The sequence below is a fragment of the Bradyrhizobium sp. NAS96.2 genome (assembly GCF_001908235.1).
In the GTDB taxonomy this organism is placed as follows: Bacteria; Pseudomonadota; Alphaproteobacteria; order Rhizobiales; family Xanthobacteraceae; genus Bradyrhizobium.
This window is the reverse complement of the sequence record NZ_LGHK01000194.1, coordinates 1-56933: the sequence shown is the minus strand read 5'-3', so window position 1 is coordinate 56933 and position 56933 is coordinate 1. Positions and strand designations below refer to the sequence as shown.

Annotated in this window: 54 protein-coding genes and 1 other RNA gene (1 of these 55 running past the window's edge); 37 read left to right on the top strand and 18 right to left on the bottom strand. The window is 63.9% G+C overall.

The window, feature by feature from the left end:
* Positions 1 to 91, bottom strand: an RNA gene (gene ffs / locus AC628_RS33435) — signal recognition particle sRNA small type; it reaches 6 nt to the left of the window's first position.
* A gap of 111 nt (positions 92 to 202) precedes the next feature.
* On the opposite strand from ffs, the gene AC628_RS33430 reads away from it, so the two are divergent.
* The 6 genes from AC628_RS33430 (at position 203) to AC628_RS33405 (ending at position 5104) form a co-directional block, all read left to right on the top strand.
* The gene (locus tag AC628_RS33430; protein ID WP_050419929.1) at positions 203 to 622 is read left to right on the top strand and encodes an HIT domain-containing protein; all 420 of its coding nucleotides are present in this window, start codon (positions 203 to 205) and stop codon (positions 620 to 622) included.
* A gap of 6 nt (positions 623 to 628) precedes the next feature.
* Positions 629 to 1579, top strand: coding sequence for an NAD(+) diphosphatase (gene nudC / locus AC628_RS33425; protein ID WP_074130982.1), 951 nt, complete (start codon positions 629 to 631; stop codon positions 1577 to 1579).
* 79 nt (positions 1580 to 1658) lie between these two features.
* Complete coding sequence (locus AC628_RS33420; RefSeq protein WP_074130981.1) at positions 1659 to 2606, top strand: sugar kinase; 948 nt, start codon at positions 1659 to 1661, stop codon at positions 2604 to 2606.
* A 76-nt stretch (positions 2607 to 2682) separates the two neighbouring features.
* Positions 2683 to 3183 carry an Lrp/AsnC family transcriptional regulator gene (locus tag AC628_RS33415; RefSeq protein ID WP_016848075.1) on the top strand — a complete coding sequence of 167 codons (501 nt, stop codon included), beginning with the start codon at positions 2683 to 2685 and terminating at the stop codon, positions 3181 to 3183.
* Positions 3184 to 3345: 162 nt separating this feature from the next.
* Complete coding sequence (locus AC628_RS33410; protein ID WP_245321461.1) at positions 3346 to 3657, top strand: hypothetical protein; 312 nt, start codon at positions 3346 to 3348, stop codon at positions 3655 to 3657.
* Positions 3638 to 5104 carry a methyl-accepting chemotaxis protein gene (locus tag AC628_RS33405; RefSeq protein WP_074130979.1) on the top strand — a complete coding sequence of 489 codons (1467 nt, stop codon included), beginning with the start codon at positions 3638 to 3640 and terminating at the stop codon, positions 5102 to 5104. The genes AC628_RS33410 and AC628_RS33405 overlap by 20 nt, the downstream gene beginning before the upstream one ends.
* A gap of 214 nt (positions 5105 to 5318) precedes the next feature.
* Here AC628_RS33405 and AC628_RS33400 read toward each other — a convergent pair whose 3' ends face one another.
* The 4 genes from AC628_RS33400 to hrpB all read right to left on the bottom strand — a co-directional run bounded on the left by AC628_RS33400 (position 5319) and on the right by hrpB (position 11876).
* Positions 5319 to 6818 (bottom strand): phosphomannomutase/phosphoglucomutase, encoded by a 1500-nt coding sequence (locus AC628_RS33400; protein ID WP_074130978.1) that lies wholly within the window; start codon positions 6816 to 6818, stop codon positions 5319 to 5321.
* Positions 6819 to 6971: 153 nt separating this feature from the next.
* Positions 6972 to 7484: a TIGR02281 family clan AA aspartic protease gene (locus AC628_RS33395; protein ID WP_143201934.1), complete on the bottom strand. Its 513-nt coding sequence runs from the start codon at positions 7482 to 7484 to the stop codon at positions 6972 to 6974.
* Positions 7485 to 7673: 189 nt separating this feature from the next.
* On the bottom strand, positions 7674 to 9125 hold the full coding sequence (locus AC628_RS33390) for an NCS1 family nucleobase:cation symporter-1 (RefSeq protein ID WP_074130977.1): 1452 nt from the start codon (positions 9123 to 9125) through the stop codon (positions 7674 to 7676).
* Positions 9126 to 9344: 219 nt separating this feature from the next.
* Positions 9345 to 11876, bottom strand: coding sequence for an ATP-dependent helicase HrpB (gene hrpB, locus AC628_RS33385; protein ID WP_074130976.1), 2532 nt, complete (start codon positions 11874 to 11876; stop codon positions 9345 to 9347).
* A 226-nt stretch (positions 11877 to 12102) separates the two neighbouring features.
* Here hrpB and AC628_RS33380 point away from each other — a divergent pair, with 226 nt between their 5' ends.
* The 9 genes from AC628_RS33380 (at position 12103) to AC628_RS33345 (ending at position 20587) form a co-directional block, all read left to right on the top strand.
* The gene (locus AC628_RS33380; protein ID WP_074130975.1) at positions 12103 to 13194 is read left to right on the top strand and encodes an acyltransferase family protein; all 1092 of its coding nucleotides are present in this window, start codon (positions 12103 to 12105) and stop codon (positions 13192 to 13194) included.
* 244 nt (positions 13195 to 13438) lie between these two features.
* A complete protein-coding gene (locus tag AC628_RS33375) occupies positions 13439 to 14050 on the top strand; it encodes a sigma-70 family RNA polymerase sigma factor (protein WP_074130974.1) in 612 nt (203 codons plus the stop codon).
* Positions 14051 to 14462: 412 nt separating this feature from the next.
* On the top strand, positions 14463 to 15170 hold the full coding sequence (locus AC628_RS33370; protein WP_074130973.1) for a cytochrome c biogenesis CcdA family protein: 708 nt from the start codon (positions 14463 to 14465) through the stop codon (positions 15168 to 15170).
* Between the two features lie 18 nt (positions 15171 to 15188).
* Positions 15189 to 15767 (top strand): thioredoxin family protein, encoded by a 579-nt coding sequence (locus tag AC628_RS33365; protein ID WP_074130972.1) that lies wholly within the window; start codon positions 15189 to 15191, stop codon positions 15765 to 15767.
* 314 nt (positions 15768 to 16081) lie between these two features.
* On the top strand, positions 16082 to 17491 hold the full coding sequence (locus AC628_RS33360; protein WP_074130971.1) for a cytochrome ubiquinol oxidase subunit I: 1410 nt from the start codon (positions 16082 to 16084) through the stop codon (positions 17489 to 17491).
* A complete protein-coding gene (gene cydB, locus AC628_RS33355; RefSeq protein ID WP_074130970.1) occupies positions 17488 to 18489 on the top strand; it encodes a cytochrome d ubiquinol oxidase subunit II in 1002 nt (333 codons plus the stop codon). The genes AC628_RS33360 and cydB overlap by 4 nt, the downstream gene beginning before the upstream one ends.
* A 101-nt stretch (positions 18490 to 18590) precedes the next feature.
* Positions 18591 to 18719, top strand: a complete 129-nt coding sequence (locus AC628_RS43360; protein ID WP_143201933.1) for a DUF2474 domain-containing protein — start codon at positions 18591 to 18593, stop codon at positions 18717 to 18719.
* A 167-nt stretch (positions 18720 to 18886) separates the two neighbouring features.
* A complete protein-coding gene (locus AC628_RS33350) occupies positions 18887 to 19480 on the top strand; it encodes a L,D-transpeptidase (RefSeq protein ID WP_050419915.1) in 594 nt (197 codons plus the stop codon).
* A 69-nt stretch (positions 19481 to 19549) separates the two neighbouring features.
* Positions 19550 to 20587, top strand: coding sequence for an amino acid ABC transporter substrate-binding protein (locus tag AC628_RS33345; RefSeq protein ID WP_074130969.1), 1038 nt, complete (start codon positions 19550 to 19552; stop codon positions 20585 to 20587).
* A 272-nt stretch (positions 20588 to 20859) separates the two neighbouring features.
* On the opposite strand, the gene AC628_RS33340 is transcribed toward AC628_RS33345, so the two are convergent.
* Both AC628_RS33340 and AC628_RS33335 read right to left on the bottom strand, forming a co-directional pair.
* Positions 20860 to 21999, bottom strand: a complete 1140-nt coding sequence (locus AC628_RS33340) for an acyl-CoA dehydrogenase family protein (protein ID WP_074130968.1) — start codon at positions 21997 to 21999, stop codon at positions 20860 to 20862.
* A gap of 152 nt (positions 22000 to 22151) precedes the next feature.
* Positions 22152 to 23336, bottom strand: a complete 1185-nt coding sequence (locus AC628_RS33335) for an acyl-CoA dehydrogenase family protein (RefSeq protein WP_074130967.1) — start codon at positions 23334 to 23336, stop codon at positions 22152 to 22154.
* A 168-nt stretch (positions 23337 to 23504) separates the two neighbouring features.
* Here AC628_RS33335 and AC628_RS33330 point away from each other — a divergent pair, with 168 nt between their 5' ends.
* The gene (locus AC628_RS33330; protein ID WP_074130966.1) at positions 23505 to 24050 is read left to right on the top strand and encodes a carboxymuconolactone decarboxylase family protein; all 546 of its coding nucleotides are present in this window, start codon (positions 23505 to 23507) and stop codon (positions 24048 to 24050) included.
* Between the two features lie 135 nt (positions 24051 to 24185).
* On the top strand, positions 24186 to 24680 hold the full coding sequence (locus tag AC628_RS33325; RefSeq protein ID WP_074130965.1) for a VOC family protein: 495 nt from the start codon (positions 24186 to 24188) through the stop codon (positions 24678 to 24680).
* A gap of 108 nt (positions 24681 to 24788) precedes the next feature.
* On the opposite strand, the gene AC628_RS33320 is transcribed toward AC628_RS33325, so the two are convergent.
* Both AC628_RS33320 and AC628_RS33315 read right to left on the bottom strand, forming a co-directional pair.
* Positions 24789 to 25292, bottom strand: a complete 504-nt coding sequence (locus AC628_RS33320; protein ID WP_074130964.1) for a DUF2938 domain-containing protein — start codon at positions 25290 to 25292, stop codon at positions 24789 to 24791.
* On the bottom strand, positions 25285 to 26148 hold the full coding sequence (locus tag AC628_RS33315) for a class I SAM-dependent methyltransferase (RefSeq protein ID WP_074130963.1): 864 nt from the start codon (positions 26146 to 26148) through the stop codon (positions 25285 to 25287). The genes AC628_RS33320 and AC628_RS33315 overlap by 8 nt, the downstream gene beginning before the upstream one ends.
* A gap of 82 nt (positions 26149 to 26230) precedes the next feature.
* On the opposite strand from AC628_RS33315, the gene AC628_RS33310 reads away from it, so the two are divergent.
* Positions 26231 to 26674 carry a helix-turn-helix domain-containing protein gene (locus AC628_RS33310; RefSeq protein ID WP_074130962.1) on the top strand — a complete coding sequence of 148 codons (444 nt, stop codon included), beginning with the start codon at positions 26231 to 26233 and terminating at the stop codon, positions 26672 to 26674.
* Positions 26675 to 26872: 198 nt separating this feature from the next.
* Here the strand turns inward: AC628_RS33310 and AC628_RS33305 are convergent, their stop codons facing one another.
* The 3 genes from AC628_RS33305 to AC628_RS33295 all read right to left on the bottom strand — a co-directional run bounded on the left by AC628_RS33305 (position 26873) and on the right by AC628_RS33295 (position 30383).
* Entirely contained in the window at positions 26873 to 28150 is a 1278-nt protein-coding gene (locus tag AC628_RS33305; RefSeq protein ID WP_245321459.1) for an MFS transporter, read from the bottom strand.
* A 171-nt stretch (positions 28151 to 28321) separates the two neighbouring features.
* A complete protein-coding gene (locus tag AC628_RS33300) occupies positions 28322 to 29566 on the bottom strand; it encodes an MFS transporter (RefSeq protein WP_074130999.1) in 1245 nt (414 codons plus the stop codon).
* Between the two features lie 319 nt (positions 29567 to 29885).
* Positions 29886 to 30383: a type II toxin-antitoxin system HicB family antitoxin gene (locus AC628_RS33295; RefSeq protein WP_074130961.1), complete on the bottom strand. Its 498-nt coding sequence runs from the start codon at positions 30381 to 30383 to the stop codon at positions 29886 to 29888.
* Between the two features lie 76 nt (positions 30384 to 30459).
* Here AC628_RS33295 and AC628_RS33290 point away from each other — a divergent pair, with 76 nt between their 5' ends.
* The gene (locus tag AC628_RS33290; protein WP_074130960.1) at positions 30460 to 31332 is read left to right on the top strand and encodes a protein-L-isoaspartate O-methyltransferase family protein; all 873 of its coding nucleotides are present in this window, start codon (positions 30460 to 30462) and stop codon (positions 31330 to 31332) included.
* A 168-nt stretch (positions 31333 to 31500) separates the two neighbouring features.
* Here AC628_RS33290 and AC628_RS33285 read toward each other — a convergent pair whose 3' ends face one another.
* Positions 31501 to 32190, bottom strand: a complete 690-nt coding sequence (locus AC628_RS33285) for a DUF938 domain-containing protein (RefSeq protein ID WP_074130959.1) — start codon at positions 32188 to 32190, stop codon at positions 31501 to 31503.
* Positions 32191 to 32451: 261 nt separating this feature from the next.
* Between AC628_RS33285 and soxX the strand changes: the two genes are divergently transcribed.
* From soxX to AC628_RS33245, 8 genes are all read left to right on the top strand, one after another.
* Positions 32452 to 32742, top strand: a complete 291-nt coding sequence (gene soxX, locus AC628_RS33280) for a sulfur oxidation c-type cytochrome SoxX (protein ID WP_074130998.1) — start codon at positions 32452 to 32454, stop codon at positions 32740 to 32742.
* A 32-nt stretch (positions 32743 to 32774) separates the two neighbouring features.
* Positions 32775 to 33269 (top strand): thiosulfate oxidation carrier protein SoxY, encoded by a 495-nt coding sequence (gene soxY, locus AC628_RS33275; RefSeq protein WP_074130958.1) that lies wholly within the window; start codon positions 32775 to 32777, stop codon positions 33267 to 33269.
* Between the two features lie 71 nt (positions 33270 to 33340).
* Positions 33341 to 33652, top strand: a complete 312-nt coding sequence (gene soxZ / locus AC628_RS33270; protein ID WP_050419904.1) for a thiosulfate oxidation carrier complex protein SoxZ — start codon at positions 33341 to 33343, stop codon at positions 33650 to 33652.
* Positions 33649 to 34509: a sulfur oxidation c-type cytochrome SoxA gene (gene soxA / locus AC628_RS33265; protein WP_074130957.1), complete on the top strand. Its 861-nt coding sequence runs from the start codon at positions 33649 to 33651 to the stop codon at positions 34507 to 34509. Before soxZ ends, soxA begins: the two co-directional genes overlap by 4 nt.
* Positions 34506 to 34820, top strand: a complete 315-nt coding sequence (locus AC628_RS33260; RefSeq protein ID WP_074130956.1) for a hypothetical protein — start codon at positions 34506 to 34508, stop codon at positions 34818 to 34820. The genes soxA and AC628_RS33260 overlap by 4 nt, the downstream gene beginning before the upstream one ends.
* 35 nt (positions 34821 to 34855) lie before the next feature.
* On the top strand, positions 34856 to 36604 hold the full coding sequence (gene soxB / locus AC628_RS33255; protein ID WP_074130997.1) for a thiosulfohydrolase SoxB: 1749 nt from the start codon (positions 34856 to 34858) through the stop codon (positions 36602 to 36604).
* Positions 36601 to 37056 (top strand): DsrE family protein, encoded by a 456-nt coding sequence (locus tag AC628_RS33250; RefSeq protein WP_074130955.1) that lies wholly within the window; start codon positions 36601 to 36603, stop codon positions 37054 to 37056. Before soxB ends, AC628_RS33250 begins: the two co-directional genes overlap by 4 nt.
* A 357-nt stretch (positions 37057 to 37413) precedes the next feature.
* Positions 37414 to 38454 carry an MBL fold metallo-hydrolase gene (locus AC628_RS33245; protein WP_074130954.1) on the top strand — a complete coding sequence of 347 codons (1041 nt, stop codon included), beginning with the start codon at positions 37414 to 37416 and terminating at the stop codon, positions 38452 to 38454.
* Between the two features lie 95 nt (positions 38455 to 38549).
* On the opposite strand, the gene AC628_RS33240 is transcribed toward AC628_RS33245, so the two are convergent.
* The 3 genes from AC628_RS33240 to AC628_RS33230 form a co-directional block, all read right to left on the bottom strand.
* On the bottom strand, positions 38550 to 39341 hold the full coding sequence (locus AC628_RS33240; protein ID WP_210190295.1) for an ABC transporter substrate-binding protein: 792 nt from the start codon (positions 39339 to 39341) through the stop codon (positions 38550 to 38552).
* 268 nt (positions 39342 to 39609) lie between these two features.
* Entirely contained in the window at positions 39610 to 40830 is a 1221-nt protein-coding gene (locus AC628_RS33235; RefSeq protein WP_074130995.1) for an ABC transporter substrate-binding protein, read from the bottom strand.
* A 511-nt stretch (positions 40831 to 41341) separates the two neighbouring features.
* Positions 41342 to 42976 (bottom strand): winged helix-turn-helix domain-containing protein, encoded by a 1635-nt coding sequence (locus AC628_RS33230; protein ID WP_245321456.1) that lies wholly within the window; start codon positions 42974 to 42976, stop codon positions 41342 to 41344.
* Positions 42977 to 43072: 96 nt separating this feature from the next.
* Here AC628_RS33230 and AC628_RS33225 point away from each other — a divergent pair, with 96 nt between their 5' ends.
* Both AC628_RS33225 and AC628_RS33220 read left to right on the top strand, forming a co-directional pair.
* Positions 43073 to 44386, top strand: coding sequence for an MFS transporter (locus AC628_RS33225; RefSeq protein WP_074130953.1), 1314 nt, complete (start codon positions 43073 to 43075; stop codon positions 44384 to 44386).
* 274 nt (positions 44387 to 44660) lie between these two features.
* Positions 44661 to 44963: a barstar family protein gene (locus AC628_RS33220; RefSeq protein ID WP_074130993.1), complete on the top strand. Its 303-nt coding sequence runs from the start codon at positions 44661 to 44663 to the stop codon at positions 44961 to 44963.
* Between the two features lie 246 nt (positions 44964 to 45209).
* On the opposite strand, the gene AC628_RS33215 is transcribed toward AC628_RS33220, so the two are convergent.
* Positions 45210 to 46820 (bottom strand): ABC transporter substrate-binding protein, encoded by a 1611-nt coding sequence (locus AC628_RS33215; protein WP_074130952.1) that lies wholly within the window; start codon positions 46818 to 46820, stop codon positions 45210 to 45212.
* Between the two features lie 353 nt (positions 46821 to 47173).
* Between AC628_RS33215 and AC628_RS33210 the strand changes: the two genes are divergently transcribed.
* From AC628_RS33210 to drt3b, 6 genes are all read left to right on the top strand, one after another.
* The gene (locus AC628_RS33210; RefSeq protein ID WP_074130992.1) at positions 47174 to 48034 is read left to right on the top strand and encodes an FAD binding domain-containing protein; all 861 of its coding nucleotides are present in this window, start codon (positions 47174 to 47176) and stop codon (positions 48032 to 48034) included.
* A gap of 4 nt (positions 48035 to 48038) precedes the next feature.
* On the top strand, positions 48039 to 48521 hold the full coding sequence (locus AC628_RS33205; RefSeq protein ID WP_074130951.1) for a (2Fe-2S)-binding protein: 483 nt from the start codon (positions 48039 to 48041) through the stop codon (positions 48519 to 48521).
* Entirely contained in the window at positions 48518 to 49144 is a 627-nt protein-coding gene (locus tag AC628_RS46035; RefSeq protein WP_349510142.1) for a xanthine dehydrogenase family protein molybdopterin-binding subunit, read from the top strand. Before AC628_RS33205 ends, AC628_RS46035 begins: the two co-directional genes overlap by 4 nt.
* The gene (locus AC628_RS33200; protein ID WP_349510143.1) at positions 49033 to 50775 is read left to right on the top strand and encodes a xanthine dehydrogenase family protein molybdopterin-binding subunit; all 1743 of its coding nucleotides are present in this window, start codon (positions 49033 to 49035) and stop codon (positions 50773 to 50775) included. Before AC628_RS46035 ends, AC628_RS33200 begins: the two co-directional genes overlap by 112 nt.
* 216 nt (positions 50776 to 50991) lie before the next feature.
* Entirely contained in the window at positions 50992 to 52224 is a 1233-nt protein-coding gene (gene drt3a / locus AC628_RS33195; protein WP_168193505.1) for an antiviral reverse transcriptase Drt3a, read from the top strand.
* Positions 52184 to 54121, top strand: a complete 1938-nt coding sequence (gene drt3b / locus AC628_RS33190; protein ID WP_083633235.1) for an antiviral reverse transcriptase Drt3b — start codon at positions 52184 to 52186, stop codon at positions 54119 to 54121. Before drt3a ends, drt3b begins: the two co-directional genes overlap by 41 nt.
* A 240-nt stretch (positions 54122 to 54361) precedes the next feature.
* Here drt3b and AC628_RS33185 read toward each other — a convergent pair whose 3' ends face one another.
* Entirely contained in the window at positions 54362 to 55306 is a 945-nt protein-coding gene (locus AC628_RS33185) for an ornithine cyclodeaminase family protein (RefSeq protein WP_074130948.1), read from the bottom strand.
* 157 nt (positions 55307 to 55463) lie between these two features.
* Between AC628_RS33185 and AC628_RS33180 the strand changes: the two genes are divergently transcribed.
* Entirely contained in the window at positions 55464 to 56204 is a 741-nt protein-coding gene (locus AC628_RS33180; protein ID WP_083633234.1) for a bestrophin-like domain, read from the top strand.
* A gap of 164 nt (positions 56205 to 56368) precedes the next feature.
* Positions 56369 to 56755 (top strand): COG4315 family predicted lipoprotein, encoded by a 387-nt coding sequence (locus tag AC628_RS33175; RefSeq protein ID WP_074130947.1) that lies wholly within the window; start codon positions 56369 to 56371, stop codon positions 56753 to 56755.
* The last annotated feature ends 178 nt before the right edge of the window (positions 56756 to 56933 follow it).

Here is a 56933-nt window from a genome sequence, read left to right as displayed (position 1 = left end):
GACTGACGAGCGACCCGATCCGGACCTCGTTAGGGCTGCTTCCTTCCGGACCTGACCCGGTTGGCGAGTGGCTCGTCCACCGCCAATCTCCCGGTCCCTATTTGGGGCCAAAAGCGCCGGAAAGCAAGCGGCCTGACCGGCTTTGTAGGGCTTGGCTTTGCGGGGCTTGTCTGGGAACACGGAAAGGCATTATTTGCCCCCCATGCCCGCCTCCAACTGGTCGCTGCATTCGCAGCTCAAGAAAGACACCATCGACATCGGCGACCTGCCGCTGTGCAAGGTGCTCGTCATCAAGGATGCGCATTATCCCTGGCTGCTGCTGGTGCCCCGGCGCGACGGCGCGGTCGAGATCATCGACCTCGACGAGGTCGAGCAGGCGCAGCTGATGACCGAGATCACCCGCGTCTCGCGGGCCCTGAAAGAGGTCACCAAATGCGACAAGCTGAATGTCGCAGCCCTCGGCAACCTCGTCCCGCAGCTTCACGTCCATATCATCGCGCGCCGTACCAGCGACGCTGCATGGCCGCGTCCCGTTTGGGGCGTGATGCCGCCGCTGGCGCATGACGCCGAGGAAGTGCAGAATTTCATCAGCGCGCTTCGCCGCAAGATCTGGTTGGGTTGAGATTCAATGTCCGCATTCGATTCATTTCCGCTCGGCCAGCCGGCCTTCGTCACCCATGTGCTGGACCGCGCCGCGCATCTGCGCAGCAATGACGAGAAGCTGTTCGCGCTGGAGGGCCACCGCGAAGCCCGCGCCTATGTGATCTATCGCGACTCGCTGGTCGTGAAGCAGGAGGAAGGCGGGGCCCGCGCGCTGCTCTCGCTGGAGGAGGCCCGCAGCTACGGCGCCAATCCCGGCACGATCTTCTTAGGCTTGCGCGATAGCGCGCCGATCTTCGGCATGGGGATCGCGCCGCAGGCGGCCGAGAAGCTGGTCGGGCGCGCCGACGTTGCGATCACCGAATTGCGCGGCATGGCGATGCAGGGCGTGGTGCCGCCGGAGCAGCTCTCGGCGATCGCGATGGCGAAGTCGATGGTGACCTGGCATCAGCGCCACGGCTTCTGTCCGAACTGCGGCACCCGCACGGCGATGCGGGACGGCGGTTGGAAGCGCGAATGCCCGAGCTGCAAGGCCGAGCATTTTCCGCGCACCGATCCGGTCGTGATCATGCTGGTCACGTCGGGCGACAAGGTGCTGCTCGGCCGCCAGAAGCAGTTCATGCCCGGGATGTATTCCTGCCTCGCCGGCTTCGTCGAGGCCGCCGAAACCATCGAGGATGCGGTGCGGCGCGAGATTTTCGAGGAAAGCGGCATCCGCTGCACCGACGTCAATTATTACATGACGCAGCCCTGGCCCTACCCGTCATCGCTGATGATCGGCTGCACCGCGCGCGCGACCAACGAGGACATCGTGGTCGACCGCACCGAGCTCGAAGATGCGCGCTGGTTCGACCACGCCGAGGCGACGCTGATGCTCAAGCGCCAGCACCCCGACGGCCTCGCCGGCCCGCATCCGTTCGCGATTGCCCATCATTTGCTCGGCCGCTGGGTGCACCACCGGAATCCGTTGGACCAATAGCGGGAACCGGACATCGTTCTGCCGATTAGACTGGACACAGGTTGAGCCAGTTGACGGAACCATTGGGACGGATCCCTGCATGAATTTTCAAGACGGCGCCCCGAAAGTCCCGCCCCGCATCCTCTGCATTGGCCTGCCGGTGCGCGACCTGACCTTCCGCGTCAACGTTCCGGCGCGCGGCTCCAAGGAGAATGCGACGCATTTCGACGAGATCTGCGGCGGCAACGCGCTGAACGCCGCGATCGGCATCGTCCGGTTGGGCGGCCGCGCCTCGATCTGCGGGCCGATGGGCGATTCGCGGGAGACTTCGAGCCGCTACATTTTCGACAAGCTGGCCGAGGAAGGCATCGAGACCAACCATCTGATCCACATGCCGGACCTGGTCACCCCGATCTCGGCGATCATGATCGACGACACCGGCGAGCGCACCATCGTCACGTTCCGCGATCCCGAGCTCTGGAAGGTCAAGCTGCCGCCGACCGAGCTGTTGCTGGAGGATTGCGCGGCGATCCTGACCGAGAGCCGCTGCGCGCCGTTCTGCACCGAGCTGTGCGCCGAGGCTGTGCGGCGCGGCATTCCCGTGGTGGTCGACGTCGACCGCGCGATGTCGATGCGGGAAGGGCTGCTCACCGCCTCCTCGCATCTGGTGTTTTCCAGCGAGCCGCTGCAGGAGACCGCCGACGTCACCGACGACGGCCAGGCGCTGCACAAGCTCGCCAAGCTCACCCCCTCCTTCCTGGCCGGCACCCGCGGCCCGAAGGGCACGATCTTTCTCAACGAGCAGGGCGAGCTCGAGGAGAGCCCGGCCTTCCCGGTCCATACCGTCGACACGCTCGGGGCCGGCGACGTCTTCCACGGGGCGTTTGCCCTCGCCATCACCGAGAAGCAGGAGCTGCGGCAGGCGCTGCGCTTTGCGTCCGCGGCTGCGGCACTGAAATGCACCCGCTTCGGCGGCGCTTATGCCGCACCGCAACGTACTGAAGTTGAAGCGTTTTTGGGCGAACACGCCGACGCCCGGCCAGCCTGACCGGTTACGACCCGCTTGATTTGGAAGATTTTTCTCTATATGAGGGAGTTTGAACCTTCATGTGGAACTTTCTTCTATGACCGATGTCGCCATTCAGCTTCATGACAACAGCCGCCGCCTCGACGCCATCGATCGCAAGATCCTGACCGTGTTGCAGGAGGATGCCTCGCTCTCCGTCGCCGAAATCGGCGACCGGGTCGGGCTGTCGTCGACGCCGTGCTGGAAGCGCATCCAGCGGCTCGAGGCCGATGGCGTGATCCTGCGCCGCGTGGCGCTGGTCGATCAGAACAAGATCGGGCTCGGGATCTCGGTGTTCGTCTCGGTCGAGAGCGCCGACCACTCGGAAGCCTGGCTGCGCAAATTCGCCGACGCCGTCAGCGCGATGCCCGAGGTGATGGAATTCTACCGGATGGCCGGCGACGTCGACTACATGCTGCGCGTCGTGGTCGCGGACATGCAGGCCTATGACGTATTCTACAAGAAGCTGATCTCGGCCGTGCCGCTGAAGAACGTCACCTCGCGCTTTGCGATGGAGAAGATCAAGTCGGTGACGGCGCTGCCGGTGCCCGCGGCGTAACGGCCGCCGCACAACCTCATACGATCGTCGATACGCCCCCAGGTAGTTCGCCTGCGCACGGCATTTACCGGAAGTTAGCCCCGGCGGCGGTATTATGCTGCGATGGTGCCGGGGGAGATCACCCCAGCGAGTCGACGGCCCGCATGGCTGGGCGCGGCTGCATTGCTGATCGCGAGCTGGATCGCGACCGCGATGCTGTCGTTGCAGGCGCGTGCGGGCACTGAGGTGGTGGCCGTGGCGTTTCCGCCATGGTGGCGCGCCGAACGCGCGCTGCTGGCCGCCGCTTCCGCCAATGCGTCGATCGTTCGAATGACCGCTATTCCGGCCCTGCTGGTGGTGCGGCCTGACCGCGATGGCGGGTTGCGCCGGCTGTACGAGGCGGGCGCGCTGCTGACCATGGAGCCGCAGGCGATCGCCGGCTGCTTCAAGGCGGACGACAATCTGGGGGTTGGGAATGACCTTCGAAGGCGATGAGATGGCCACGCTGCGCGAGACGGCCAGCAAGATCCTGCTCGTGGTGCTCTGGCTGCACGTTCCGATCGCAGTGATCGTCGGATTGACGTTACACACCGACTGGCTGATCCCGGCCGGCTTCATGGCCGCGATGGCGCTCGTCGCGACGACCTCGTGGCGCATGTCGGGGAACGGCGTTTCAACGCGCCTGATCGTCGCCGTGGCCTTGATGGGTGGCGTGTCGATGCTGGTTTACCAGTTCGCCGGCCACCGCTGGCAAGTCGACATGCACATGTACTTCTTCGCCGCGCTGGCGTGCCTGGTCGCCTATTGCGACTACCGGCCGATCGTCGCCGGCACCGCGGCGGTTGCCCTGCATCATTTGACGCTGAACTTCATCCTGCCGGCCGCGATCTATCCCGGCGGCGCCGATTTCGGCCGCGTCGTTCTCCACGCCGTGATCCTCCTGATCGAGGCCGGCGTACTGATCTGGCTCGCGCACACGCTCGCCGAGCTGTTCAGGACGTCGGCGCAGAAGGCGGCCGAAGCCGAGGCCGCCGTTGCCGCCGAAGCCCGCGCCAATGCCGAACGCATCGAGGCCGAACGGGCCAAGCAGAATCGTGATGCCGCGCGGCGCGAGCTCGCTGCCGGCTTCGAGCGCAAGATCGGCGAGGTCGTCGAAGCCGTCGCGGTGGCGGCGAACGCGATGCAGGGCCTGTCGGCAACGATGAACGGCAGCAACGCGGAAACCATGCGCCAGGCCACCGCCGCGGCCTCCGCATCGACGCTGGCGTCGAGCAACGTCGAGACCGTGGCGTCCGCGACTGAGGAGCTGACGGCCTCGATCAACAGCATCGCCGAGCAGGTGACGCGCTCGGCGAAGATCGCCGCCAAGGCTGCCGACGAGGCGCGCCGCACCAACAGCGTGGTCCAGGGACTTGCCGCCGGTACGCAGAAGATCGGCGAGGTGGTGACCTTGATCCAGAGCATCGCCAGCCAGACCAACCTGCTCGCCCTGAACGCAACCATCGAAGCGGCGCGCGCCGGCGAGCATGGCCGCGGATTTGCGGTGGTGGCGAGCGAGGTCAAGGCGCTGGCCAACCAGACCGCCAAGGCGACCGAGGAGATCTCGGTTCAGATCCAGGACATCCAGAACGCGACCGGCGCGGCCGTCAGCGCGATCGGGACCATCGGCACCACCATCGCGGAAATCGACCACGTCTCCGGCCAGATCGCCGCCGCCGTCGAACAGCAGGGCGCTGCGACCCGCGAGATCTCCAGCAATTTGCAGCAGGCCGCCGATCGCACGCGCGACGTCAACAAGGGCATCCTCAACGTCAACCGCGCCTCCGAACAGGCCGGCGGCGCCACCGCGCAACTGCTCGATGCGGCAAACGGCCTGACCTCGCAGTCGGAGTGGCTGAAGACCGAGCTGGACCGCTTCCTCGCCTCGCTGCGGGCGGCGTGAGGAAGGCGAGATCGGCGACCAGCCTCGCTGTCATCGCCCGGCTCGCCGCCTCCGCTAAAGCTTCGGCGCGCCAGGGACTCATGGCCTCGTCGAAGCCTTGGCGAAGACGGGACCGGGCGATCCAGTATTCCAGAGGCAGTCATTTTCGATCGAGAGGCCGCGGCGCACCCGGTCAAGCCGGGTGATGACAGTTTGCTCGGGGCGAGCCTCGCCCTCAAATCTTCTGATTGTATTCGCCGACCTCGGGATGCGTGCGCAGCACCGAATCCATCGCCTCGAACATGTCGCGCATGCGCTGCTCGCTGACCGGGCTTTCGACCACGACAACGAGCTCCGGCTTGTTCGAGGATGCGCGCACCAGGCCCCAGCTGCCGTCCTCGACCGTGACGCGCACGCCGTTGACGGTGACGAGATCGCGGATGTTCTGGCCGGCGACCTTGCCGCCGCTCTGCTGCAGCGTCTCGAAGTGCTTCACCACGGCATCGACCACGCCGTATTTGGCCTCGTCGGCGCAATGCGGCGACATGGTCGGCGACGACCAGGTCTTCGGCAGCGCGTCCTTCAGATCGGCCATCGACTTGCCGGGGGCGCGGTCGAGCATCTCGCAGATCGCGATCGCCGACACCAGACCGTCGTCATAGCCGCGGCCGAACGGCTTGTTGAAGAAGAAGTGGCCGGACTTCTCGAAGCCGGCGAGCGCGCCGAGCTCGTTGGTGCGGCGCTTCATGTAGGAATGCCCGGTCTTCCAGTAGACCGTGTTGGCGCCCTGCTTCTGCAAGACAGGATCGGTCACGAACAGCCCGGTCGACTTCACGTCGACGACGAACTGCGCGTTGGCGTTGATCGCCGACATGTCGCGCGCCAGCATGACGCCGACCTTGTCGGCAAATATCTCCTCGCCGGTGTTGTCGACCACGCCGCAGCGGTCGCCGTCGCCGTCGAAGCCGAGCCCGACATCGGCCTTGTGCGCCAGCACCGCGTCGCGGATCGCGTGCAGCATCTCCATGTCTTCCGGATTCGGATTGTATTTCGGGAAGGTGTGATCGAGCTCGGTGTCGAGCGGGATCACCTCGCAGCCGATCGCCTCCAGCACCTGCGGCGCGAACGCGCCCGCGGTGCCGTTGCCGCAGGCGGCCACCACCTTCAGCTTGCGCTTCAGCTTCGGACGGTTGGTGAGGTCGGCGATGTAGCGCGCCGGATAGTTCTCGTGAAACTGGTAGGAGCCGCCGGCCTTGTTGTTGAATGCGGCATTGAGCACGATCTGCTTCAGCCGCGTCATCTCGTCGGGGCCGAAGGTGAGCGGACGGTTGGCGCCCATCTTGACGCCGGTCCAGCCATTGTCGTTGTGCGAGGCGGTGACCATCGCGACACAGGGCACGTCGAGATCGAACTGCGCGAAATAGGCCATCGGCGTCACCGCGAGCCCGATGTCATGCACCTTGCAGCCCGCCGCCATCAGGCCCGAGATCAGCGCGTATTTGATCGAGGCGGAATAGCCGCGGAAATCGTGCCCAGTGACGATCTCTTGGCTGACGCCAAGCTCCGCAATCAGCGCGCCGAGCCCCATGCCCAGCGCCTGCACGCCCATCAGGTTGATTTCCTTGTTGAACAGCCAGCGCGCGTCGTATTCGCGAAACCCGGTCGGCTTCACCATCGGCTCGGATTCGAAGGCATAGGTGTTCGGGACCAGCACGGATTTCGGCTTGGGAAACATGGGTCGGCCTTATGGTCGCATACGGAAAGACGTCGCCGCAGCCTTTAGCGAATGCGCCGGCCGAGCGAAAGGTAGGACGGGGGCTGGTGGCCGACAATTACGGCAGAAATGGCGGCGACCGGGGCGCCACAGAAATCCCGGAAATGGCCAGATTTATTGCTCCAGCAACAATTTGCCGTTGGCGTATTCGAAGCGCTTAAGCTTCGAGAGGAACGACAGGCCGAGCAGATTCTCCGACAGCGCCTCGTCCGGCAGCACCAGCGCGTCGACGTCGCGCACAATGAGGCCGCCGATCTCGATCATGGCGATATGGGCACGCGCGGCCTTGATGGTGCCGTTGGCGGTGGTGACGCGCGAGGTGTAATCGCCCGGCACCGGGCGCAGCCCGAAGCGCGCGGCCGAAGTTTCGTTCAGGGCGACCACGGAGGCGCCGGTGTCGACCATGAAGTTGATGCGCTGGCCGTCGATCCGGCCGTCGGTCGCGAAATGACCGCGCGGATCGGGCGAAATGCTGAGCGTGCGGGCGCTGGCCTGCGCCACCGTGACGGCGGGGGCGATGCTCTGCTTTGCGGTGGTCGCGGCGGCGGGCGACATCTTGCTGGCCATCTGGGCCATGAAGGTGCCCAGCCCGATCAGGATGGCCGCGAAAATCATCAGGTTACGCATGACACCATACTCGGAAAACCGAACACGCAATTTCACCACGCCGGGCGCCCCGCCGCGAGCGAGGGCGGCAGCGCGAGCATGCCATTTTGGCGAAAAGGATGAGCGAAGGGTTAATGCGCACGCGCTGAAGCGGCCGAATCATATCGGCCGCCCTGCCCGGATCGAATTTGCCGGCTCTTAAACGGCCCGTCAGGCGGTTCTGGCGACCGGGCTCGGCATCGCAACGCGCAGCGCGTAATAGACCGCGCCGGCGATCCCGACGCCGAAGAACCAGCCATAGACCGCCCACCAGGACGGCAGGATCGAGGTGAGATTCGGCAGCACCGACGAGAACAGGGCACCGACCACGGCCGCGATCAGCGCGCTGACGTTCCAGCCGTTCTGGAAGCGATATTCGCCGTCCTCCTGGTACAGCGCCGGCACGTTCACGCGGCCCTTCGCGATCAGATAATAGTCGACCATCATGATCCCGAAGATCGGCCCCATGGTCGCGCCGATCAACCCGACGAACGAGGCGGCGCTGCCCTCCCAGGGCGCGAACGGATACAGCGCCAGCGCGATCAGCGCCGCGATGTAGCCGCCCTTCTTGAAGTCGATCTGGCGCGGAAACACGTTCGAGAAATCGAACGCCGGCGAGACGAAATTGGCGACCACGTTGATGCCGAGCGTTGCCACCGCGAAGGTGACCGCGGCGAGCAGCGCCAGGAACCAGCTGTCGAACTTCGCCGAGACCTGGTCGGGATGCAGCAGCACCTCGTGATAGACGTTGAACGCCGCGATCGTGGTGACGCCGGCCACCAGCGAGAACAGGATCAGATTGACCGGCAGGCCCCAGATATTGCCCTTGCGCAGCGCCTGCACGTCGGGCGCATAGCGCGAGAAGTCGCAGAAGTTGAGATAGAGCGCCGCGAAATAGGTGATCCAGGTCGCAGCAACGGCGCAGAGCGCCGGGAAAGAGCCGGGCACGCCGGGGACGCCGGCCTCCTTGGTCTTCTCCAGCAGCACGTCCTGCGGGATCGGCGCGGTGAGCGAGATGCCGCCGGCCGCGATGCAGAGATAGATCGCAAGGATCACCATCATCAGCCACACCGCAGGTCCCGCCCAGTCCTGGAAACGGCGCACCGTCTCCATGCCGCGCTGGATGATCAAAAGCTGCAATGCCCAGATCACGACAAAGCAGATCACCTCGAGCGTGGAATGGCCGAGCATGTGGCTCGACTGGTGGAACGCCTTGAAGCTGTCGATGCGGGTCAAGAGCGCGACGATCGCGCCCGAGGCGGCCGCGGTCTGTGCGCCGTACCAGAAGCAGGCGACGATGGCGCGCACCAGCGCCGGGATGTTGGCGCCCCACACCCCGAACGAGGCTCGCGCCAGCACCGGATAGGGGACGCCGGTCCTCACCCCGGCATTGCCGATCAGGCTCATCAGCACGAAGATCACCAGCGAGCCGATGCCGATCGCGAGGATGAAGTTGACGAAGCTGCCGCAGAGCAGGAACAGGCTGGCGGCAAGATAATAGCCCCAGAGGCTGTGGACGTCGGAGGTCCAGACGTTGAAGATGCTGAAGGCGCCCCAGTTGCGTTCCCTGGCCGGCGCCAGGTCTTCATTGTACAGCGACGGCGATGCGTTCTTGATCTCCATGGCGGCGTCCCCAATTGCGAGCCCGTGATCCCATCCCAGCCCGCAAATCTAACCACTGTTGGCGGACACTTGCCAGCGCTCCGCCGCGGATGGCGCGAATCTATGCCCCGTCATTGCGAGCGAAGCGAAGCAATCCATCCCTCCGCGCCCGCGGAGCCATGGATTGCTTCGTCGCTATCGCTCCTCGCAATGACGGGGTGGCATGAAATTCGTGATCCGTCACGTGCCGCGCGGCTTCACGCGCCTGGTCGGCATTGCGCTGGCGGGATCTTCCGGCCAGGGATGGCGCGGGTAGCGGCCGCGCAGGTCGGAACGCACCGCGGCGTAGCTGCCGCGCCAGAAGCCGGGCAGATCGCGCGTCACCTGCACCGGCCGCTGCGCCGGCGACAGCAGTTCCAGCACCAGCGGCACCGCGCCCTTGGCGATCGAGGGATGGGTGTTGAGCCCGAACAGCTCCTGCAATCTGACGGCAATGGTCGGGCCCTGCTCGGCCTCGTAGTCGATCGCAAGCTGCGTTCCGGTCGGCGCTTCGAAATGCGTCGGCGCCTCGCGATCGAGCCGCGCACGCAATTCCCACGGCAGCAACGCCATCAGCGCATCCGACAGGTCGCCGGCCGACAGGTCTTTCAGCGCCGTCTTGTCGTAGAGCGCAGGCACCAGCCAATCGTCGGCGCGTGCGGCGAGCGCAGTGTCCGACAGGTCAGGCCAGCTGTCATCCTCGGCCTTGCGCAGGAACATGACGCGGTCGCGCCACTGTTTCGAGTGCTTCGACCAGGGCAGGCGGTCGAGCCCGGCCGCGATCAGGCCGTCGGCGAACACCCGCGCGGTCTCGGCCGATGGCTTGAGCGGCATCGGCGCCTCCGACAGGGTGATCGCATGCAGCGAACGCCGGCGGCGCGCGCGCAGCGCCATCGCGCCGCGGTCGAACGTCACCTCCTCGACATTCTCGATCTGGTCGGCAAAGCGTTGCTCGATCTCGTCCTGGGTGATCGGCGCCGCCAGCAGGATGCGGCCGCTCGCCGCCGTGCCGGTCAATTCGGCGACCGCGATAGTGGGCAGCCGCGCCAGCGCGGCGGTCTGCTCGACGGCGGCGCCGCGGCCATTGGCCAGCACGAAGCTGCCATTGCCGCGGTTCTTCGCGACGCGATCCGGGAATGCGAAGGCCAGCATGACGCCGGTGGATAGATCGCTATCGAGAGACAATCCCTTTGTGGGCCCCCCTCCCCGGCCCTCCCCCACGAGGGGGGAGGGAGAAGAGCGAGTCTCTGACCTCTCCACCTGCGAGGCCCAGCGCGCGGCCATGCTGCGCGCGCTCGATGCGCGCTGCGAGCGGTCGCGGCGGAACTGGTCGAGCCGGACGTCGAGATCGACGCTGTCGCCGCCGAGCCCGCGCTCGGTCAGCACAGCGGCGATCTCGGCCGCCTCCTCACCCATACCGAAGCGCGCGGAATCCACGATCATGCGTGCCAGCCGCGGCGGCAGTGCCAGCGCGCGCAGGCTCTTGCCTTCCTCGGTGATGCGGCCATCGCCATCGAGCGCGCCGAGTTCTGACAGCAGCGATCGCGCTTCCTTCAGTGCCGGTCCCGGCGGCGGGTCGAGGAAGGCAAGGCCTGAGGGATCGCTGACGCCCCATTGCGCGAGGTCGAGCACCAGCGAGGACAGATCGGCAGAGAGAATCTCGGGCGCGGTATAGGCCGGCAGTGATGCGGTCTGCGGCTCGTCCCAGAGCCGGTAGCAGACGCCGGGCTCGGTACGGCCGGCACGGCCGCGCCGCTGATCGACCGCAGCGCGCGAGGCCCGCACCGTCTCGAGCCGGGTCAGTGCGATATCCGGCTCGTAGCGCGGCACCCGCGCGAGGCCCGAATCGACCACGATGCGCACGCCCTCGATGGTCAGCGAGGTCTCGGCGATCGAAGTCGCCAGCACCACCTTGCGAATCCCCTTCGGCGCCGGTGCGATGGCGCGATCCTGCACAGTGGCATCGAGTGCGCCGAACAGCGGCACGATCTCGACCGAGGCGTCATGCACGCGCTCGGCGAGGAACGTTTGCGTGCGGCGGATTTCGGCCGCGCCCGGCAGGAAGGCAAGCACCGAGCCGGCGTCGGCGCGCAGCGCAGTCGCGATCGACTCGGCCATCTGCCGCTCCACCGGCGCATCGACCTTGCGGCCGACGTAACGGGTCTCGACCGGAAAGGCGCGGCCTTCGCTCTCGACCACAGGCGCATCGCCGAGCAGCTTTGCGACACGCGCGCCATCGAGCGTTGCCGACATCACGAGGATGCGCAGGTCCTCGCGCAGGCCGGTCTGCGCGTCGCGCGCCAGCGCCAGCCCGAGATCGGCATCGAGCGAGCGCTCGTGGAATTCATCGAACAGCACCGCGGCGACGCCGTTGAGCTCGGGATCGTCGAGGATCTGGCGCGAGAAGATGCCCTCGGTGACAACCTCGATCCGCGTCGCGCGCGACACCTTCGAGCCGAAGCGGACGCGATAGCCGACGGTCTCGCCGGGACGCTCACGAAGCGTCTTCGCCATCCGCTCGGCGCTGGCGCGCGCGGCGATGCGGCGCGGCTCCAGCACGATGATCTTCTTGCCCCTCGCCCAGGGTGCATCGAGCAGCGCCAGCGGCACGCGCGTGGTCTTGCCGGCGCCGGGCGGCGCGACCAGCACTGCGGCATTGTGGCGGTCGAGCGTGCGGTCGAGCTCGTCGAGCACGGCGTCGATCGGCAGCGGGCTGTCGAATTGGTGCGGCAAGGAGTCTCATCGCAGGCCACGGCGCTCGGCCAGCCTTGCGTCCTGTGGTTAACGAACGTCGGATTCTTTTAGGAGTCCTTTCGGATTCTTGGCCTCTTAGACCATTCGCCTGATCCAGGGAACCGGGGACAGGGCCCAGGTTCGCTGGCACAGCCTTTGTACTGATAAAGGAGAAAGCAACCGATCGGGCCGATGATAGGGCCGATTACGCCGAAACGGGACAAGGATGACCACAAACGGCACAGCCGCTGCAACAGATCGTTCCCTTGATCGATCACTTGATCGATCGCTTGGGAACGCGAGCGCGCGCGTCGATTGGGTCGACTATGCCAAGGGCATCTGCATCATCATGGTCGTGATGATGCATTCGGTGCTGGGGGTCGAGAAGGCCGCCGAGCAGACCGGCTTCATGCATTATGTCGTGATGTTCGCCAAACCGTTCCGGATGCCGGACTTCTTCCTGATCTCGGGACTGTTCCTGTCGGTGGTGATCGATCGCGACTGGCGCACCTATCTCGACCGCAAGGTGATGCACTTCGCCTACTTCTACGTGCTGTGGGTGACGATCCAGTTCGGCTTCAAGGCGCCGTCGCTGGCTGCCGAGGCGGGCTGGGCCGAAGTTGGGCTGCAGTACCTCACCTCCTTCGTCCAGCCGTTCGGCACGCTCTGGTTCATCTATCTGCTGCCGATCTTCTTCGTCGTCACCAAGCTGACCCGCAACGTCCACCCGCTCATCATCTGGCTGATCGCGGCGGCATTGGAATCGGCGCATGTCACGACCGGCTGGTACGTGATCGACGAGTTCAGCGCCCGCTTCGTCTATTTCTACACCGGCTATGTCCTGGCCGATCATGTGTTCGCGCTGTCGGACCGTGCACGCTCGCGACCTGCGGTTGCACTGCTCGGGCTTGGGCTCTGGGCACTGATCAATGGCGGCCTGGTTGCGCTCGATATCAGTGAGTGGCCGATCGTCTCGCTGGCGCTCGGCTTTGCCGGCGCCTGCGCGATCATCGTGACCGGCACGCTGCTGGCACGGACGCACTGGCTCGGCTTCCTGCGCTTCTGCGGCGAGCACTCGATCGTGATCTACCTCGCCTTTTTCCTGCCGATGGCCGCGACACGCACGGCTCTGCTGCGGTTCGATGTCATCCCCGACATCGGCCTGGTCTCGCTGATCGTGACCGCGGTCGGCGTCGCCGGCGCGCTGCTGATCTGGCGGCTGGCGCTGGCGGTCCGGGCCAATTTCCTGTTCGAGCGGCCCGATGCATTCTGGATTGCCCCGAAAAAGGCAACGCCCGCTTTGCAGGCCGCCGAATAAGCCCCGACAGTGCCAAAAGTCATGGCCCGGAATCGTTCCCACGGGACGATTCCGGGCACTCCAATTTTCCGTGCGTTGAAATGATTGGCTTTTTGGTCCCGAATGTTTCGTCGCCAGGGCAGCGACGAAACAATTCTCCCGGTCACGAAACCATTTTCCGTCTTTCGCGCAGACATCCGGAAACGGGCCGTAACTAACGTTTCTCCCAACGAACCGCCGCCCAACGGCGAACTGGGAGCCTGTCATGCCGAACGTCATCGCCATCAACTCTGCAGCCACGAAGCATATCGATGCTGCTCGCGCGACCTCGGATGAAACGCTGCTCGCGCGTATCGCCAAGAATAACCGCACCTCGATGCACACGCTCTATGCCCGTCACAACGTCCGGGTTTACCGCTTCGTGCTCCGCATGGTGCGCGACACCACGATGGCCGAGGACCTGGTCAGCCAGGTGTTCCTGGACGTCTGGCGCACCGCGGCCCAGTTCGAGGGCCGCTCGCAGGTCTCGACCTGGCTGCTGTCGATCGCCCGCTTCAAGGCGCTGACCGCGCTGCGCCAGCGCAAGCACGAGGACATCGACCAGGAAGACGTGCTGGAGATCGCCGACGGCGCCGACACGCCGGAAACCTCGCTCGATCGCGCCACCACCAGCGAGATCCTGCGCGCCTGCGTGGCCAAGCTGTCGCCGGCCCACCGCGAGATCATCAACCTGGTCTACTACCATGAGAAGTCGGTCGAGGAGGCCGGCCAGATCATCGGTATCCCGCAGAGCACGGTGAAGACCCGCATGTTCTATGCCCGCAAGCAGCTCGCCGACCTCCTGAGGGGCGCCGGCGTGGACAGCGTCGCGGCTTAAAGTAAAGCAAATTCAGATATTTAGGAGGAGTTCAAGGAACCCGGGCAATTGTCCACGAAGCCAAAAAAGTTCGGCGACGAAACAATTGAAACAATCGACGACATCACCCGGAAAAACGCGATCTCTATACTGATATCCAACGACGCAACCCCAACCCCAATTCACCGGACCAGTTTCGATACCTCCCTAGTTCTAACCTCCCAAGTAACCTCCAACGACCCGGCCGGGATGCCCCCCGCCGGGTCGCTCTGTTTTTGGCGCGAGGTCGTGAGGCCAAGCGCGCGCCATCTCACACAGACGTGACGGCGCCTGCGATCGCTCCACCGTAACGGCCGAACTCTCATCGCGAAGAACATCAGGTGTACCCGGCACGGCCCTTTGGCGCGCCGGGACTTCTGATGGACGGACGACGATGCTCAGCCTTGCCCCTGCTCTTACCCTGGCCCTGCTTGCCGGTGTCGCCACCGTCGCTGCCCCTTGCACCCTGCCGATGCTGCCGATTCTACTTGGGGTATCGATAGGCCAGACCGGCAAGGCGCGGCCTGCGATGATCGCGCTCGGCTTCGTGATGTCATTCTCTGCGGTGGCATTGCTGCTGAGTGCGATCACGCGCGCCTTCGATTTCGATCCCAATTTGCTGCGGACCGGCGCGGCCGTCCTGCTCGCGGGCTTCGGCCTGTTGATGATCTGGCCGGCGCCGTTCGAATGGCTGGCGATCCGGTTGACGGGTGCCGCCGGCAGCGTCGGACAGGCTGCGCCATCGCAAAGCCTGTTCGGCGGCTTCGTGCTCGGCAGCACGCTCGGCCTGGTGTGGACGCCGTGCGCCGGTCCGGTGCTCGGCTCGATCCTGACCATCGTCGCGACCTCGAAGGATACCGCGTGGGCGAGCCTGCAGCTCGTCACCTACGCGATCGGCGCCGCGATCCCGATGCTTGCCATTGCCTATGGCGGGCAGGCCGTCACCACCCGCGTGCGCAGCATGGCGCGGATCGCGCCGCGGCTGCAGCAGGGCTTCGGCGTCGTGATCATCGCCTTCGCCGCGCTGTCCTACCTGCAATACGACACGCTGATCGTGGCGTGGCTGACCCAGTTCTATCCCAACGGCCAGATCGGCCTGTGAGCTTACAAGGAGGTATCGATGTCCCTGCGCTTGATTGCTGTATCCGCACTGGTTGCCGGCCTTGGCCTCGGCGGCGCCGTGATCCCCGGCCTCTGCACCGAGTCCGACGCGCCGGCGCAGCCGGTGCCGCGGGCAGTTGCCATGACCACCGGACAGAGCCAGACCGCGCCCGAGTTCGCCGGGATCAGCAACTGGTTCAATTCGCAGCCGCTGAAGCTGGCGGACCTGCGCGGCAAGGTCGTGGTGGTGGATTTCTGGACCTATGGCTGCGTCAACTGCGTCAACACGCTGCCGCACGTCACCCAGCTTTATTCAAAGTATCGGGATCGCGGCCTCGTCGTGATCGGGGTCCACACCCCGGAATTCCCGTTCGAGCATTCGGCTTCCAACGTGCAGGCGGCGCTGAAGCGGCACGGCATCCTCTATCCGGTGGCGCAGGACAACAATTCGCAGACCTGGAACGCCTACGGCAACCAGTATTGGCCGGCGCAATACATCATCGACCAAAACGGCAAGATCGTCTTCCAGCATGCCGGCGAGGGGCAGTACGAGGAGATCGACCGCACCGTCGCCCGGCTGCTCAACGCCAACAGCTAGTGCCTGTTGAGCTTGGGTCGAGCTGGAACGGCGTCGAAAGCTCACCTCTCCCTTGGGAGAGGTCGATTTGCGCAGCAAATCGGGTGAGGGGTTGCGGTCTATCGAGAGAGCAAGAGCCCTCACCCGGATTGCACTGGACGATGCTTCGCATCGCCAGGCGCAATCCGACCTCTCCCCAATGGGGAGAGGTGAACCGAGACCGCGCCAAGCCGATTCAACCAAAACTCAATCCGGTTTAGTTGGACAATCCGCCCTCTTTGTCGTCACACCTGACGTGCTAAGGTCCAGCACAGGTCGACGACAGGTGGTGGATCATGTTCGAAGGCTGGGATGCGGTCGTGCTCGCCCGCGCGCAATTCGCTTTCACGATGTCGTTCCACATCGTATTTCCCGCATTCTCGATCGGGCTTGCGAGCTATCTCGCGGTGCTGGAAGCGCTGTGGCTCATCACCAAGCGCGAAGTCTTCATCAACCTGTTCAATTACTGGCTGAAGATCTTCGCGGTCGCATTCGGCATGGGCGTGGTCTCGGGCATCGTGATGTCCTACCAATTCGGCACCAACTGGTCGTCCTTTGCCGACAAGACCGGGCCGGTGATCGGCCCGATGATGGCCTATGAGGTGTTGACCGCGTTCTTCCTCGAGGCCGGCTTCCTCGGCGTGATGCTGTTCGGGCTGTCGCGCGTCGGCCCGAGGCTGCATTTCCTCGCGACCCTGATGGTCGCGATCGGCACGCTGATCTCCGCGTTCTGGATCCTGTCGGCCAATTCCTGGATGCAGACGCCGACCGGCCATGCGGTCAATGCCGACGGCCAGTTCGTCGCAGCCGACTGGCTCAAGGTGATCTTCAATCCCTCGTTTCCCTATCGCCTCGTGCACATGGTGCTGGCGGCCTACCTCACCACCTCGCTGGTGGTCGGCGCGGTCGGCGCCTGGCACCTGCTGCGCGACCAGCATCTGGCCGGTGCGCGCGTGATGTTCTCGATGGCGATGTGGATGGCAACCCTGGTGGCGCCGATCCAGATCCTCGCCGGCGACCAGCACGGCCTCAACACGCTGGAGCACCAGCCCGCCAAGGTGATGGCGATGGAAGGCCACTTCCAGAGCCACAAGGACGGCGCGCCGCTGATCCTGTTCGGCTGGCCCGACCAAAAAGATGCCAAGGTGAAATACGCGATCGAGGTGCCGAAGCTGTCGTCGTTGATCCTGAAGCACTCGCTCGACGCGCCGCTCGCCGGCCTCGACACCGTGCCGCGCGAGAACTGGCCGCCGGTGCCGATCACCTTCTGGGCGTTCCGCATCATGGTCGGGCTCGGCTTCCTGATCATGGGGCTCGGCCTGTTCAGCCTGCTGATGCGCTGGCGCGGCATGATGTACCAGTCACAACTTCTGCATCGCTTCGCGGTGCTGATGGGCCCGGCCGGCTTCATCGCGGTGCTCGCCGGCTGGATCACCACGGAGACCGGGCGGCAACCGTTCACGGTCTACGGGCTGCTGCGCACGACGGATTCGGCATCGCCGCTGGCGGCGCCCGCCGTGGGCTCCTCGCTGATCGCCTTCATCATCGTCTATTTCGCCGTGTTCACCGCGGGCGTGATCTACATCCTGCGCCTGATGGCGCAGCCGCCGCATCCCGGCGAGTTGGGCCCGACCAAGGATCTCCCCGCCCGCGCCGCCGGCATCACGCCGGCCGCGGGTGCTGCAGCTGTGGAGGCCGTGCGATGATCGATCTCGCCATCATCTGGGCCTTCATCATCGCCTTTGCCGTGTTCGTCTATGTCGTGATGGACGGCTTCGACCTCGGCCTCGGCATCCTGTTTCCGCTGTTTCCGCAAAAGGCCGATCGCGACGTCATCATGAATACGGTGGCTCCGGTGTGGGACGGCAACGAGACCTGGCTGGTGCTGGGTGGCGGCGGCATGATGGCGGCGTTTCCGCTGGCCTATGCGGTGCTGATGCCGGCGCTCTATACGCCCATGATCGCGATGCTGCTCGGCCTCGTGTTCCGCGGCGTCGCCTTCGAATTCCGCTGGCGGACCCAGAAGGCGCGCAACAAATGGGATCTCGCCTTCACCGGAGGCTCGCTGGTCGCCACGCTGGCGCAGGGAATCGCGCTCGGCGCCATCCTGCAGGGCATCCATGTCGAGGGACGCCACTATGCCGGCGGCTGGTGGGATTGGCTGACGCCGTTCAGCGTGCTGACCGGCTTCGCGCTGGTGATCGGCTATGCGCTGCTCGGCGCGACCTGGCTGGTGATGAAGACCGAGGGCGATTTGCGCGACCGCGCCTATCAGCTGAGCTGGATCTTGCTGGTCGCGATGCTGTGCGCGATCGGCGCCGTCAGCATCGCCACGCCGTTCCTGGCCGTACAGTACACCCAGCGCTGGTTCGCCTGGCCCAACATCATCCTCACCGCGCCGGTGCCGATCGCGGTCGCCGCCGTCACCGCGCTGCTGCTGCGCGCGCTCGGCAGCAAGAACGACCACCAGCCGTTCTTCCTGACGCTGGGGCTGTTCGTGCTGTCCTATGCCGGGCTCGGCATCAGCATGTATCCGTACATCGTGCCGCAGAGCATCACGATCTGGCAGGCGGCGGCGCCGGCCAACAGCCAGATCTTCATGCTGGTCGGGGTCTCGATCCTGGTGCCGCTGATCCTCGGCTACACCGCCTGGGCCTATTGGGTGTTCCGCGGCAAGGTGCGTCCCGGGCACGGATACCACTGATGCCGCTAGAGCGTTTTCCAGCGAAGTGGATCCCGGTTCGCGTCAAGAAAGCGCGTCAAGACGAGAGTCCAGAGCCCCGTTCCGATTCCATCGGAACGGGAATGGCTCTGGCTCCGAATCAGCGGCCACTCGGCCAGCGCCTGCTGTGGTTCGCAGCGCTCTGGCTCGGCGGCGTCGGCGCTGTGACGCTGGTCTCGTTCGCGTTGCGACTCTGGATCGCGCCGAAATGAGGCGGCCCGCGCCGCGTGCCACCGCCCCCATCGACAAAAACGGAAGCATTACAGTGATCTAGTGTGACACCCGCCCTAAACTTGCCATCAAGCTGCCGCTGAGATTTGATGCTGCCGTGATTTGGGTGGAGCAACCATTGGCTGCGCGCCAACAAGGAGAGCCTTGCATGACGAAACTTCGTCACCTGGTCTGGATGTTGATCGCCACGGGCGCGCTCGTGCTGTCGACGTCGCAAGGCTTCGCCCAGAATCGTCCAGATGCCGACGAGCCGGGCCTGATCGCCGACGACAGCTACGAGCTCGATCCGGAATGGCAGAAGCAGGTCGTGTACTACCGGACCAACGAGGCGCCGGGCACCATCATTGTCTCCACCGCCGAACGTCATCTCTACCTCGTGCAAGGCAACGGTCGTGCGCTCCGCTACGGCATCGGCGTCGGCCGCGACGGCTTTCAGTGGCAGGGCCTAGTGACCATCACCCGCAAGGCGGAGTGGCCGGATTGGGTGCCGCCGCCGGAAATGATCGCGCGTCAGCCCTATCTGCCGCGCTTCATGGCAGGCGGCCCGGGCAATCCGCTCGGCGCGCGCGCGATGTATCTCGGCACCACGGTGTACCGCATCCACGGCACCAACCGGCCCGATACCATCGGCACCGCGATCTCGTCCGGCTGCTTCCGCCTGGTCAATGCCGACGTCGCCGATCTCTACAACCGCGTGCCCGTCGGCACCAAGGTGATCATCCGGCAGAAGCCCGAACTGTAATCTCTACATCTCTACCCCGCCTTCGATATCCGACCTGATTTTCCCCCGATCATTCGCGAGAGAGAACCCATGCGTACATTTCGAGGCGGCCTGACGATCGGGCTCGCGGTCGCCGCGCTGGTTGCGGCCGCCGCCTTCACCTATGAGCGTTACGACACCCGCACGCTGAAGCGCACCGTCCGCCGCGGCGACGTGCTGTGCGGCGTCAACAAGGGCCTGCCGGGCTTCTCTATCCCCGACGACAAGGGCAACTGGACCGGCTTCGACGTCGACTTCTGCCGCGCGGTGGCCTCGGCGATCTTCGACGATCCGACGAAGGCGAAGTTCGTTCCGCTCGACGCCAGCGAGCGCTTCAAGGAGCTGCAGAACCGCAAGGTCGACATCCTCTCGCGCAACTCGACCTGGAGCATGTCGCGCGAGACCAATTACGATCTCTATTTCCCGGCAGTCGCCTACTATGACGGCCAGGGCTTCATGATCCCGCGCTCGCGCAACATTGATTCCGCGCTCGATCTGAACGGCAGCAAGGTCTGCGTGCAGGCCAACACCACGACGCAGCTCAACCTCGCCGACTATTTCCGCGCCAACAACATGAAGTACACGGAGATGAAGTTCGACAAGCTGGACGATGTCGTGAAGGCCTATGACAGCGGCCAGTGCGACACGCTGACCTCGGACGCCTCGCAGCTCTATGCGCTGCGGCTCAACCTCTCCAAGCCGAACGACCACACCATCCTGGCCGACATCATCTCCAAGGAACCACTGGCGCCGGTGGTGCGCTTGCGCGATGACGACTGGATGATGATCGTGAAGTGGACGCTCTACGCCATGATCAACGCCGAAGAACTCGGCATCACCTCGAAGAACATCGACGAGGCGCTGAAGTCCAAGAAGCCTGAAGTGATGCGGCTGGTCGGCACCGAAGGCTCCTATGGCGAGGATCTCGGCCTGACCAAGGACTGGGCGGTGCGCATCATCCGCCATGTCGGCAATTACGGTGAAGTCTACGACCGCAACGTCGGCGCCGATTCCAAGCTGAAGATCCCGCGCGGCATGAATCAGCTCTGGAACGCCGGCGGCGTCCAGTACGCGCCGCCGATCCGGTGATCTTTCTCCGGCGTCATTGCGAGGAGCGATAGCGACGAAGCAATCCATGCTGCCACGAGCGGCGAGATGGATTGCTTCGCTTCGCTCGCAATGACGGACTACTCAAGCCGCCGCATCCTCAGCTGTCATCACCCGCGAAAGCGGGTGATCCAGTACGCCGCGGCTTCTCCGCTCAAGCACTGGCGTCTCTGGAATACTGGATCGCCCGGTCGAGCCGGGCGATGACAGTTTTTGCGTGGCGACAACAGACGAGGCGACGCTGACGCGTCGGCTCAGTAGCCCTTGCCGCTCGCCAGCTGGTCGGTGTGGAAGTTGCTGTCGCCGAACAGTTCCTGGCAGACGCGGGCGCGCTTCATGAAGAAGCCGATGTCGAACTGGTCGGTCATGCCCATGCCGCCATGCATCTGCACGCCTTCCTGCACGGCGAGCGTGGCGGTGGTGCCGGCGCGCGCTTTTGCCACCGCGACCGCAGTGGCGGCCTTCTCGGCATCCGTATCGAGCGCCTGCAGCGCCTTCAACACCGCGGCGCGGGTGATCTCGATATCGATGTAGAGCTGGGCGGCACGGTGCTGCAGCGCCTGGAATTCGCCGATCGCCTTGCCGAACTGCTTGCGCTCCTTCAGATAAGTCACGGTGCGGCCGAACACCTCGTCGGAGAGGCCGACCATTTCGGATGCAACCGCGCCGCGGCCGATATTGAGCACGCCCTCGAGCAGCCCAAAACCCTGATCGACCTCGCCGAGCACGCTGTCGGCGTTGACCTCGACATTGTCGAACACGATGCGCGCCGCGTTGTGCGAATCGACCATCGCGGTGCGCTCGACCGCGAGCCCCTTCGCCTTCGGATCGACCAGGAACAGCGTCAATCCGTTCTTGTCGCCGGCGCTGCCCGCCGAACGCGCCGCAACGATCAGGAGGTCGGCGGTGTGGCCGTCGACCACGAAGGCCTTGTCGCCGGACAGCTTGAAGCCGTTGCCGGAGCGCGTCGCCCGCAATTTGGTCTGCAGCGGGCGATGCTTGGCGCCCTCGTCGATCGCGAGCGCCGCCAGCAGCGAGCCGTCGGCGATCTTCGGCAGATGCTGCGCCTTCTGCGCCTCGCTGCCGCCGCGCGACAGCGCCGAGGCTGCAAGCACCGCGGTCGAAAGGAACGGCGACGGCATCAAGGTGCGGCCGATCTCCTCCATGACGATACCGGCCTCGACGCAGCCGAGCCCGCTGCCGCCGAACTGATCCGGCACCAACAGGCCGGAGAAGCCCATCTCGGCAAAGGTTGTCCAGAGCTCGCGCGAGAAGCCGGTGGTGTCCTTGGCATCGCGCAGGCCGCGCAGATGCGCCACCGGCGCCTTGTCGCTGATGAGACCGCGCGCACTGTCGCGCAGCATGGATTGTTCTTCGGTGAGGACGAGGGCCATGGAGAATCCGATCTAACGTTCCAAGTAGAAAATTTCCGAGTTCGTCACTCCGGGGCGATGCGACAGCATCGAACCCGGAATCTCGAGGTTCACGGTGCGCAACCGCGCTCTAGGGTTCGCCGCGGCGCGACGCCCCGGAACGACGGCAGCAGCTACGCCCCCGGCAGATCGAGGATGCGCTTGGCGACGATGCCGAGCATCACCTCCGAGGTGCCGCCCTCGATCGAGTTGGCCTTGGTGCGCAGCCAGGCGCGCGGGCGGGCGCCGCCGCGGGAGCGGTCGCTTTCCCATTCCAGCGCGTCGATGCCGCCGGCCGACATCAGAATCTCGTAGCGGCGCTTGTTGAGCTCGGTGCCGTAATATTTCATCGCCGAGGAGAACGCCGGATGCGACTGCCCGGCCTTGGCGAGATCGACCGCACGCTCCGCGGCCGCGGCGAGCGCCGCTTCGTCGACCTCGAAGTTCGCGATCTGGCTGCGCAGCTGCGCGTCGTCGAGCTTGCCCTGCGCGTCCGCGCCAACCGAGTCGGCGGCGATCTGGCCGAGCGGACGGCCGACGCCGCGCTCGCCCATGCCCGAGATCATCGCCCGCTCGTGCTGCAAGAGATATTTCGCGACATCCCAGCCGCGATTGACGGTGCCGACGACATGCGACTTCGGCACGCGGACATTGTCGAAGAAGGTTTCGCAAAACGGCGAATAGCCGGAGATCAGCAGGATCGGCTTTGTGGACACACCCTTTGACGTCATGTCGAACAGGATGAAGCTGATGCCGTCGTGCTTCTTGGCCGCGGGATCGGTGCGGACCAGGCAGAAGATCCAGTCGGCATAGTTGGCGTAGGACGTCCAGATCTTCTGGCCGTTGATGATATAGTCGTCGCCGTCGCCGACCGCGCGGGTCTGCAGCGAGGCGAGGTCGGAGCCGGCGTTCGGCTCGGAATAGCCCTGGCACCAGCGGATCAGGCCCGCGGTGATCTTCGGCAGATGCTCCCTCTTCTGCTCCTCGGTGCCGTATTTCAGCAGCGCCGGTCCGAGCATCGAGATGCCGAACGAGGTCAGCGGCTGGCGCGCGCCGATCGCCGCCATCTCCTGGCGCACGATTTTGGCTTCCTCGCCGTCGAGGCCGCCGCCGCCATATTCCTTCGGCCAATGCGGCACGGTCCAGCCCTTGTCACGCATCCGCTCGAACCAGACTCGCTGCGCGTCCGACGAGAATTTCGCGTTGCGGCCACCCCAGAAGGTGTCGCCATCCGAGGTCATCGGTTTGCGCATCTCCGCCGGGCAATTCTGCTCCAGCCAGGCGCGGGTCTCTGCGCGGAATTTCTCGAGGTCAGCCATGGTGCGTTTCCAGTCAAAATCGACGAATTGGATTCGACCTTAGACCTACGCAGCCGCCGAATTCAATATGCCTCGCGGCCGCGCCATGCTCTGGCGTCGCTACTCACCTCGCGCGATCGGGTGTATCGCCGAGATGGGGTAACGATTGAAAAACAAGAGGAAACGGACATGCGGCTGAAGCTGCTTTCGCCTAGCGAAATGAACGCCGCCCAGAAAGAAACCTACGACGAGTCGATCGCCGGCAAGCGCGGCGCGCCACCGGCGCCGATGATGGCCTGGCTGAACAGCCCGGAGATGGCGCGGCACGCCACCCGGCTCGGCGAGGTGCTGCGCTTCGACACGATCTTTCCGCCAAAACTGTCGGAGATCGCGATCCTGGTCACCGCGCGGCACTGGACCGCGCATTACGAATGGTATGCCCACAAGCGCCTCGCGCTGAAGGGCGGCCTCGACCCGAAGATCATCGAGGACATCCGCGTGCGCCGGACGCCGACCTTCGACGATCCCAAGGCCAGGGTGATCTACGACGTCGCCAAGGCGCTGCACGAAGGTCACGGCCTGCCCAAGGGACTGTATGACGAGGCGGTCGAGGTGCTGAGCCAGCGCGGCCTGGTCGAGGTGATCGGCCTCTGCGGCTACTACACCATGGTGTCGATGACGCTGAACACGTTCGAGTTCCAGCTGCCCGGCGGCGAGCTGTCGGAGCTCTGCTAGACCCAGGCGGCCGTGGCGTCATTCGGAAACGCTGCGTTTCCGGATGGATCGCTCCGGCCCCGGCAAATCCGGACTATATCAGCAGGAGAAGCCTTGCCCCTGATGGCACGGCATTGATGCCAACGGAGCCAGGTCATGCCAGAGAATCCCCCCATCATCGCGGGCACGCGGATCGGGCATGTCCACCTCAAGGTCGCCGATCTCGAGCGGGCGCTCGGCTTCTATTGCGGCGTGCTCGGTTTCGAGCTGCAGCAACGCCTGGGGACCGACGCGGCCTTCATCTCTGCCGGCGGCTATCACCACCACATCGGCCTCAACACCTGGGAGAGCAAGGGCGGCCATCCGCCGCCGCCCGGCACCACCGGCCTGTTCCACACCGCCATCCTTTATCCGAGCCGCCCGGCGCTCGCTGATGCGCTGCATCGGGTGCTGTCGGCCGGCATCCAGCTCGACGGCGCCAGCGACCACGGCGTCAGCCAGGCGCTTTACCTGCGCGATCCCGACGAGAACGGCGTCGAGCTGTATTGGGACCGGCCCGAAGCCGAATGGCCGCGCAGCGCCGACGGCAAGCTTGCGATGTTCACGCGGCGGCTGGATCTGGAGGATTTGCTGAAGCAGCGGGCGGCGTAATTCCGTAGCCCGATAATTGCAACTCCGTAGCCCGGATGGAGCGAAGCGAAATCCGGGAAACCTGCGTGCGCGGAAACGATCCCCGGATTACGCTGCGCTCCATCCGGGCTACGGGTCAAACACCACACGCCCGATCCAGCCGGCCGCATAGAGCCCAACGCCGAACACCGCATGCGTCAGGAGGCTCTGCAGCCGCGCGGCCCATGGCCGGGGCGTCCGGCTGGCGGCGATGCCGGCGCCCATTGCCGGCTGCATCACCAGGAACGGTGCGACCACGCTGCCGATCCCGACCAGCAATGCCGGACCGATGGTCGGCTGCCGCGCCCAATCGAGGCCGAAGATCGCGAGCAGCACGCCGGCAAAGCCGATCCCAATCAGGTAATGCGCGGCCCACCCGATCACCCGTTCGCCCGCAACCGGCGGCGACGCGGCGATGCGGTCGTGACGCACCCTCCCGGATGCGAGATGGCCGAGCCAGCGGCCGACCAACGCGTAGTCCAGCGACGGCATGCCGAGCAGATGCGTGCGGACCATCCCCCAGATATCCATCGCGATGGTCGCGCCGGCGCCGATCAACACCGCACTCGCCAGATAGTCCAGGGCGTCAGCCATTTGCAGCCTCCACTGGCGCTCGCGCTGCGACCATCCAGCAGGCCGCGGTGAAGCGAATCTCGCCGGCATCGAGATAGCGGTCGAACGCACCGCGCACGGTGTCGATCACCTCTGCACGGAGCGGCCCTTCCATCCCCTGCAGCATCGTGCCGACCGGGCCGAGCCAGCTCACGTAACGGGTCAGCTCTGTTGCCGGAAAACTCAAGCCGACATCGACCGGCTCGACCGCGATTGCATCCCAGCCGCTGTCCTTCAGGATGCTCTCGACCCGCTTGCGGTCCGCGAAGCCGAACTGTCCCGGCGCATCGGGGCGCCGCGGCGGAAGCTGCGGCAGCAGCGGCTTCGCCGCCCGTTCCGCGGTCGTCATGAACGGGTTCTCGGCGGCGCTCCGCCAGACGATCAAACGGAGTGCAGCGCCCCGGCGGGCAGCGCGGCGGAGATTGGCGAAGGCCTGCACCGGGTCGGCAAAAAACATCACGCCGAGCCGTGAGATGATCATGTCGAAACTCGCTGGCGCGAACGGATAGCTCTGCGCATCGGCGCAGATGAAGCTGGCCGGTTGCCGTTCCCGCTCCGCACGATCACGCGCTGCCGCGATCATCGGCCCGGAGATGTCGATGCCGGTGCAATGCCCCTCCGGGCCGAGCGCCCGAGCCGCGGCGAAGGTCGTGGCGCCGGTGCCGCAGCCGATATCGAGCACGCGGCTCGCCGCTTCATCGGACACTGCCCGAACCAACAGCTCTTCAAGCGGCTTGAACATCCCCTCGAGCACGTCGCGTGTCTCGACCCAGGCGCGTCCGGCGGCGCCGTTCCAGAGTTTGCGCTGCTCGTCGTCGACCTGCGCTACGACGTCCATGATTCTCGTCCTTCTTGATGCCTGCCTTCCGCAAGCGGTAGGCTGCACACTGCCAGTTCAAGTGAACTTGAGGTCAAGGGCCATGCGGGACATCGATATCGCTGAGGTGGCGGAACTGTCGGGCGTGCGCGCCTCGACCTTGCGCTTCTATGAGGAGAAGGGACTGATCGCCTCGCATGGACGGCGCGGGCTGCGCCGCCTGTTCGATCCGGGCGTGCTCGACCGGCTGGCGCTGATCGCGCTCGGGCGCGCATCGGGCTTCACCCTCGACGAGATCGCAAGAATGTTCGCGCCCGACGGCAGGCCGCGCATCGACCGCAAGATGCTGGCGACGAAGGCCGACGAACTCGACCGCACCATCCGCAGGCTCAACGCGATGCGCGACGGCCTGCGCCACGCCGCGGTCTGCCCTGCGCCGAGCCACATGGAATGCCCCACCTTCCGCCGCCTGCTGCGGGTCGCGGCGGCCGGCAAGATGGAGGCACCGAAGAAGACGAAGAAGCCACGTCGCAAGGCGAGATCGTAGCCCGGATGCAGCGCAGCGAAATCCGGGGTTCGCTCCAAGCGGCAATACCGTCCCCGGATTGCGCTTCGCTCCATCCGGGCTACTTTTTGACCCTCCCCTGGAGGGGGGAGGGTCGACGCGAATGAAATGAGCGGCGGGGTGGGGTGACGGTCTCTCCACTCGGACGCTGCCCGTGTTGAGAGATCACCCCACCCCGTCTCACATTTCGCTGCGCTCAATGTGATCCGACCCTCCCCCTCCAGGGGAGGGTGAAGCGGCGCCCATACTTCCCTTCATCATAATCGTCACTGCCGCGATCAGTTCGAGGCCGATGCAGCCGTAGAACGGCAGCGTATAGCTGCCGGAGAGATCGTGCAGCAGGCCGATCACGCCGGGGCCGAACGCGTAGGTGATCTGGTTGATCGCGGTGATCAGGCTGACAAGCACGCCGAACGCGCGCGGGTCGAACTCGCGCTGCACGATCAGCGCCGGCAGCGTGATCAGATTGCCGACAGAGAAGCCGAACAGCGCGCAGGCGGCGATCTGCACGATATCGTTGTGTACGTTAATGATCAGAGCGAGCGCGATCGCCTGGCTGACAAAGGACAGCGCCGAAGCCAGGCGCTGGTTCAGCTGGTCGATCACGAAGGAAAACGAGACGCGGCCGACCACGGCCATCGCGGTCAAGAGCGCCATCGCTACCGTGGCACGCTCGCGGCCGATCACCTGATCGAGATAGGCGATCAGATGCACGATGAAGCCGACCTGGGCGAACAGCACCAGCGCGAAAGCGATCGAGACCGAGAGGAAGTGGATGTCGCGCAGCGCCCGGGCGCGCACCTGCGTCGCCGATGGTGCATCAGCGGCTGCGGCCGTCACTGCGTGCAGATGCACCGGTGGCCGGCCGACGAAGATCAGGATGACAGGCACCATCACCACGATCAGCAGCCCAGCTGCCGCGATCATCGCACCGGAGTAGCCGAACGTGCCGATCCCCGCCACCAGTAGCGGCACGCCAACGATGCCGCCGAAGCTCGCGCCGTTCAGCGCCAGGCTGATCGCCATGCCGCGCTTCTTGTCGAACCACAGGCCGAGCGTGTTGGTGATGATGCCGAGGCTGGTGCCGGCCCAGCCGAACGCCAGCAGCGCATCGGCGAGATAGAGCTGCCAGGGCGCGCGCACCTCGCCGATCGCAACCGCCGCGATCGCCATCGCGAAGGTGCCGGCGATCAGGCAGCTGCGCGCGCCGAACGCCTTGATCGCCTCGCTGACGAAGGCAACCAGCGCGGCGCCGAACAAATAGAAGAAGGTCGTACCCGACGAGATCAGCGACGCCGGCCAGCCGTGCAGCTTGTGCAGCTCGGCGACATAGACGCTCTGCCCGTAGAAGCCCAGTCCCCAGCCGAAGGTCGCAAGCAGGAAGCAGACGACGACGATGCGCCAGCCCTCGTAACCGAGCGAGGATTCGTCAGGCAGCGTGGGTGAGGATGCGTCCATTTCTTGCTCTTGCTTCTGACATCGTCATGACCGGGTTCATCCGTTCTCACGATGTAAGGAGCCGTGCAAGCCGATCATTTCGAAGCTGATCGAAGTGTCAGCAATTGGCAGGAGCATGATCCGGAAAAGTGCGAAGCGGTTTTCCGAAAAGATCATGCTCAAAACAAAGCTTTAGATACTGGGATCCGGGATTTCATCCACCGCGCGCAATTTCGCGCGCCGCTTGGCGAACGAGGCCAGCGACAGCACGACGAGCCCGAGCAGAACCGGCGGAAACACCACCATGTTGACGGCATTCCAGCCGTAATGCGCGAGCAGCTGTCCGGATGAGAACGAGCCGATCGCCATCATGCCGAACACCAGGAAATCGTTGAACGCCTGCACCTTGTTGCGTTCCTGAGGCCGGTGCGTTTCCAGCACCAGCGCGGAGGCGCCGACAAAGGCAAAATTCCAGCCGACACCGAGCACGAACAGCGTGGCCCAGAAGTGCGGCGCCGTGATCCCCGACAGCCCGATCATGGCGGCCACCGCCTCCAGCGCCAGCCCGAGCGCGACAATGCGAGGTGCGCCGAACCGCGCGATCAGCGATCCGGTGAAGAAGCTCGGGCCGTACATCGCCACGATGTGCCACTGGATGCCGAAATTGGAATCGCTGACCGACAGCCCGCACATCTTCATGGCGAGCGGCGCCGAGGTCATCACCAGGTTCATCATCGGATAGGCGATCACGCCGCACAGCGCCGCCGCGATGAAACGCGGCTGTTTGGCGATCTCGAGCAGGGGACGGCCGCCATGCAAATCCGCTGCCGCAGGCTTCGGCGCGTCGACGCCCGACAGCACCGCCATCGCCACCAGCGCGACCAGCGCCTGCATCACGAAGGAAAATGCGAACAGATAGGGCGGCCAGATGTCCATGGTCCATTGCACGAGCTGCGGCCCGAGCACACCGGCGAACACGCCGCCGGCCATCACCCAGGACACCGCCTTGGGCCGGAACGCGGCGCTGGCACCATCAGCTGCGGCAAAGCGATAGGACTGCGCGACGGCGCCGTAGAGCCCGCCGAGAAAGGTCGCGCCGCAGAACAGCCAGAACGATGAATGCAGGATCGCCCAGGCGCCGAGCGCGCCGGTCAGCGTGCCGCAGAAGGTGCCGACGATGAAGGCGACGCGCCGTCCATAGGCGCGCGAGATCGCACCGGTCGGCAGCGTGCCGGCGGCGAGCCCGAGCACATACATCGAGAGCGGCACCGTCGCGAGCGAGATATCGGGCGCCAGCGACGCGCCGACGATCGAGCCGGTGGCGAAGATCACGGCCGAATTGGCCCCGGTCAGCGCCTGCGCCGCCGCAAGCCGCCACACATTGCCGCGCGCCCGCGCGTCGTCGCTCGTCTCATCCGCAACTGTCACGTCGATCATCGGCATTCCCGCGCTGAAGCCCCGGCGGGAGCCCCCAAATCGCGGGCACTATGGAGAGCGGGTGCGAGCCGATCAACCGGCGCAAACGGACGTAGGCCATGCGGGAGGCGCACGAGAGATCGCTCCGCACGCGATGTCGGGCGCACTTGCCAGCCCCGTCATCCTGAGGTGCGAGCCTTGCGGCGCACTTGCGCCGCTGGGCGAGCCTCGAAGGATGCACGGCCACCAGCCTGGCCGTCGACCCTTCGAGGGCCGCTGAAGAAGCGGCCACCTCAGGGTGACGGGAATAAAGGTCGGCCATAACTTGACGGCAAACCTCCTACCGCACCGGCTTCTTGCCCGGCCGCTTCTCGGCACGCAGTGCGCCGGTCTTGTGCACCTTGGAGCGCGGCGCGATCGGGGCGCCGCGCGGATAGCCGCCCGGCCATTCGAGCGCGAGCGAGCTCGCAAAGCCGAAGAAGCTCGAGCGGCTCATGCCGAGCTCGGCGGCACGCTTGTCGATCCGCGTGATCAGGCTCTTCGGCAGATAAACATTGACGCGCTCGGACGGATCGGGCGGATCGACGCCGACCATGAAGAAGGCGGCGACGTCGGAGCCCTTGGGCGGAACGATTCGCTCGATCGGCGTCGGCTCCGGCAGCGCGCGGCCCTGCTCGACCCAGCCGTCCACCGCCTGCGCCAAAGCTTGCTCGGCGCGCTCGATCGCCTCTTCCTGCGACTTGCCGCCGGCAACGCAGTCCGGAAAATCCGGGAACCAGGCTCCGAACGCGCCGCGCGGACCGCGCTCCAGCACGGCCGGATAAAGCCGTCTCTTCATTCTGGCCTCCGTCGTCCGCGTATGCTATTTCACACACTTCGGTGTGTCAAATAACACATTGAGAGGGAGCACCGCGATGGACCCCCAAGCCGAACTCCGCATTGTCCGCCGAGCCTATGCCAAGCAGATCCTGGCCGCCGCCAATGTCGTCGATCCGCGCCTGACCGCAGCCTTCGCTGCCATTCCGCGCGAGGACTTCGTCGGCCCCGGGCCATGGATGATGCTGCGGTGGTGGAGCCGCGACTATGTGCCGACGCCCGATGCCGATCCGGTCTATCTCTACACCAACGACCTGGTCGCCTTGCTGCCCGCGCGCCGCCTCAACAACGGCCAACCCTCGCTGCACGCCTACCTCATGTATCAGGCCGCGCCCGCCGGCGGCGAACACGTGGTGCATATCGGAACCGGCACCGGCTACTACACCGCGATCCTCGCGCATCTGGTCGGCCCGTGCGGGCGCGTCACCGGGATCGAATACGACGTGGAGCTTGCAGCACGCGCCAAGGCTAATCTTGCACCATATCCGAATGTCGAGATCATCGCGGGCGACGGCACGCTGGTTGCCTTCGATTCAGCCAACGTGATCTATGTCAACGCCGGCTGCACCCGTCCCGCCGCGCGGTGGCTCGACGGCCTTGCCGATGGCGGCCGCCTGATCCTGCCGCTGACGTCGGACGATGGATTCAAGGGCGGCGCGCCGGAGCAGGTGGCGCGCTCCGGCGCGGTGTTCCGGGTTCGGCGCGAGGGCGCAGGCTATCAGGCCGCCTGGATATCGCCGGTCGCGATCATTCCCTGCGACGGCGGCCGCGACGAAGCGTCGGAAAAGGCGCTGGCCGAAGCCTTCGCCTGCGGCGGCTGGCAGAAGGTGTCGCGGCTTTATCGTGGTGCTGAGCTTCCCGACGAGCGCTGCTGGCTGCGCGGCGACGGGTGGTGTTTGGCTTACGACTGAGCCGGCAATTGCCCGATCTGTAAGATGGGTAGAGCCAACGGGTCCGCGCAACGCGCGGCCCGATGATAAACTCCGCGAGACCCATCGATCGCCGCCTCGAACAAGCATGATGGGTTTCGCTTCCGCCTTCGCTCTTCGAGCTACGGCGGACAAGTCGCTCTACCCATCCTACGATTGCCCCGCATCCTTCCGCACAAACATCAGGATCATGTTGTTGGCCGGCATCTCGAAGCTGCCTGCGAGCTTCAGCCCGACGCTCTCGGCAAGCGCCTCGACATCGGCGATGTCGCGCACGCCCCATTCGGCGTCGCGTTCGCGCAACGAGGTATCGAACACCGCATTGCTGAGCGCGGTGTGCTTGCCGTCGCGCTTGAACGGGCCGTAGAGGAACAGCCGGCCGTCGGCGCGCAGATGCCGCGCCGCGCCGGCGAACAAGCCCTCCGCGACGCGCCACGGCGCGATGTGAATCACATTGGCGCAGAAGATCGCGAGCAGTTTGTCCGGACCTTTGCCGTCCGCCGGCGCCGGCGACCAGGCCGGATCGGACAGATCGATCGGCTGCGGCGGCTGGATGTTGGCAAGGGCGGCATGCGCGCGCCAGGCCTTGATGCTGCGCAGATGCGCGGCATGGAGGTCGCTCGGCCACCAGATGATGTCAGGCGTCTGGCCGGCGAAATAGACGACATGCTGCCCGGTGCCGCTGCCCGCCTCCAGCACGTCGCCGGATTGGCCTGAGAGGTAGTCCTTCAGGACCGCCCAGATCGGCTGATGGTTGCGGTGAAATGCCGCCGCGTCGAGCCGCCCGTCCGCCTCGACCGGCCGCCCGTCCTTGCCGAACTCCACCACAAACTCCGCCACTGCAATCTCCTGTTAGCCGTCGGCAATTTCCGTCATAAAACGATCAACCAGGGTGACGGGTCTTTTCTCGTCGGTGCAGACTGTCGCCCAGACATTAACCCCGTCGCAACGCGCCTATTCTCCGTGTTGCCAGCCGATGGCCTTTGTGCTTTCCACTCTTTATATTGCGATGGGATCATCGAGATTGAAGCCCGGGAAACGTCCTTGATCGCCACTTTCTCCAAGCCAGCCTTCGTCCTGGCGCTGCTGGCGGGCATTGCCATGGCCATGCCCGCGCAGGCCCAATCCGCTGCCGAGGGCCAGAAGCTCGCCTTCGACCGCGGCAAGGGCAATTGCCTGACCTGCCATGTCATCAAGGGCGGCGACCTGCCCGGCACCATCGGCCCTGAGCTGACCGGGCTCAAGGCGAAGTACAGCCGCGACGAGCTGATCGCGATCGTGACCGACGAGACCAGGCGCAACCCGCAGACCGTGATGCCGCCGTTCGGACGAAACCGGATCTTGAGCGAGAAGGAAATCAACGCGGTGGTGGACTTCCTGCAGACGCTGTGACGCGGCGACATCAGCTTGAGGAGATTTTTTCGATGAACATCACGACCAGCGAATTTCTTGCGAACCGCCGCCTGGTGCTGAAGGGCGCGGGTGTCGCCGCGCTGATCGGCCTTGGCGTCATTCCGTTCGACGTGCCGCAGGCGCTCGCCGCCGCCAACGACAAGTATCCGGAAGAGGCGTTCAAGCAGAAGAACGAGGCCGACGCGATCAAGGCGCTCTACGGCAAGACCGCCGAGGCCTCGGACAAGGTCAAGATGGACGCGCCTGAAATCGCAGAGAACGGCGCTGTAGTACCGATCTCCGCCACCACGACGCTATCAGACGTCACCTCGATCTCGTTCCTGGTGAGCGAGAACCCGATCTCGCTGATCGCTTCCTACAAGATTCCGGCCGGCACGCTGCCGAGCGTCGCCAACCGCATCAAGATGGCCAAAACCAGCAACGTCACCGTGATCGTCGAGGCCGGCGGCAAGCTCTATAGCGCAAGCAAGGAAATCAAGGTCACCGTCGGCGGCTGCGGCGGCTGAGGACGCATGATCCGGAAAAGTGGGAACCGGTTTTCCGACAAGATCATGCGCAAACAACAAGGATAATACCGATGGCATCGAGCATTCGCGTGCGCGCCACCTCGAACGGCGACACCACCGAGGTGCAGGCGCTGATCCAGCATCCGATGGATTCCGGCTTCGTCAAGGACGCCAAGGGCGAGATCATTCCGCCGCATTTCATCCAGGTGCTGACCTTCGAATATGACGGCAAGCCGGTGTTCGTCGCCGACTGGGGCGGCGGTGTGTCGAAGGACCCGTATGTCAAGTTCGCCTTCAAGGGCGGCAAGAAGGGCGACGATCTGAAGGTCAGCTGGGTCGACAACAAGGGCGCGACCGACACCACCACGGCGAAGATTCAATGACGGCACGCTTCGCAATCCGGGCAGCGTTTGCGGCGTTTGCACTTGGCGTGCTGGCGTTCGCACCGGTCACGCGCGCAGCCGACAGCATCGATCCCGCCGCCGACAAGGCCGCGTTCCAGAAATTCTTCACCACCAAATTCCCCAAGCTGAAGCTCGAGGATTTCGTCAACGGTCCCTATTCGATGAATGAGGACCTGCACAAGCAGTGGGAAGAGAAGGAGCAGTTTCCGCCCTACGAGTTCTCGCTCGAGGCCGGCAAGGAAATGTTCTCGACGCCGTTCAAGAACGGCAAGACCTACGCCGACTGCTTCCCGAACAAGGGCATCGGCATCCGCCAGAACTATCCCTATTTCGACGAGAAGGAAGGCAAGGTCGTCACGCTCGAGCTCGCGCTCAACCGCTGCCGCGAGGCCAATGGCGAGGCACCGCTCTCCTATGTGAAGGACGACATGGCGGCGCTGACCGCCTACATGGCCTTCACCTCGCGCGGCAAGCCGATGGACATCAAGATCCCGAACGATCCGCGCGCGCTTCAGGCCTATCAGAAGGGCAAGGAGTATTTCTACACCCGCCGCGGCCAGCTCAATTTCTCCTGCGCCACCTGCCACATCCAGAGCCCGGGTGAGCGGATCCGCGCCGAGGTGCTGGCACCGGCGCTCGGCATCCTGAACGCGATGCCGATCTACCGTTCGGAATGGAGCGGCATGGGCACCACCAGCCGCCGCTTCACCACCTGCAACAGCCAGATCCGCGGCGTGCCGCTCGATCCGCAGGACGACGAGTATCGCAACCTCGAATATTATTTGTCCTATGTCAGCAATGGCCTGCCGATCTCGGGGCCGGGAGCGCGGCCATGACCGCTGCCATCAAAGCTATCTTCGCCGCATCAGCCCTGCTGCTCGCAACTGCAACCGGTGCCCTCGCCGCCTCCGAGGCCGACTACAAGGCGGCCTATGCCGCGGCCGAAGCCGCCAACAAGGAAGCCGGCTCCCTGCGCAACCAGTGGACCACCACAGCCTCGACGCTCGCCGCCGCAAAAAAGGCCGGTGAGGCTGGTGATTTCGACACCGCAGTCGCCCAGGCCAAGGAGGCCGAGGCGCTGGCAAAGGCATCGATCTTCCAGGCGACCAGCGAAAAGGAACGCTGGAAGGACATGGAAGTTCGTTAAAGGCGCGCAGGCCAGGGGGCCGCGCGGAGAGAATGATGATCATCCGCCGCCGGGATTTCCTGAGAGCTTCGGCCGCCGCGACGCTCGTGGCCGGCCTGCCCCGCCTCGCGCGCAGCGCCGATACCGCCAGCGTCTACGACCTCGAGCGCTTCGGCAACGCCCGCATCCTGCACCTGACCGACACCCATGCGCAGCTGAAGCCGGTGTTCTTCCGCGAACCCGGCGTCAATATCGGCGTCGGCGCGATGGCCGGCCAGCCGCCGCATTTGGTCGGCAAGGCGTTCCTCGACCGCTTCGGCATCCGGCCCGACAGCGCCGACGCCTATGCCTTCACCTGCGTCGAGTTCGAGAAGGCTGCCATCCGCTTCGGCAAGCTAGGCGGCTTTGCCCATCTGAAGACGCTGGTCGACAAGCTGCGCGCCGATGTCGGCGAGAAACGCGCGATCCTGCTCGACGGCGGCGATCTCTGGCAGGGCACCGGGCTCGCCAACGCGATGAACGGTGCCGACATGGTCGAGGCCGCCAACCTGCTCGGCATCGAGGCGATGACCGGGCACTGGGAATTCACCTATGGCGAGCAGGTGCTGCGCGACAATCTCTCGCGCTTCAAGGGCGAGTTCCTGGCGCAGAACGTGTTCCTGACCGAGGAAGCCGCATTCAACGACGCCAAGGCGTTCGATCCGGCCTCGGGGCGGGTCTTCAAGCCGTCGATCATCAAGGAGATCGGCGGCCATCGCGTCGCGATCATCGGCCAGGCCTTCCCCTATGTGCCGATCGCACATCCCAAGCGCTTCACGCCGGACTGGAAGTTCGGCATCCGCGACGACGAGCTGCAAAAGCTGGTCGATGGCCATCGCAACAACGACAAGGTCGAAGCGGTGATCCTGCTGTCGCATAACGGCATGGACGTCGACCTCAAGCTCGCCGGCCGCGTCACCGGCATCGACGTCATTCTCGGCGGCCACACCCATGACGCGATCCCGATCCCGATCACGGTGACCAATGCCGGCGGCGTCACGCTGGTCACCAATGCCGGCTCCAACGGCAAGTTCATCGGCGTGCTCGATCTCGATCTCGCCAAGGGCAAGGTCGCCAATATCCGCTACCGCCTGCTGCCGGTTTTCGCCGAGCTGTTGAAGCCCGATCCGACGATGCAGGCGCTGATCGACAAGATGCGCGATCCGCATGTCGACGAATGGAGCGACAAGCTCGGCACCGCCGATCGCCTGCTTTACCGCCGCGGTAATTTCTCGGGCACCGTCGACCAGCTGATCTGCAATGCGCTGCTGAACGAGCTCAACGCCGAGATCGCGCTGTCGCCGGGCTTCCGCTGGGGCCTCACCACCCTCGCCGGCCAGCCGCTGACCATGGAAGACGTGCTGTCGGAGACCGCGATCACCTATCCCGAGACCTACGTCGCGACGATGACCGGCAGCCAGATCAAGGACGTGCTGGAAGACGTCTGCGACAATCTGTTCAACGCCGATCCCTATTATCAGCAAGGCGGCGACATGGTCCGCGTCGGCGGCCTCGCCTATACCTGCACGCCCGGCGAGAGCGTCGGCAAGCGCATCTCCGAGCTGAAGCTCGGCAACGGCAAGCATCTCGAAGCCGGCAAGCACTACAAGGTGGCGGGCTGGGCCTCGGTCAATCAGCAGAACGGCGCGCCGATCTGGGATGTCGTCGCCAAGCATCTGCGCGCCGGCCGGCCGCCGAACCGCGACGAGCCCGGCGTTACGCTGAAAGGCGTCGACGACAATTTGGGCATTGCGAGGCACGGATGACGCGGCGCGCGCTCATCGCGGCGTTCGGCTGTGCTGTGATCGCACTGGCGACGCCGTTCGCCCGCGCCCAGCTGGCGCCGCTGCAGGACAAGCCGTTCGCCGAGCACAAGGTCGTGCTGCAGCTGTCCGACAACGATCCGAAGAAGCAGGGCCTCGTCCTCAGCGTCGCCAGCAATCTGATGAAGCACTACGACCCCGACAAGGTCGCGGTCGAGATCGTCGCCTTCGGCCCCGGCATCGAGTTGCTCAGGCCGGACAATGCCAACCGCAAGCTGGTCGAGAGCCTGGTCGCGCAGGGCGCGCGGGTCGACATCTGCCTCAACACCGTCGATACGATCGAGCGCGACACCGGCAAGCGGCCGGACTACATCGCCGCCGCCACGCCGGTGCAGGTCGGCGTCGCACAGATTTTGCTGCTGACCGAGAACGGCTACACGCTGGTCCGTCCCTGACGCCACCATCGTACCGTCAGGCGTGCTCCATGTGATGGAGCTGCAGGAGCAGGGCCGAAGCTACGTTCGGCTTTAAGTCCGCGCTCCCAGTCGCGGACACTACGCCCGTCATCCTCTTGAGGTGCACGCGTTAGCGTGGCTCCAAGGATCGACGGCCCCGATGTGCCAGCCCGCATCGGCCCCTCAGTGACAGAGCCGGGCCGTTCACCCTTCGAGACGGCTGCTGCGCAGCCTCCTCAGGGTGACGGGGACGGATTTCGTACGGGATTCCCACGGGGATGGATTTGCTTTGAACGGACCCTATCTATGGAATAATATCCTCCATGTGACCTCGGCCCGGAGAACAGGTAAGCCGTCATGATCTTTCGCCAGCTCTTTGACAGCGTGTCCGGAACCTACAGCTATCTGCTCGCGAGCCGCGCCGGCGGCGAGGCGTTGATCCTTGATCCCGTGCTCGAGAAGGCCGACCGCTATTGCAAGCTGCTGCAGGAACTCGACCTCCGGCTTGTGAAAGCCGTCGATACCCATCTGCACGCCGATCACGTCACCGGTCTCGGCGAGTTGCGTGACCGCACCCAGTGCATCACCATCATGGGCGAGCAGAGCAAGGCCGACGTGGTGTCGATGCGCGTCTCCGACGGCGACAGGGTGACGATCGAGGGCCTCTGCCTGGAGGCGATGTACACGCCCGGCCACACCGACGATTCGTATAGCTACCTGATGGGCGACCGCGTCTTCACCGGCGACACGCTCTTGATCCGCGGCACCGGCCGCACCGATTTCCAGAACGGCAGCGCGCGGGCGCAGTACGATTCGATCTTCAATCGCCTCTTGAGGCTGCCCGAGGAAACCATGGTATTCCCCGCGCATGACTACAAGGGCGACACCGTCTCCACCATCGGCGAGGAGAAGCGCTACAATCCGCGGCTGCAGGTGAAATCGATCGACGACTATGTCGAGCTGATGAACAATCTGCATCTGCCGAACCCGAAGATGATGGACGTCGCGGTGCCCGCCAACATGCATGTCGGCCTGCACCAGGACGAGCTGGCCAAGGAAGGCCTCGCCCTCAGCGCGCGCGACGCCATCGCGAGCCTCGGCAGGCCCGATATCCTGCTGGTGGATTTGCGCGAGAGCGGCGAGCGGGCCAAGCACGGCACGCTCGAGGGCGCGCTGCACGCGCCCTATCCCGGGATTTGCGCCACCTTGCAGCCCGGCGGCATGTTGCGCGAAGTCGCCGCCGCGACCGGCCGCCGCGTCGTGTTCTTCTGCGCCTTCGGCGAGCGCTCGGCGATGGCGGTGGCCGCCGCGAAGAAGGCGGGGCTGGCGAACACCGCCCATATCGAAGGCGGCATCGACGCCTGGAAGAAGGCCGGCGGGCCCGTGGTGATGGGATGATCTTGTAGCCCGGATGGAGCGCAGCGAAATCCGGGATTCTCGAAGCCTGCGCGGCTGGTCCCGGATTGCGCTTCGCTCCATCCGGGCTACGCAGTTTACCGCGTCACCCGCTGCAGCTCCTCTGTCAACCGATCCAACGCCTCCGCCAGCATGACGCCGCCGCACACCGTGAGCCGCTCCGGCAGCACGATGCGCTTGTTCTCCGGATAGAACCGCTCCAGCGCCGGATGCAGCAGGAAAGCGCGGCCTTCATCCTCGGCGCGATCGCCGGCCTCCGACACCAGGATGAAATCCGGCCGCAGCTTGACGATCGCCTCCAGCGAGGCAAATCCGCTCGCTCCGAGATCGAGTTCGTCGGCGGCATTGGAGAGGCCCGTCGCCGTCAGTAGCGAGTTGATGAGGCTGCCGTCGCCCGAGACGAACCCGCGGCGCTCCAACGGCAGCACGCGATAGTGGCGCGCGCTCGCCACCGCCCGGGCTCGCGCGATGGCCGCGTCGAGCCGCGCGATCTCGGCGTCTGCGCGATCGGGATGCTGCACCACATCACCCATCGCCCGGATCTGATCCCTCACCTCGTCCAGCGTGCGCGGCACCGTGAATTCGACGAGATGCAGTCCGTGCGCCTTGAGCAAGTCGCGCGTCGCGCGCTTGTCGAACAGGCTGACGACGACGATATCGGGCTTCAGCAGCAGCACGTCCTCGGCCCCACCGGACAGGCGCGGAAAGTTTCGCGCCTCCTCGGCGGCCCAGGATTGCCAAGCATCGCGGGAAAAGCGGCTGAGGCCGAGGATCTGGTCCGGATCGGCGAGCGACAGCACGAGCTGGTCGCTGCAGACATTCATCGAGACGATGCGCGGCCCGGCGGCGGAGGCGATGCTGGCAGACATCGCCCAAGTCAGAAGCGAGAAGATCAGAGCGCAGCGCAACGAAGCTCGATGCCCGCGGCGCCGGAACTGCGCCCCCTCTCCCGCTTGCGGGGGGGAGGGCTGGGGTGGGGGCTCTCTCCGCGAATCGCATTGTGGAGAGAGCCCCCACCCGCATCGCATCTCCGATGCGCTGCGACCTTCCCCGCAAGCGGGAGAGGTGAAGGGAGCGGCGCAGAAAATCGCGCCGCCGATTCTGTTCGGTCTTGTCGACGTTCCCTGCGTAGCAGGGTCAATCCTTGACCATCGGTCCGAATGGCTCCCAGCGCTCGCCGGTGAAGCGCATCATCCGGAACTGCTTGACCACGCGATAATCGCTCTGGCTGGTGTTGATGGAGAGGCCCGGCAGCAGCAGATCGAGCTTCACGTTCTTCAGATTGGCCGCCTGGCGCATGATGTTGTCGCGCGAGACATCGTCGCCGCATTGCTTCAGCACCTGCACCAAGAGCTCGGCGGCGCTGTAGCCGTAGGTCGTGAAGATGCTCTTTCGATCGCCCTCCGGATAGTACGAGGCCATGAAGGCCGTCCATGCCTTCATGCCCGCATCGTCCGCCCAGGTTGGGTCGGCGGCCTCCTTGAACGAACTCGCCGAGATCAGCCCCTTGGCGTTCTCAAGTCCGGCGGGCGTCAGCACCGCGTCGATCGAGGATGAGCCGACGCCGAGCAGATGAACAGGCTTCCAGCCGAGCTCCGCGGCCTTGCGGATAGCCTGGGCGGCGAACTTCGGAGCGGCCATGTCGATCAGCACATTGACGCCGGCGGCCTTGAGCCGCACCACCTGCGAGTCGATGGTCGGATCCGTCATTTCATAGGGCGCAACGGATGCGACCATCAGCGCGGCCTTGGCGCCGAGCCCATCCTTCAAGCCGGCGAGATAGTCCTTGCCGCTCTCGTCATTCTGATAGAGCAGGCCGATCCTGGCGTCCGGATAATTGTCGAGGATGAAGCGCATGTAGACGCGAATCTCGGTCCGCAGGTTCGGCGCGAATCCCATGGTCCATGGAAACTCAGCGGGATCCTCGAAGCGCGTCGAGCGACCGCCGACGAACAGCTGTGGGACGTGGTGGTCGTTGAGATATTTCTGAACGGCGATGTTGGAGGCGTTACCGGGTGTCTGGAACGTGAACAGCACCTCGTCGCCTTCGACAAGCTTGCGGATCTGCTCGACCGTCTTGGATGGCGTCGCCGCATCGTCATAGGAGATCAGCTTGATCTTGCGCCCGTTGATTCCGCCGCGCTCGTTGATCATCCGGAAATAGGCGGCCTGGAGCTTGCCGATCACCGAGACGGATGACGCCGGGCCGCTATAGGGCATGGTCTGCCCGATCCTGATCTCGGTGTCGCTGGCGCCGGGATCGTATTTGCGGCCTTCCGCGAGCGCGGCGGCCGCGGCGAACAGGCTGACGCCGGTGATCGCCGCCCAGACCGTCAGCCTGCACCAGTCTCTATGCATCGCGTTGCCCAATGGTAGCCGGTCGCAGCGCAAGCATCCCCTCGTGGTAGAATCCACGTGCCTCCATGGCAGTTCTCGCTACTCGATGTGATGGCTTTGGGCGCGGCGACAGCATAGCACCGGCGGCGCCGGCGGGCCTTCACCGATCCACTGAATACGATGCGTCCTGTGCCCGCTTGCCCTGAGGTGGATTGCCGGAGACCGTCGGGAAGGGTGCCCGCATTCACAGGCAAAACACCCGCGCGAAATGGCTCTGGTCCTTGAAGCCATGATCGGTCGCGATCGCGTGGGCGGATCGGTGACCCCCGATGCCGCAAAAATCGCGCCTGATGGGCGATCGCAAGATTGCATCTGAAGGCGTCGTGATCGGCGGACGCTGGTGGCATCCGAGATCGGGCGCGTGTTCACGCAACGGCGTCTGCTTGGCTTTCGAGAGGCGACATCGAAGCCGGTCTGAATGAATGTCGGCTATGGGGCCATAAGGAGGCATTCGCAAACCGGCGTCTTCAGCCTATTGCAGTCCCGCCTTGCGAAGACCGTCGAGGAATTTCGCCATTGGACCGGGCGTATAAGGGACATTACGCTCGATCCAGGCAATCGAATTTTCTGGATGCAGTTCCTGAAGCCGCGCCAGGGCCGCGCGAGCTTCGTCCATCCGGCCCGCCAGCGCCAAGCTCGCCACGTAAATGCGATGTCCGTTGGTCAACTCGAATCGCTGTTGAATGGCCTTGCGTCCGAAGCCGACGGCTACCGCGTAGCGACCCGCCTGGTAATGAGCGGCAGCGAGCGCCGCATTGAGCAGTGCGTTCTGCGGGTCATGGGGGCTCATGCGGATGGCCTGTTCGATGTGGTCTATGGCTTGGTCGGATCGGGCGTCGAAGGCAAGCGCGCAGCCCAGAAAGCCATGCGCGGCGGCAAAGTTCGGATTGAGATCAAGCGCGCGCGCAAATTCCTCGGCCGCCTCGTCGGTATGCCGCCGGGTAAAGGCCACGAATCCCAGCGCAAGGTGCGCCCACGGATCGCTATCGTCGAGCTCCACCGCGCGGGCAGCGAGGCCGGCAGCTTGCGTAACCTCCGGCTCCATGATGTGCCATCCGCCTTGGCGTGAGACCAGCAGCACGAATGCCAACATGCTGTGGCCCGGCGCGTAGGAGGGATGTCGCTGCACCAATTGTTTGAGGACCGCAATCGCGGCTTGGCTCTCGTCCTTGGTCAATCGCCAAAACAAGGAGTTGGCTCGAATCAACATCTCCCATGCGCCGAGGTCATCGGGCGAACGGTGTTGCAACCGAATGCCTTCGGCCTCCAGCAGCCTGGGTTCGATTGCGGCGACGACCTTCTTGGTGATCTCGTCCTGGAGCGCAAAGATGTCGGTCAGTTCGCTATCATAGTGCTCGGCCCAGACGTGCTTGCCGGTTTCGGCGTCGATCAACTGCGCGGTAATACGAACGCGACTGGTGCTTTTGCGGACGCTCCCCTCCAACACATATCGCACTCCGAGTTCGCGCCCTATTTGGCGTATATCGACGGCCCTATCCTTGTAGACGAACGACGAATTGCGTGCGATCACGAAAAACCAGCGCAGCTTGGACAGGCCTGTGATGATGTCCTCGGAGGTGCCGTCAGCGAAATAGTCTTGCTGCGGATCGCCGCTCATGTTGGAGAACCGAAGAACGGCGATCGAGGGCCGGTCAGGCAATGGCAATATGGATTTTGCTCGTTCAGCCGCGCTGGGTGCCGACCACACTTCGCCGTTTTGTTCCTCGCGCACGGGACCAACAAAGCGGATGCCTTTACGTAGGATGGTGCGGATGAGCCGTTGATCCTGGCCATTGTCGCCTATTGCAGTGCGCGCTGCATTGATCCGGCTCGCCAGTGTTGATTCTGAAACGATGCGACCGCTCCAGACGGAGGCCAATAGTTCGTCTCGGCTCACCATGTGGCCACGGTTCCGAATCAAGAACTCCAGCAAGTCGAAAACCTGGGGTTCGATGGGCTGCAGCTCACCCTTGCGACGCAACTCGCGTCGGTCAGTGTCGACCGATATATTATCGAATAAAAACAACAAGTTAAAGACCTTGGCGGATGACGATGTCTCAGCTGGCGGCCGTTTGATGATAGCAAAATCAAGCTGGCGTGAATGCAAATCGATACCGCCTGAAGGTGGCCTCAAAGCGCGGCGCGGTGGTTTCTGGCAGTTGATGGATTGCCGTCCATACCAAATGCACCAGGAGGGTACGCCATGAGCATCGTGGAACCGGCTTCATTTACGGAAGGCGCCGCGGCGAGCACGACTGAGATCAAACGCGTCGTTCTTTCGAGCGTCATTGGCACGGCAGTCGAGTGGTATGACTTCTTGATCTACGGCACAGCAACTGCGCTCGTTTTCAACAAGCTCTTCTTTCCGCTGTCCGATCCAGGACTCAGCACACTCGCCGCGTTCGGCACATACGCTGTCGGCTTTCTTGCTCGCCCGCTGGGTGCTGCGATCTTCGGGCACTATGGGGATCGGATCGGCAGGAAGACCATGCTCGCGACGACTATCGTCATCATGGGGCTCGGTACCTTTCTGATCGGCCTCCTTCCCACATATGACCAGATTGGAATCGCGGCGCCCGTGCTGCTTGTCGTCCTCCGTTTGCTCCAGGGCATCGGCCTTGGCGGCGAATGGGGCGGAGCGGTGCTTATGGTTGTCGAGAGTGCGTCAACCAGAAATCGTGGGGTTCTCGGATCGATGGTCCAGATTGGTTGGCCGATCGGGAATCTGGCCGCAATAGGTATTTTTGCGGCGCTTTCGCAGGTTCCCGAGTCGGCTTTTCTCGCCTGGGCCTGGCGCATTCCGTTCCTGATCAGCATCGTTCTTGTGGGGATTGGCCTTTACATCCGCCTGCAGCTCCACGAGACGCCGGTTTTCCGCGAGATCGTAGCCAAGAACGAGGTGGTCAAGATACCCTTGGCCGAAATTCTCGCGTGTCATCGTCGCTCGTTCTTCACCGCAATCGGGCTGAAGCTCTCCGAGGTGACCTATGCGATCGTCGCCGGAGTTTTTTCCATCAGCTATGTTACCAATAATCTCGCTCTGCCGCGGAGTGTGATCATCAATGCGATCTTTCTGGCTGCCGTCGTGGCGCTTCCGATGATCCCAGTTTTCGGTTGGCTCTCCGACAGGATCGGCCGCAAGGGGATGTTCTATGCGAGCTGCTTGTTCAGCATCGCATTCGCCTTCCCGATGTTCTGGCTGCTCGACACCAAGGATCCGTTCACGATCACATTGACAATCGTCGTCGCGATCACGTTCGGGCAAATGATTGGTTTCGCGGTCGGCCCCTCATGGTATTCTGAACTGTTCGCAGCGCGGCTCCGTTACAGCGGTGCCTCGCTTGGCTTCCAGATCGGCGCGGCAATTGGGGGCCTCACCCCCTTTGCCGCGACGGCCTTCATGGTCTGGACCGGCGGCGCGACGTGGCTCATCTCGGCCTACTTGATGGTGGTCGCGGCCATAACATGGCTTGCTGCTGCGGTCGCTCCGGAAACAGCCAGGAAGCCGCTGAATTGACGAGGACCAAAAGTGACATTGTCTTAAACCAAAAACGGGGTCGGCCATCCGACCCCGTGAAGCAGAAGCCCAACAACGAGTTATGGGACAACTCGTCCGCCTTGGGTCAAGGCGGACATGAACGGCAGATAGCCACAATGTCCGCAACGGGGCCATAAGGCGACGTGGGTCAATGCCGCCCGGAAGGTGCGTTCTGGACCAAGAGGCGACGTCCGCTGCTTGGCGTGCTATGCAAGAGGCCGTCGACGAGGCCGCTTAGTGTGATCAAATGCAGATGATCGAGCTGGACGCCAGTGAATGGAATACGTCTGATGATTTCGTCAGCGCGCTCAAAATCGCAATTGGGGCGCCGGATTGGCACGGCTCGAGCGTCAATGCATTTGTGGATTCGATGGGGACGGGCGGTATCAATGCTGTCGAGCCTCCTTACGTCGTCAGAGTTGTGAATGCCCACCATCTTGGGCAGGACGTGACCGAGCTGATCGCGGCGATTTCGTCTGCGGTTGAGAAAAGGCGACTGTATGAGGCCGCTCGCACTGGCGAGGATGTTATGGTCAGCCTTGAGATGACAAGTTAGGACAGAATCCTGAACAAGCCGATGTCGCGCGAGGGCGCTGGTGCGATCGTCGGCGGGCGGAAGCGTGATTTCGGAATATTGGAAATATGCTCCTGAGTTGCCCGACGTGTCAAGTTGCCTGGTCGAACGCCGGTGGCCAACGGCTCCTTTGCATGGGGTTGTTTTCGATATTTTGCTGCGCCCGGCTGCGTGTGCTTCGGCTGGCCCAAAGTTGATCGGCGGCGCGCGTCGATCGCGCCGCCGGCTTCATTCGGTCTTGTCGACGTTCCAGAACACCGGCGGCGCCGGGCCTTCGAGCACGCCGGTCAGCGATTTGCGCCAGGCGCTCGGCAAGCGGAACTGGCCGAGCGGGATGTAGATCACCTGCTCGTAGGCTTCCTTCTGGATCTCCACCGCGAACCTCTTCTGCTCCTCCGGCGAGGCGGCGCGCGCGTAGGCGTCGCGCATCTGCTCGAGCTTGGCGTCTTCGGGCCAGCCGAACCAGGCTTTCTTGCCGTTCGCGGCGATCTGGTTGTTGACGATCGGGTTCATCACCTCGGTGGCGCCGGTGAAGGTGAAGAACAGGTTCCAGCCGCCTTCCTTCGGCGGCTTCTGGCTGGCGCGGCGGCTCACCACGGTCTGCCAGTCCGTCACCTGCGCGTCGACATTGAAGCCGGCCGCGCGCAGCAGCTGCGCTGCGACTGTCGGCGGCCCCTTCAGCGTCTGCACGTCGCCGGGGATCATGATCACGACGGGCGTGCCGTCATAGCCCGAGGCGGCGAGCGCCTTCTTGGCCTCGGCCATGCCGTTGCCCTTGATCAGCGTCTCCGCGCCGGCGTCGCTGGCGAGCGGCGTGCCACAGGCGAAATAGGAGCCGCAGATCTCGTAGAATTTCGCGTTGCCGACCGTGGCGTCGAGCACGTCCTTCTGGTTCATCGCCAGGAACGCCGCGCGGCGGATCTTGGGGTTGTCGAACGGCGGATGCAGGAAATTCATCCGGCCCTCGATCTGGAAGCCGAACTTGTTCAGCACGGCCACGGTGAGATCGGGATTGGTCTCGAGCACCTGCAGCAGGTCGACCGACGGCTGTTCCAGGAAATCGATCTCGCCGGATTGCAGCGCGTTGATCGCGGTCTGCGCGTCCGGCATCGTGATCCATTCGACGCGATCGACCTTCGCGACCTTGCCGCCCGACAGCCAATCCGGCTTCTCCTTGCGCGGCACATAGTCGGCGTTGCGTTCATAGACTGCCTTCACGCCCGGCTGGAATTCGGCGACCACGAACTTGAACGGTCCGCAGCCGACCTGCTCGGCGATCTGCTTGCCGGGCGGCGTTTCCGCGAGCCGCTTCGGCATCATGAACGCGACATAGGAGGAGGGTTTTGCCAGCGACTCCAGCACCAGGCCATACGGCTCCTTGAGCTTGAGCACGATGGCCTTCGGCCCGTTCGCCTCGAGCGAGGCCGTGAACTCGGCCAGCTTCTGCGCCATGCCGTCGACGGCGGTCCAGCGCTTCAGCGAGGCGATGCAGTCCTCGGCCGTGACCGGCGCGCCGTCATGCCATTTCAACCCGTCGCGCAGCGTGAAGGTGTAGGTCAGTTTGTCGTCGGAGATGGTCCAGTCCGCCATCTGCGGCCGGACCTTGAAGCTGGAATCGATGCCGAGCAGCGTGTCGTAGACCATGTAGCCATGGTCGCGGGTGATGTAGGCGGTGGTGAAACCGGGGTCGATGATGCGCAGGTCCGAATGCATCACGGCGGTGATGGTCTTGCCCTTGGTTGCGGCGACGGCGCGCGATGACAGGATGGCCGGGGCCGCAATCGCCGGCGGCACGCTGGCCGCGAGCTTGAGGAGTGTCCTGCGCGAAACATCCGCCATTCAGCATCTCCCGATTTGTCGTTGCGCCGGCATGCTTACCGCAGCGACCGGCATGCTTCACGAATTCGTTGTTGAAAGCAAGCAAGGGCCGCGCCACCGGACTGGCGCCCGGATTCCTGGATCGGTCAGGTGAACGTTCGATGATCGCGGCCGCGGCGCGTTGCGCCGGCACCGCACAAGTCCGCATCCTGCATAGGAGCCTGCGCTTCCTGCCGCACCTCGCAGGCTGTTCGGACCCTGATCCGCCGTGTAGGCTTGTGGTTCTGCCGGCCAGCAATAAGGCCATATCCCCCAAGGGAACAAGCAGCGCGAACGAGCAGCCGAGGGAGACCAGAAGAACCGTCATGACCGATATCCGATACGTAGCACCGCGCACGCTTGATGAAGCGATTGGCGCATTTGCTGCCGCCGGGAGTGCCGCCCGCATTATGGCTGGGGGTACCGACTTATTGGTGCAAATGCGCTCCGGCCTGGTGCGGCCAGGATTGATCGTCGACATCAAGAAGATCGGCGAGATGACCGAGATCACCGAGACCGCCGACGGCGGTTTCCGCGTCGGCGCCGCCGTCTCCGGCATGGAGCTCGCCGAGCACCCGCGCTTCGGCAAGGTGTGGCCCGGCGTGCTCGAGGCCGTGAACCTGATCGGCTCCAAGCAGGTGCAGGGCCGGGCCTCCGCCGGTGGCAATCTCTGCAATGGGTCGCCGGCCGGCGACAGCGTGCCGGCAATGATCGCGGCAGGTGCCGTCGTCACCGTGCAGGGCCCGAACGGCCGCCGCGAGATGAAAGTTGAGGACGTGCCGGCTGGACCGGGACGGACCAACCTCAAGCCGGGCGAGATCCTGGTCAGTTTTGCACTCCCGCCGCGGCCGAAGGGGTCGGGCGACGCTTATCTGCGGATGATTCCGCGCACCGAGATGGACATCGCGGTGGTTGGGATCGGCGTCAGCCTGACGTTAAAGGACGGCGTCTGCACCGCGGCCCGTGTCGGCCTTGGTGCAGTGGCGCCGACCGCGCTCTTGGTCGCGCAGGCAGCGCAAGCGCTTGTCGGTTCGAAGCTCGACGATGCGGCGCTCGAAGCAGCTAGCGCGGCATGCCGTGCCGCCTGCCGTCCGATCGACGACAAGCGCGGCACCATCGCCTACCGGACAAAAACCGCCGGCGTGCTGCTCAAGCGCACCGCCGCGATCGCTGCCCAGCGCGCGGGAGGACATTAGCATCATGCCAAAACTACACGTCACCACGTCGGTCAACGGCGAGCCGGTCGAATTCCTGTGCGAGCCCTATGAGACCATGCTCGACGCGTTGCGCGGGCAATTGGGGCTCACCGGCTCCAAGGAAGGCTGCTCCTCGGGCGATTGCGGCGCCTGTTCGATCACGCTCGACGGCCGGCTGGTCTGCTCCTGCCTGATGCTCGCGGCCGAAGCCGAGGGGCATGAGATCCGGACCATCGAGGGCATGGCCAAGGGCGAGAAGCTGCATCCGCTGCAGCAGAAGTTCCTCGAGCACGCCGCACTCCAGTGCGGCATCTGCACCTCGGGCATGCTGGTCGCCTCCGAGGCGCTACTCGCCAAAAATTCCAATCCGACCGAAGAGGAAGTCCGCTTCTGGCTCGCCGGCAATCTCTGCCGGTGCACCGGTTACGACAAGATCGTCCGCGCGGTGATGGAGACCGCCGCTGAAATGCGGGAGACTGCACGATGAACGTCGTCAACAACAAATGGATCGGCCAGCGCACCATCCGGCCCGATGGCGTCGACAAGGTGACGGGGCGCGCGGCGTTCGCCGCCGACACCACGATGCCCGGCATGATCTGGGGCAAGGTGCTGCGCAGCCCACATCCGCACGCCCGCATCAAGTCGATCAACACCGCGAAGGCCGAGGCGCTGCCCGGCGTGAAAGCGGTGGTCACCTCGCGCGACATCGTCGACTTCACGATCGAGAAGGGCGCCGTGATGCTCGGCATCCAGGACATGCGCTGGATGTGCCGCAACGTGATGGCGCGCGACAAGGCGCTGTTCCCCGGCCACCCCGTCGCCGCTGTCGCCGCGACATCAGAGGCGATCGCCGCGGAAGCCTGCAAGCTGATCGAGGTCGACTACGAGGTGCTGCCCTGGGCGATCGAGATCGACGACGCGCTCAAGGATGGCGCGCCGATCCTGCACGAGTTCAACAAATTTGACGGCAAGCCCTCGAACATCATGGGCCGCATCGAATCCAAGAAGGGCGACATCGCACAGGGATTCAAGGACGCCGAGATCGTGATCGAGCGCTCCTTCACCACCCGCCCGGTGCACCAGGCTATATCGAGCCGCATGCCTGCCTGATCTCGGTCGCCGCCGACGGCAAGACCACGATCTGGTCGTCGAGCCAGGGCCAGTTCATGGTGCGCGCGATGACGTCGATGCTGACGGGCATCCCGCAGAGCGACATCCGCGCCATCCCCGCCGAGATCGGCGGCGGCTTCGGCGGGAAGACCATCGTCTATCTCGAGCCGCTCGCGACCTTGCTTGCCAAGAAGTCCGGCCGTCCGGTGAAGATGGTGATGACGCGCGAGGAGGTGATGCGCGCCACCGGGCCGACCTCGGGCTCCAAGAGCACGGTGAAGATCGGCGCCAGGAAGGACGGCACCATCGTCGCCGCCCATGGCAGCTTCTACCTGCAGGCCGGCGCCTTCCCGGGCTCGCCGATCCGCGGCGCGGTCGGTTGCAGCTTCGCGCCCTACGACATTCCGCATGTGCTGTCGGAGGGATTCGACGTCTGCTCCAACCGCTCCAAGGTCGCGGCCTATCGCGCGCCCGGCGCGCCGATCGGCGCCTATGCGGTGGAATGCGTGCTCGACGAGCTCGCCGAGGCGCTCAAGATGGATCCGCTGGCGCTGCGGCTGAAGAACGCGGCGAAGGAAGGCACCAAGGCCGCACACGGCCCGGTGTTCCCGCGCATAGGCTATATCGAGACGCTGGAAGCCGCGAAGAACCATCCGCATTATGCCGCGCCGCTCGGCAAATTGCAGGGCAGGGGTGTCGCTAGCGGCTTCTGGTTCAATGCCGGCGGTGAATCCTCCGCGCAGGTCAATATCACCGAGGACGGCAACGTCGTGGTCACGACAGGGCATCCCGATATCGGCGGCTCGCGCGCCGGCATCGCCAACATCTGCGCCGAGCTGCTCGGCATCGACTACAGGCGCGTCTCCGTCATCATCGGCGATACGCAGACGGTCGGCTTCTCCAACCTCACCGGCGGCAGCCGCGTGCTGTTCGCCTCCTCGATGGTGGTAACGCAGGCGGCCGACAAGGTGATCACGACGCTGCGCGAGCGCGCGGCGAAGCTCTGGGAGATCGATCCTGAAGCCGTGAAGTGGGAGAACGGGGCGGCGCATCCCGTCAGTCCAAATGCCGGCCAGTTCGAGCCGTTGACGCTCGCGGACCTTGCCGAGAAGGCGCCGTCGCAAGGCGGTCCGATCGGCGCCAGCGTGCAGCTCAACACGCAAGGCGCGGAAGGCGGCTTCGGCACGCACATCTGCGACGTCGAGGTCGATGTCGATCTCGGCATCGTCAGGGTGATCCGCTACACCGCCGTGCAGGATGTCGGCCGCGCCGTGCATCCGAGCTACGTCGAGGGCCAGCTGCAGGGCGGTGTCGCGCAGGGCATCGGCTGGGCGCTGAACGAGGAGTACATCTACAACAAGGATGGCAAGGTCGATAATCCCGGCTTCCTCGATTATCGCATGCCGGTTTGCTCCGACCTTCCGATGCTCGATTGCGCGCTGGTCGAGGTGCCGAACCCGAAGCATCCGCAGGGCGTCAAGGGCGTCGGCGAGGTGCCGCTGGTGCCGGTCATGGCCGCCGTCGCCAATGCCGTGCACAACGCGCTCGGCAAGCGCTTCTACAGCCTGCCGATGTCGCCGCCGAAGGTGTCGGCGGCGCTGGACGCGCCGACGCAGCAGGCCGCGGAGTAAGGAGCGTAGGGCGCGATAGCTACGAGCCTAATCTGTCCATCTGTTGGGTTATGTAACTGGGAGGCGTTCGAAGATCGTTTTCTCCCCATGCATTTGATGCGTGTAGATCAAAAGACGTACACGCAGACCTTGCGCGTCGTCGGGATCATCGGCTAAGTTTCTCACCATACAGGAGTTTAGCTGAGCGGTTCGGGCTGCGGGTGGGCGGGGAATACGTTGCTGTTGGAGATAGATAGAGGTCTGCTGCACGACGCGATTAAGGCTCAAGATTTGTCAAACGCCGATTGCAAGTCACTCGGCTACGATCGCGATAAATTAGCTGATGCTGCACTGCGCGTTGTCCAGGAGGGCTTCGATGATCTAGTCCTTGGCAAGACCGAGATCAGGGGCAGCACTGCATTCACAATCCGTTCGACACCTCATTTGGTCGTCCTTCGGTGTCTAAACCAAACGATAAGACAGGCAGTCGGAATACAACCTTCCGACCGCGATACCATTATTCGCCGGTTGACGACAATTCTCACTGAGGGCGTGCCACATAGGTTGTACAAGTTTGATATCAAAAAGTTCTTCGACAGTGTTGGCGTCATAGACCTGTTCGCGGACCTGGCAAACGAGCCGCGCATTCCTCGCAAGGCCATTTGGGTCCTTAATAACTACGTCTACATGCTGAAGCAGCGCGGCATCGAGGGGCTCCCTAGAGGTATTCAGCTTAGCGCGACGATGGCTGAATATGCGATGAGGCGGTTTGATCGCTTCGTCTCTCGATTGCCAGAAGTCTACTACTATGCCCGTTATGTCGATGACATCGTGGTAGTTACTGGGGCGCGAGAGCAGCAAGTTCAATTTAAGCGGCAACTTGCGAGGATGCTGCCAAGAGGTTTGCGATTTAACGGTGTCAAGACCAGGCACATCGATATTCCAGTGCAGCATAAGTCCGATGGGTCGGCGATTGTCGGTGACGTCGATTACCTCGGCTACAACTTTTCAATTCACGAAACGAAACGAGTGGATCAGCGATACTGTCGCGAGATAGATGTGACCCTTGCTCCCAAAAAGGTTCGAAGGCTTAAGTCTCGCATTTGTCGGGCTGTGGCCGGCTATATTGTCGATGGTAACGAATGGCGCCTTGAACGTCGATTGCAGCTACTTACCGGAAATTACAATCTGCGCGATATGTCGACGGGCAAGCTTCGGAATGTGGGATTGTATTGCAATTATCGAAGGGCAAATTCGCGCAAAGCTTTGGTGGAACTCGACACCTTCATGCGGGCCATCTTTGTCGGCAATAAGATCCCGCTATCACGTCGTCTGTCCACAAAAATGGACGATAAAGCTCGTCGTTCGTTTTTGAGATTTAGCTTTTCAGCCGGCTTTCGCGACCAGATTTTTTATAATTTCCCGCCGGATGAACTGGCAGAACTGGCGTTGTGTTGGCGCGATGCATAAGTGGAACTTGAGAAGGGGAAACATTGATCGCGGCAACGCCAGTAGGGCGTTGCTTACGGATACGTCGCCCGATGACGTTCCAATCATTTTCTCGAATGACGGGTTTCACGCGAACCTGCAGCGTGAGCCAACGACGGAGGGCTTGCGAAGGATTATTGACGCAGTCGCCGTCAATTGCCGGGAACGGTATACGGTTCCATATCGATATCGGATAAGGCTAACTAACACCTCAAGTCGCCAGATCAGTCTAGCTCATCCAGCAGCTCAACATCGCGCCTGCCACTTCTATCAAGCCTACGGCCATCTGATCCCGTATTTTTGTCGTCATGACGACGTTTCCATGCGGCGCCCAACCAAAATAGGAAGTGCTTACTTCTACGCCGGCCGACTAGCTGAACGAAAAAAGTACAAAGGAGCGGCAATTGACTTGCTGCTGGATGATCAAGTAGTCCGCAATCCCGGCTCGTTCTTTGCGTATGAAAAATACGATCGGTTCTATAAGTTCTTCAATTCAACCGAATTCGTCGAGCTTGAGAAGACCTTCTCGGTCATGAGGCTGTCTGATATATCGAAGTGTTTCAGCTCGATCTATAGTCATACTATGGCATGGGCGATCAAGGACGTTCAGCACGGGAAGGAAAACACCTCCGCGGTTTCGTTTGCGAATGATTTTGACGCGTTGATGCAATTTTCGAACTACAACGAGACCAACGGAATCCCGGTGGGCGCTGAAATATCTCGCTTGTTCGCTGAAATCATCTTGCAATCTGTGGACGTCGATCTTCTGCGAAGGGCTAATCAATATGGTTTGGCGCAGGGGCGAGACTTTGAGATTCGACGATACATTGACGATTATGCAATTTTTGCCAACAAGGTCGAAGTGCTGGATAGCTTGCAGCGAGGGCTATCCGAGGCGCTGCAAGTCTTCAATCTTCATCTGAACGACTCGAAGACCTCAACAGTTTGCAGGCCTCTCCAAACAAGGCGGTCGCAGATCATAGCGGATGCTACGGTTGGTCTTAATCGCTTTCGCGACCAAGTGAGCAAGCTTGATCCTGTGGTGCAGGCAACGATGCCGGGGAAGGTTCGCAAGCCGGAGAGTTTGACGCGAACATTTGTCAACGACATGAAAGTTGCGTGCGTCAATGCGAGCGCTGGATACGAAGATGTATCCGCGTACATCATAGGATCTATTAGTGCGACAATCGAGAATCTGGTGGGGAGTTACAAGGTCGCTAGGCGCTCGAAAGACTTCAGTTCTGAGGCGTACGTGGGCGCATTTGAAGCGCTTCTGCGGTCGCTGTATTACTTCTTTACGGTGCATGCCACGGTCTCTTCTTCCTATCAGGTAGCGAAAGCGACAATCATATCTATTCGTTTCTTTAGGGATCGTTTGACGGAATTTTCCGACGTCATCCATGAAGTCGTGCGACAGCTCATTCAATCGCTGATTCAGAATCCTGCGCTACAGAATTTGGCAATGAGTGCTTACGTGCCGATTGAGTTGCTGAATGTAATCCTCGCATCGAGCGAGTTGCCGATTCAGTACCGGATCAACATTTTCGACATTCACAGGCGCATTCTCGAGGATGACCAGGTCGACTACTTCTCGATCGTAACGCTGCTATTCTACTACAACGATAGCGATGTCGCTGTCCGGGATGAGATCGAGGAAAAGCTCCTCGAAGAGTTTCTCCCTAAGGTTCGACCAACACAAAATTCGCATGATGCCCATTTCATGCTTGATCTTATCGCTTGTCCTTATCTCACGCGAGATTTCCGGAAATCTGACAGCCTTATTCAATGGGCTGGGGATATCTGTTGGTGGCTACTTCTCATTCGCCGTAGTTGCAGAGATCGAAGGGAATCCATGGTTTGTGAATTGGAAGCAAATTGATCTGCTGAATCATCTACGAAAGAAGGAATTGAGGCCGGTGTACTAGCTGTGGTATTTGTTTGATTGGAGGGGCCACCCAAGATAGCTACTTGTTCTGGGGCAACCCAAACAACTACGTGGAAGCGACGAAGTCGTTCGTAATTAGCCGGCTGCATAGTTTCACACGGGCGGGCGCTGCTCGCACACACTTGATGCGTGAGAGTGGCTCCTCTACTTGTTCCTCGCTCGGCTAAAAGTGTTTCATCTGAGCGTGGTCCCCAGCTGCGCAAACACCGTCTCACAGGTCATCAAATCGAGATGGCCGCCGCCGGCGTTCTTGAAGAAGGTGATGTCATCGGCCGACAGCCGGCCTTTGACCGCACCACCGGCGAGGTCGTAGTGGTCGCCGAGCACGTCGCTCTCCTTGATCGCGCCGCTGGCGATTGGTTGCAGGATGTCGCCGACGCCGTCGAAGGCGGATTCCCTTCGATCGACGAAGATGCGCGAGCGCCGCGCCGCCTCGTCGTCGGACTCGCGGGTGTCGGGGGTGAAGCCGCCGACCAGATCGAGATGGGTGCCGGGCTTCAGGTTCGCGCCCTTGACCAGCGGCTCGCGCGAGCGGGTGCAGGTGGTGATGATGTCGGCCTCGCTGGTCGCGGCGTCGAGATCGGTCACCGCCTCGGCGGCGATGCCGTCGGCCTCCAGCAGCGTGGCGAGCTCCTGCGCGCGCTCGACGGTCCGGTTCCAGACCCGCACCCGCTTCAACGACGGCCGCACCGTGCGGTGGCCGCGCGCCAGCCAGCGCGCCATCTCGCCTGCGCCGACCACCAGCAGCGTCTCGGCATCCGGCCGGGCGAGGTGCTTGGCGCCGAGTGCTGAGTCTGCGGCGGTCTTCCAATGGGTGATCTCGGCGGCGTCCATCACCGCGAGCGGCCGGCCGTCATTGCCGTCGAACAGCACGCAGACCGCCTGCACGGCCGGCAGCTTGCCGTGCGCGAGGTTGCCCGGGAAGCTGGTGTAGAGCTTGGTCATCATGAACCGGCCGGCATCGACCGCGCTGCGGGTCACCAGCTGCTGGCCCTTGTCGTCGCCGAGATAGCCGTCATGGACCGCGATCTTGGGCCGGCGGTGCGCCGCCTCGATCGCCTCGATCAGGATCGGAAAGCTCAGGACGCGGTTGACCTCGCTGTCGTCGACAATATGCACGTGGTTCTCTCCTCAGGCAGCCTTGCGCGCCTCCCGGAGCGCGCCAAAGCGGCTCCGGACTGGATAGCGCGTGGGGAAGGCCAGTCAACCGGACATGCGCCGCACCGCGCCCCTTGCTATCCTGCGCACCTGATTCTCTCGCAGGTCTCCGCAAGCCGTGGTTGCAGTCGTCGTCGCCATCCTGATCTTCATGCTGCTCGGCGGCGCCGCGCTTGGGACCATGGCGATCCATGGCCGGCTCGGGGATCATCACCGCAGCGACGAGACCAATACCTCGGTACGCCTGGTCGCGACGCTGTTCTTCACCATGCCGTCGCTGCTGCTCGGCCTGATGATGAACAACTCGGCCAACACCTATGTGGCGGTCGACCGCAATTTGCATGTCTTCGCCACCGACCTCATCCTGCTCGACCGCAGCTTGCGGCCGCTCGGTCCCAGCGCCGACGAGCCGCGCCGGCGGCTGCTCGCCTATGTCGAGCAGGTGCTCAAGGATGTGCCGATCTCGCGGGCGAACGAGGTGTCCGAACATCTGCTCGACGAGGTCGGCACCAGTCTCCGCGAGCTGCGGTTCGATGACGAGCAGAAGGTCGCGCTGTGGAACGATGCAAGGTCGCTCTATCGGCAGGCGGTGCAGCAGCGCTGGACCTTTGTCGAGCAGTCCGACGGTTCGTTCCCGTCACCGCTGATCTGCATTCTGGTGGGATGGCTGACGCTGATGTTCGCGACGCTGGGCTTTCGAGCGCCGCGCAACGCGGTCGTGATCTCGACCTATGTCGCCGCGGCGGCGCTGGTCTCGGCCGCGATCTATTTGATCCTCGAAATGAGCACGCCGTTCTCCGGCCCGATCCAGATTTCCGACCGCCCGCTGGTGCGCGCGGCGGAGGAGATCAGGCGGTAGCTCATTCGGATCGGGCTACGCGGCGGTATCGGCACGCGCTCTCGGCTTTATTCCCCTCACATCAGTCGCTCGGCCGGAAATTGTTTCCGCACCGCCGGTGGAATAGTGCAGGCCTTCGCGCGTCCTTACGCATGCAAGTCGTTTGCATTCGAAAGGGAGACATCATGAAGACAACGCTCGCACTCACGCTCGCCACTGCCGCTACTTTCGCCCTCGCGTCTGCCGCCTTTGCCGCGCCGCCGACCAAGACCGGAACAACGGCGAAGGGTTCCGTCCTGACGGATACCAAGGGCATGACGCTCTACACCTTCGACAAGGACACCGACGGCAAGTCGGCCTGCAACGGCCCCTGCGCGACCAACTGGCCGGTGCTGAAGGCGGATGCCGGCGACAAGGCTGAAGGCGGCTACACCATCATCTCGCGTGACGACGGCTCGAAGCAATGGGCCTACAAGGGCAAGCCGCTCTATACTTTCGCCAAGGACCAGAAGGCCGGCGACATCACCGGCGACGGCTTTCTCAACGGCGCCTGGCACCTGGCGCAGCCCTGAGGTGTTTGCGAGGAGCAGAGCAGGGCGGGTTAGCGCAAGCGTAACCCGCCATCTCTCCGCGCACGAGGTTTTCGGCGGGTTATGCTAGAGCAGATTCCGATCACGCTGAACCATATCCCGCGGCCTGGAAGTAGTTTGAGCATTCTTGCGGTGTGAAGGTGTGGAAGGCGTCTGCGAT

Coding starts and splice junctions, on each gene's coding strand:
- nudC (WP_074130982.1), top strand. CDS start 629: ATGTCCGCATTCGATTCATTTCCGCTCGGCCAGCCGGCCTTCGTCACC.
- soxB (WP_074130997.1), top strand. CDS start 34,856: ATGATCATCCGCCGCCGGGATTTCCTGAGAGCTTCGGCCGCCGCGACG.
- AC628_RS33335 (WP_074130967.1), bottom strand. CDS start 23,336: ATGGCTGACCTCGAGAAATTCCGCGCAGAGACCCGCGCCTGGCTGGAG.
- AC628_RS33175 (WP_074130947.1), top strand. CDS start 56,369: ATGAAGACAACGCTCGCACTCACGCTCGCCACTGCCGCTACTTTCGCC.
- AC628_RS33340 (WP_074130968.1), bottom strand. CDS start 21,999: ATGGCCCTCGTCCTCACCGAAGAACAATCCATGCTGCGCGACAGTGCG.
- AC628_RS43360 (WP_143201933.1), top strand. CDS start 18,591: ATGGCTCTGGCTCCGAATCAGCGGCCACTCGGCCAGCGCCTGCTGTGG.
- AC628_RS33370 (WP_074130973.1), top strand. CDS start 14,463: ATGCTCAGCCTTGCCCCTGCTCTTACCCTGGCCCTGCTTGCCGGTGTC.
- AC628_RS33365 (WP_074130972.1), top strand. CDS start 15,189: ATGTCCCTGCGCTTGATTGCTGTATCCGCACTGGTTGCCGGCCTTGGC.
- AC628_RS33330 (WP_074130966.1), top strand. CDS start 23,505: ATGCGGCTGAAGCTGCTTTCGCCTAGCGAAATGAACGCCGCCCAGAAA.
- AC628_RS33420 (WP_074130981.1), top strand. CDS start 1,659: ATGAATTTTCAAGACGGCGCCCCGAAAGTCCCGCCCCGCATCCTCTGC.
- AC628_RS33315 (WP_074130963.1), bottom strand. CDS start 26,148: ATGGACGTCGTAGCGCAGGTCGACGACGAGCAGCGCAAACTCTGGAAC.
- AC628_RS33305 (WP_245321459.1), bottom strand. CDS start 28,150: ATGGACGCATCCTCACCCACGCTGCCTGACGAATCCTCGCTCGGTTAC.
- AC628_RS33390 (WP_074130977.1), bottom strand. CDS start 9,125: ATGGAGATCAAGAACGCATCGCCGTCGCTGTACAATGAAGACCTGGCG.
- AC628_RS33295 (WP_074130961.1), bottom strand. CDS start 30,383: ATGAAGAGACGGCTTTATCCGGCCGTGCTGGAGCGCGGTCCGCGCGGC.
- AC628_RS33350 (WP_050419915.1), top strand. CDS start 18,887: ATGACGAAACTTCGTCACCTGGTCTGGATGTTGATCGCCACGGGCGCG.
- AC628_RS33240 (WP_210190295.1), bottom strand. CDS start 39,341: ATGTCTGCCAGCATCGCCTCCGCCGCCGGGCCGCGCATCGTCTCGATG.
- AC628_RS33400 (WP_074130978.1), bottom strand. CDS start 6,818: ATGTTTCCCAAGCCGAAATCCGTGCTGGTCCCGAACACCTATGCCTTC.
- AC628_RS33220 (WP_074130993.1), top strand. CDS start 44,661: ATGATCGAGCTGGACGCCAGTGAATGGAATACGTCTGATGATTTCGTC.
- drt3b (WP_083633235.1), top strand. CDS start 52,184: ATGAACTGGCAGAACTGGCGTTGTGTTGGCGCGATGCATAAGTGGAAC.
- AC628_RS33250 (WP_074130955.1), top strand. CDS start 36,601: ATGACGCGGCGCGCGCTCATCGCGGCGTTCGGCTGTGCTGTGATCGCA.
- AC628_RS33430 (WP_050419929.1), top strand. CDS start 203: ATGCCCGCCTCCAACTGGTCGCTGCATTCGCAGCTCAAGAAAGACACC.
- soxA (WP_074130957.1), top strand. CDS start 33,649: ATGACGGCACGCTTCGCAATCCGGGCAGCGTTTGCGGCGTTTGCACTT.
- soxZ (WP_050419904.1), top strand. CDS start 33,341: ATGGCATCGAGCATTCGCGTGCGCGCCACCTCGAACGGCGACACCACC.
- AC628_RS33215 (WP_074130952.1), bottom strand. CDS start 46,820: ATGGCGGATGTTTCGCGCAGGACACTCCTCAAGCTCGCGGCCAGCGTG.
- AC628_RS33405 (WP_074130979.1), top strand. CDS start 3,638: ATGACCTTCGAAGGCGATGAGATGGCCACGCTGCGCGAGACGGCCAGC.
- AC628_RS33325 (WP_074130965.1), top strand. CDS start 24,186: ATGCCAGAGAATCCCCCCATCATCGCGGGCACGCGGATCGGGCATGTC.
- AC628_RS33260 (WP_074130956.1), top strand. CDS start 34,506: ATGACCGCTGCCATCAAAGCTATCTTCGCCGCATCAGCCCTGCTGCTC.
- soxX (WP_074130998.1), top strand. CDS start 32,452: ATGGCCATGCCCGCGCAGGCCCAATCCGCTGCCGAGGGCCAGAAGCTC.
- AC628_RS33290 (WP_074130960.1), top strand. CDS start 30,460: ATGGACCCCCAAGCCGAACTCCGCATTGTCCGCCGAGCCTATGCCAAG.
- AC628_RS33300 (WP_074130999.1), bottom strand. CDS start 29,566: ATGATCGACGTGACAGTTGCGGATGAGACGAGCGACGACGCGCGGGCG.
- cydB (WP_074130970.1), top strand. CDS start 17,488: ATGATCGATCTCGCCATCATCTGGGCCTTCATCATCGCCTTTGCCGTG.
- AC628_RS33320 (WP_074130964.1), bottom strand. CDS start 25,292: ATGGCTGACGCCCTGGACTATCTGGCGAGTGCGGTGTTGATCGGCGCC.
- AC628_RS33380 (WP_074130975.1), top strand. CDS start 12,103: ATGACCACAAACGGCACAGCCGCTGCAACAGATCGTTCCCTTGATCGA.
- AC628_RS33310 (WP_074130962.1), top strand. CDS start 26,231: ATGCGGGACATCGATATCGCTGAGGTGGCGGAACTGTCGGGCGTGCGC.
- AC628_RS33415 (WP_016848075.1), top strand. CDS start 2,683: ATGACCGATGTCGCCATTCAGCTTCATGACAACAGCCGCCGCCTCGAC.
- AC628_RS33360 (WP_074130971.1), top strand. CDS start 16,082: ATGTTCGAAGGCTGGGATGCGGTCGTGCTCGCCCGCGCGCAATTCGCT.
- soxY (WP_074130958.1), top strand. CDS start 32,775: ATGAACATCACGACCAGCGAATTTCTTGCGAACCGCCGCCTGGTGCTG.
- AC628_RS46035 (WP_349510142.1), top strand. CDS start 48,518: ATGAACGTCGTCAACAACAAATGGATCGGCCAGCGCACCATCCGGCCC.
- AC628_RS33205 (WP_074130951.1), top strand. CDS start 48,039: ATGCCAAAACTACACGTCACCACGTCGGTCAACGGCGAGCCGGTCGAA.
- AC628_RS33395 (WP_143201934.1), bottom strand. CDS start 7,484: ATGCGTAACCTGATGATTTTCGCGGCCATCCTGATCGGGCTGGGCACC.
- AC628_RS33345 (WP_074130969.1), top strand. CDS start 19,550: ATGCGTACATTTCGAGGCGGCCTGACGATCGGGCTCGCGGTCGCCGCG.
- AC628_RS33225 (WP_074130953.1), top strand. CDS start 43,073: ATGAGCATCGTGGAACCGGCTTCATTTACGGAAGGCGCCGCGGCGAGC.
- AC628_RS33235 (WP_074130995.1), bottom strand. CDS start 40,830: ATGCATAGAGACTGGTGCAGGCTGACGGTCTGGGCGGCGATCACCGGC.
- AC628_RS33245 (WP_074130954.1), top strand. CDS start 37,414: ATGATCTTTCGCCAGCTCTTTGACAGCGTGTCCGGAACCTACAGCTAT.
- AC628_RS33375 (WP_074130974.1), top strand. CDS start 13,439: ATGCCGAACGTCATCGCCATCAACTCTGCAGCCACGAAGCATATCGAT.